Origin of the sequence: Thermaurantimonas aggregans (genome assembly GCF_003851885.1) — a bacterium.
In the GTDB taxonomy this organism is placed as follows: Bacteria; Bacteroidota; Bacteroidia; order Flavobacteriales; family Schleiferiaceae; genus Thermaurantimonas; species Thermaurantimonas aggregans.
The window spans coordinates 1-43596 of the sequence record NZ_BHZE01000024.1; the positions used below are offsets into that span (position 1 = coordinate 1).

Sequence of the window (43596 nt, forward strand, 5' to 3'; positions counted from 1 at the left end):
TTTATCAAATCGAAATCACTACACCCAAGACGAAAGAAACCATTAGCAAAGTAATCCTTTTAACAGAGGAGCAAAAAAAAGTAGCTTCAATCTTCAATTTTGGGTGTTAAAATGCGGAAGTCAGGAGATACGATGCTGATGGCGAGCAAGTTTAATTTGTTTTTCATGGCGCCCTAAAAGTTTGTAAAAAATGTAATTGTATTTTCTTAGTGTTAAGGCCTCTGCATCAGGAGCGCATTACAAAGTCTAATCAATCTCTCACATACTTTTTTGCAGCTTGGACTACGTAGTAGGTATCTGCATCATATACAAAAGCGATGATTTCGCAATTTTCAGCCACCCATTCGGCAGGAAGGGTTAAAGTATATTCGTATGATTCCTCTTTGTTTAGGGCTATTCCTCCCGTCATTACTTGAGTGCCAAAAGTGCCGTTAAAGGATGTGCGTAAAACATTATTGTGTGTATAATTCTCAATGCGTTGACTGCCGTTTTTCTGAGGTGAAATAATACCGCTCTCTGTTAGATATACCGAAAGTTTGAAATTTCCGGGAACATTTCTCAGGCCTTTAAGGTCAGTTTTTACGGTAAGCGAGCGCGAAGAGGAGTTGAAGGTTTTTGTGATTCGAATATCGAGATCCGGATCTTTGGCTGCTTCTTCGGCTACATGAGTGTTCCAAGAGGTGTGATTTTTTAAATGGGTAAGAGAGGTAGAATATTCTTTGCGATTGACCATTCCATTTGGAACGGCAGCGCCATTGAAAAAAGCAAAGAGTTCGTTGCCTACCTGTGATCGAAAATCATATGGATAATCCGTCGAAACATTAGCGAAGCTGCCAGCGTGAATAGCTACCAAAGCTAATTGGGCGCCATATTGATCTTTTAGTACGCGAGCCACTGCATGTGCATCCGGGCAATTTTGGCATTGATGACCAGTGAATTCCTCCAGCAATACTACACGTTTTATTTCTTGATTGCCTGGTTGCCCACTCAAGCCATCTTTTATGGGATCAGAGATGTAATCACAACCTACCCCAAGTGCAAACAGGCTGAGCAGCAGTCCTAATTTTTTGAGCATTAAAATTAATTTAGTGCGTAAAGATAAGATTTTGTGCCCATTGGAATTAAAAAAGCAGTTTAAATGCTTTGTCGAATTCAATCGACTTAAGGTGTAAGACAAAAACTCCTCTACGAGCTATTATACGCTTTTCTGTAGAAGAAGGTGCTACATAAAGCTTATCAACAACCTGCCCTTGGAGGCTGTACAATGTGGCTGTGAGAGGGTGCGAGGAAGGATTAGTAACAATAAAAAACTCAGAAAACTTTGCTACTGTCGGAGTAGTACAAAGACTTTCGGCAAGATTCACTATTGGTATGTGTTCCAGAACAAAGCGCTGTGTGTGAACGCCCTGAGAGACAGGCATGCATTGCTTAGTATTTTTTGTAAGAGTAAAACTTTTATTTTCCAGTAAATCAAAAAGTTGTAACGGTTCCTCGGCTGAAGTTTCAAAACAGTAAACACCTTCTTGATGAATATGCAAAGTCAAAGGCACATTCAATATTGCATTATGTGTGCGGTAGATGCTATACAAAGTATCGGTACCTACGGAGATCGAAGGATTGGGCGAGCGATTGGAGAATTTCAACGCATCCCACTGACCATCGAAGTAGGGGGTAGCCTCAGGTCGATTACCTATAATAACGAAATCAGATAACTGAGGCATGGATTGATGGCTCACGCGCAGGTAGAATTCAATAAGGGTGGATTGAGGCTTAAAAAAGTGTTTTGCCGTAGTTTTTTCTATTCGAGAAGTATCAAAGCTCAAATGGGTAGCAGAACCACTGGCATTTCGCACCCAAAATGCCTGATGGGGAGCGATGTATCGCAGCGAGTCAGGGCCATTGTTGTAACTCAGCCATTGGCCGGTTAGGTCGTTGAAGTGATATATGGCCGTCGCATTGCCTGGCACCGGTTGTTGGTACCAATCATACCAAGCCGGATAGGGATTAGCTATGAGATTCCAACCATCACTGACCTGATTGATGTTTTGATTCAGCGGGCTGGACGTATAATCTATGGGAATTTGTAAGCTATAAAGTGAATCTGCCTCATATTCAATTAAAAGTGTATCAGGCAAAGCCATATGAAAAGTGCCTAGTGAGTTGCTTCCAAAGAAGGCGAGTATGCCCGTGCCCTGAGAAGGAATATGATTTAAACTATTAAAACCTTGATATTGACCAATAGATGCGTTCCAATGAAGCAGTGAACCTCCCGGAAAATTCAAATTTACAAGGGTATTTTGCTGAGGAACAAGTTTTTGTAAAGAAACACCTGGCGGAAGGCCCATATACACCCAGCGTCCTGAGTAGGGGCCGGCCTTTGCTTGAATATATAGCTGACGAATGAATTTGGTATTTGATAACTTTGAGTAGCTGATACCAGCTAAATTCTGGGCACTTGCCTTCAGGGTAATGTATCCTTTTCCACCAACAGCTTGCGCTTGCAATGTAGCTGGATCAGCTATTGCGATGTGATTGCTGTCAGCTCTGTCGATTGCCCAAACTTTAGCGTTAGAATCAATGAATAGTGTGTTAATGGAAGCGGGTAAGAAAACTAATGCATTGCTATCGGGCAGATTGTTTGATGTCCAGTTTTGCGAGTTAAACCATAGGGTATTTTGGGTGGCTTTAAAAACTTTTGGCTCTTCGACTCCACTGATTACAAGGGAAAATTTTTGAAGCCCCTGGCTTAATGTTCCTTTATGGGTGATTTGTAAAAGGAAGTTACCTTGTTGGTTCAAAGGTAATTCAATCATTTCCACATTGTCCACTACATTATCGCCTGTAGTAGCTGGCAAATGCGGTTGATTAGGATCACCTTTGTATGGGTGGAATACATTAGACTGGTCTTCGGAATAGAGGCGTATATCCAGGTCGTTTACAAGCCTTGAGGTACGGTTATTAAGTACTTGAGCGTTAATGGGTAAAGCTGAAATATGAGGGTCAGTCCAGGCAATCGTAATGCGAATAGAGTCGTTTAGCTTGCTTTTTATCGGGACTAATATTCGCTGACCTTGATACAACGTGTATTCGCGTATGTAGTAACCACCGTTGCACAGCAAACTATCGTCGCGGATGATTTCGGCAGCTTTGTAAGCATTGAGCACTCCGAATCCCGTTTTGTAATTAGGCGCCTGTCCGAAACGGTCTGCTGAATGAACGATGAGGGCACGGAGTGTTGATGATAATGGATTTCGACCGTAAACCCGATTGAAGTAAGTTTTAAGAAGTAAGGCGGTACCGGATGCAACGGCTGTGGCAGCAGATGTGCGAGAAATGGTCGTATAAGAATTGTCGGCAGACGAAGAGGGCGTATAAAGGGCATCAGACGGGGCAACTACTTCGGGTTTGATACGTCCGTCGTCAGTAGGGCCAAAGGCCGAATTTGAATCGAGTATGATGTCTTGAGGGGTTTGATAACCGCTGGTATTTTTAGATACTGCACCTACGGTTAAAACGTTTTTGGCGACAGCCTCAGGGCCAAGACAGTCAAAGCCCAAAAGACCACCGTCAGGCTGAGGATGGATGGTGGGATGATTGGTTATGTCAACCCACTGCTGAGCTTGATTGTCATAATAATATTGAGTATCGCCAGGTGAAGGGCCATTACCGCGCTCATTGCCAGCGGCAAATACAGCCAGGTGATAGGGGTTTTGCCAAAGTACGGAGTCAAGTGCTCTGCTTCGCTGGTGATCGTAGTAGCCAAACCGCCAGTCTTCTATCAGGCTAATGCTGTCAGACCCATACCAATACCATGCCCCTGATAGGTAATTCCAACCTGGTTTGGTGGCATATGAATGATTGCTAATTTCTACCCCGTTTTGAGCGCATGTGTAGAGATCGGGAATGTTTATAGGTGAAAATTGATTCCATTTGTACACATGTAAGATAACTGCTGGAGCATAACCAATAGCTCCGGATTGCACACCTGCAGAGCCAATCAAGCCCGCAATTCCAGTAGCATGACTCGCAATGGTGGTGCTTTGAAGGTTATTAAAGTGTATGACTCGACCTACTAATTCCTGATGTGTTTCTCTCACGCGGCCATCGTCGAAAATGGCAATGGTATCGCCAGCACCGTCCAGATTCAGTCCAAGAGAACCGCCAGGCAAAAGGTGATGAAGCCCTATGCTCTGTATACCTTCTAAGTCGGGACTTGGAAGGTGGAGTGATAGTAAAATGACTGTGGCGAAGGGGTGTAGGGCACTACCTAAGATCGCTGCCCACCTCGCCCGACTCCATGACATAGTCTGTCAGATATTCGTACCTCTGCGAAAGTACACCTGACTCACGGGTGATGGTAGCACGGTCTATCACGGGCGAGAAGTCTTTCATAAGTTCAGGGAAAATCTTGTTGATTAACTCCTCTCCAAAACCTTCGCTTGCATCGCGTGGCAGCTCACAAGGTAGGTTATCCACAGCCATAACGGTGATCGAATCTGGAGTATAAAGCGGAACTTCGCTTTTGCTGTTCGGATCGTAAGCGTAGAGGGGATTTTCGATGGTGGAGGGTCGAATAGTGCACGCAATGGGACCCCCTACGTCGCAACTAATATCGGCAACTACCTTCAGTTGACAGAAGGGGTCGAGGAGCATATCGTTTGTAAGAATGTGAGGAGCTCGATTGTCCCAAAAATGGGCGGTGATATACATATCAGCTACTCGTACAAAGTGGATGAAATCGCTCTCGTAGCCAATGGGATTTTCGTAGATTTCTTTTTTATTGGCCACTTTTCCGTCTTTTCTCTTGTAATACTGAGTGGGTTTCAATACGGCATAAACCGGCTGAGTGTGTTCTCGGAAGACGAATTCATAAGGCGATACTTCAGCGATTTCAGCAGCTTTGAGTATTTCATGTACACCTTCTCCTACACGGCCATGACCGGTGACGATGATTTTAAAATCTTCGGGTAGGGATATTTTGGTGAGCTCGTCGAGCATTTCGGTCATGTCGAAGCACTTGTGGGCTGGTTTTAAATGGTAACGACCTGTGGTAAAACCATAAGCAAGTAGCCCATTATAAGCTCCTACAATGCCGGCATATTTGCCAAAACCAATGAGACGACGCCCTCTGTCATCGACCATGGTTTCGTAGTCGATCAGCCGGATGCGCTTTTCCAGAATACTGCGGAGCATCTGGCGGTTGTGGGGTTGTTTTTTAATGGTATGGCTGAAGAAGATATAGGTTTTGTCGGGTAGAAGCATTTCTATGGGTACCTCTTTTACTCCGAAAATGACATCGCACATGCTGAGGTCGTCTACTACCGGAATGCCTCGCTCTCGGTATTCATCATCAGAAAATGCCCGATGTGGACTCGACTGTACGTAGAATTCGACTTTGAATTTGTCCATCAGTAGGCGTACCTGACCAGGTGTAAGGGGTACGCGCTTGTCAACGGGTATTTTTCCTTCTCTGATGATTCCGAATTTCGTCATGTTAAATGCCTTTTTTTACAAAAGTAACTGGTAGCTTTTCATTAAAGTGTGCTTCAAGTGGCATCCTAAGTCGAAACGACTTGCAATTTTTTGTTAAGTGGGCAATAGATTTAATTAACGGAGACAAACTTCTAGCAGCTATTTAGGACTTCACACACCAAATTGGGTATTAAGACCGATAAGCTCAAGAAATTCACGTTTTACGTTTTCTTGTTGGAATCGGCCGCCATACTCGGCAGTGACAGTAGAGGACTCTATGTCGCGTATGCCTCGGGAGTTGACACATAAATGTTTTGCGTCGATTACACAGGCTACGTCTTCGGTGCCGAGAGCTTTTTGCATGGCGTGCACGATTTGTTTTGTCATGCGCTCTTGAACCTGTGGACGACGGGCAAAGTAGTCGACTATTCGGTTCATCTTGCTAAGGCCAATGACTCGACCTGCACTGATGTAGGCAATATGAGCCCGACCAACTATTGGCAGAAAGTGATGCTCACAGGTGCTGTAAACGACAATATTTTTTTCTACGAGCATTTCTCCGTATTTGTACTTGTTTTCGAAGGTGCTCATGGAGGGCATGTTGGCTGGATCAAGGCCGCTGAAGAGTTCATTGACCATCATTTCAGCTACGCGCTTTGGGGTGCCTCTGAGGCTATCGTCGGTGAGGTCAAGGCCAAGCGTCTCCATGATAGCTCGAAAGTGATGCTGTATGCGTTGAATTTTTTCTTCGCTGGAGATGTCAAAAGCGTCGGGGCGCAGGGGATTTTCGGGATTATTGCTGGAATGAGTGTCGCCGTAGTAATCGTCAGTGTTGTCTTTCAGTGGGGTAAGCTCCATTTTATGATTTTCAAAAAAGTACGCAAAGGTATGCGGAATGTTTGTAAAGCATATTTTAATAGAGGCGGAATAGAAGCAGTAATGTCTGTCGACACATGATTTGTGTAGTTTTGATGGTGCTAATTGATGTTTTGCGATAAAAAGGCTATTAACATTTTGCCTTGATGGGTCTAGGGCGTGCAATCTGCAGCTAAATGCAGCGCAAATCTGTGTGTGAGAAAGATTTTTGTTTTAGATAAAGTTTCCCGCGGAACCTGCAGACGGGCGGAGAAGAGGTTTTATTTTTTTGTTGAATTTAAGTTTTTAAGCGGCCTGAGGCCGCTGCTGCGTGAGGGATAGAAGCGGATATGAGCCGCAGTGGGTGGGCAGCAGCACAATGGGAGCGGATGGCTGGCCCGAAGGGCAGACAACGCACCCATGTCGTGCTGCGCCCACGCGCAAGGCGAATATGAGCGGATAGCCCGACCCGAGCAGCTGCCCGAGAGGGCAAGCTGCGAGGGGCACGCCCAGATGAAAAAATTAAAGAAAAGGGATTAGTTACACAACGCCCACGCCGTAGTAGGTGAAGCCCATGGCACGCAGCTCACGACGGTCGTAAATGTTGCGCCCGTCGAAAATAACGGGTTCTTTGAGAAGTTTTTTAATGACCTTGAAGCTGGGTGCGCGAAAGACTGTCCACTCTGTAACTAGGATGAGTGCGTCGGCATCGGCCAGGGCGTCGTATTCGTCTTTTGCGTATTCGATGGTGTCGCCAAGGTAGTGTTTTTTGGCTTCGTTCATTGCCACAGGGTCATAAGCGATTACTTGAGCGCCTTGTTTCAGAAGCTTATCGATGATGACCAGTGAGGGTGCCTCGCGCATGTCGTCGGTATTGGGCTTGAACGAGAGGCCCCAAATAGCGAAGCGACGGCCTTTGATGTCGCCTTTGAAGTGGCGCATGATTTTTTCGAACATGCGCTCTTTTTGGATTTCATTTACCTCTTCTACGGCTTCTAGTATGCGAAGTTCGTAGCCGAGTTCTTTGCCGGTTTTGATGAGTGCTTTTACGTCTTTTGGGAAGCATGAGCCACCATAGCCGATACCGCTGTAGAGGAATTTAGAGCCTATTCTTGGGTCAGAACCAATGCCTTTGCGCACCATGTTGACGTCAGCCCCGGCCAGTTCGCAGAGGTTGGCAATGTCGTTCATAAAGCTAATGCGTGTGGCCAGCATAGCGTTAGCGGCATATTTGGTCATCTCGGCTGATGGGATGTCCATGAAGATGACGGGATGGCCGTTGAGGGTGAAGGGTTTGTAAAGGCGTGCGAGCATTTCCTGGGCGCGGTCGCTTTCGGTGCCCACTACAATTCGATCGGGGCGCATAAAGTCGTCGATGGCAGCTCCTTCTTTGAGAAATTCGGGGTTAGAAGCTACGTCGAAGGGGATATCAACTCCACGGGCGGCAAGGGCGTCAGCTACGGTCTTTTTTACTTTTTTAGCCGTGCCAACGGGTACGGTACTTTTGGTGACGACTACAAGGTAGTTTTTCATAGTACGGCCAATTTCGTCGGCTACGGCGAGTACGTATTTCAGGTCAGCGCTGCCGTCTTCGCCCGGAGGTGTGCCTACGGCTATAAAGACGACTTCTGCTCCGTCGATTGATTCGGCTAAGTTCGTAGTGAACATGAGGCGCTCACGGCGATAGTTTCGAATGACCATTTCTTCGAGGCCTGGCTCATAGATGGGCATGATGCCTTTTTTGAGGCCTTCTATTTTTTCTTTATTAACGTCTACACAGGTTACTTCCATACCTACCTCGGCCAGACAGGTGCCAGTGACCAGGCCTACATAGCCTGTACCTACTACGGAAATTTTCATGGGTTGTATTGTTTTAAAAAGTTGAATATGTGCGTGATGATGTGGTCTTGCTGCTCGGTTGTGAGCTCTGTATGCATAGGCAACGAAATGACTGATTTACACAGTCGTTCGGCTACCGGAAAGTCTCCATCTTTGTATCGATCGCTGCGATAAGCTTTCTGCTGGTGCAGCGGCACCGGATAATAAATCATGGCAGGAATCTGATGCTCAGCTAGATATTTTTTGAGTGCGTCTCGATCGACTTTGGGGTGTAAGGTGAGGGTGTATTGATGAAACACATGGGTGGAATTAGCCACTCGGAAAGGTGTTTTTATCAATGGATGGTCGGCAAACGCTCTGTCGTAATAGGCAGCGGCCTTTTGGCGTGCGCGTGTATAGTCGTCAAGACGCCTAAGCTTCACATCGAGTATGGCAGCTTGAATGGTGTCCAGGCGGCTGTTTACGCCGATGATATCGTGGTAGTACTGCACGCTTTGACCGTGATTTGCGATCATGCGCAGTTTTTCTGCCAAGGCATCATCGTTGGTAAACATGGCTCCACCATCGCCATAGCAGCCGAGATTTTTTGATGGGAAAAAGGAAGTACATCCGATATGTCCGATAGTGCCGGCTTTCATTACACGCCCGTCGCTGAAGGTATAATCTGCATTGATGGCCTGGGCGGTGTCCTCGATTACAGACAGATTGTGCCGGCGTGCTATGTCCATGATGCGCTCCATATCGGCGCATTGGCCAAATAGATGCACTGGTACTATGGCCTTGGTGCGCGGGGTGATAGCTTTTTCGATTTTCTCAGGGTCGATCAGAAATGAATCTTCCTCCACATCTACCAATATAGGCGTGAGCTTCAGCAATGCAATCACTTCAGCAGTCGCCACATATGTAAATGTAGCTGTGATAACTTCATCTCCTGGTTGCAGGTCGAGTGCCATCATGGCGAGCTGGAGTGCGTCTGTGCCGTTAGCACACGGTATTACGTGTTTTACATTCAGGTGTTTTTGAAGATTTTCTTTAAATCGCTTGACAGCCGGCCCGTTAATGAAGGCTGTACTTTCGATTACTTCTTGAATGGCTGTGTCTATTTCTTCTTTTATGTGCTGGTATTGGGTGGCCAGGTCCACCATTCGTATTTCTTTCATTCAGCTCCTATCACTTGATCTAAAGGCGACAAATGTAAGGGGTGTAGTTAGTTGCATTCCTGATAAAGTTCAATATATTTGCTTTTGATTCTTTGAAAAGTGCGGATTTTTTGATGAAAAATCGATTTTTTTTCTTTTTGTTCTCCGGATTTTTTTTGTTTGAACAGTCTTACAGTCAGTTTCGGGTCAAGGATGACACTCTCGGAGGCTTTTTTATACCGATCAATTTTTCAGCATCAGTTCCTTCGCAGCAGCTGGCCGAACGATTTGGTCACAGCTACCGCACTGGTACAGGTTGTTTTTACCGCACTTTTTCAGGATGGACGTTTGGTGTAGAGGCCGATTTTTGGTTTGGCGATCGGGTGCTTACGCGCGACCAGATTCTCAAATCTGTTTCAAATGAACAGGGTCTGGTATTAGATCACATGGGTCTTGACGCCAATTTAATGACCTTTCAGCGCGGGTGGATTGCCTCTTTCTATACAGGTAATCTTATCCGCGTGCTCAATCATAATCCCAACTCAGGAATACTCATCACAGCAGGGGGTGGATTTTTACAGCACCGTATCCGGTTGGAGAGTGGGCATCAGCAGTCGATTATTTACCAGATTGAAAACGAATACCAACGCGGTTACGATCGCCTCAATGTAGGCTGGCAGGGACGAGTGTTCATAGGATATTTACATGCCGGTAATTATCAGACCTATAATTTCATCGTAGGTATTGAACACCTCTACGGCCGCACTTCGAGTGTACGAGGCTTCGACTATGCCACAGGTTTGCCCGACGAAGGAGTGATGACCAATGGCCTCACATCGCTGAAGGTCAGTTGGTTTTTCAGTATGTACAGGGAACGAGTGACAAAAGAAAAAAAGTATTTCTATTATTAGGCATCTCCTTCTCACTACACTACTATCAATTTTTATTATTTGGGCGTGCCCCAGGCTAAGCGCAGATTGCGCTGTCGCCTGGGTCGGCGTGCTACGGGGTACGCTTCGCTTCCGTGCTTTGGCAGCTCTGCGAGCTTGCCTTCGCACCGCGCTTACGCGCGCCCTTCGCATGCCTCACGCAAAAGCAATTCAAAGGCGTAAGATCATAAACTTAACTCCTACTTTTACTATTTGCAGAACTCAACTCATGAAATTCTTTCGATTCAAATCATCATTTACAGTAAGCTCCTATACTCTCGCATGACTTACGAAGTGAAAATGCGCATCGACAAATTTCTTTGGTGTGTACGGTTGTTTAAAACGCGATCACTGGCTACAGAGGCCTGTAATGCCGGCAAAATCACAATTGACGGACAGGCAGTAAAACCCTCGCGAGAGGTGAAGCCTGGCATAACCTTCACCTATCGTAATGCAGGAATCAACTACGTGTATGAAGTGAAAGACTTGCCCAAGTCGCGTGTAGGTGCCCCCTTAGTTAAAAATTATCTCGAAAATAAAACCCCACAAGAAGAACTTGAAAAACTCGAAATGATCCGTTTGGCCAAGGCATTTGCCCGGCCAAAAGGCATGGGCCGCCCTACAAAAAAAGAACGTCGCGACATCGAATCATTTCTCGACGAAGACTGAACGCATCGTCTCTTCGGCTAATTGTACCACTGTATCCACCCAAAGCTCATTTACATTCAAACAAGGAATTCTTGTAAAGTGCTCTCCGCCATTTGATTCAAAGATTTCTTTGCCTTCGTCGTCGAGTTCTTCGATGGTTTCAAGGCAATCGGCCACGAAGGCAGGGCTTACCACAACGAGTTTTTTCACCCCCTCTTTTGGCAGATTTTTTAATCGCTCAGCTGTGTAAGGTTGTAGCCATTTGTCAGAACCAAGCCTTGATTGAAATGAAAAGCTGTATTTATCCTTAGGAATATTGAGCAATTCAGCCACGCGGTCGGTTGTCACTTTTACCTGATGACGGTAGCAAAACTGATGCGCTGGTGAAGGTACTTCGCAACAGTTGTCTACCTTCATACAGTGGCAGCCGGTGATGTCCGATTTCAGAATGTGGCGCACAGGCACACCATGATAGGTAAATAAGATGTGGTCGTAGGGCTCTGAAAGAAATGGCCGAATGGACTCGGCGAGAGCTCTTAAATACGACGGATGGTTGTAAAAAGGCGGAACTGTAAGTAGCTGAAAGGAATATTTACCGGCATTAAAGGCTGCTTTCACGTGCTCTACTGCGGTTTCATAGCTGCTCATGGCGTAGTGTGGGTAAAGAGGCACCATTATTACAGCATCGAGATCTGGATGCTCTTTAGCGATCTGCTCAAGAACTGCAGAAGGTGTCGGATTGGCATACCGCATACAGTAGTAGGCCGGTATACCTGATTTTGCAGCTACGAGTTTGGTAAGATTTTCAGTGATGGCAATAAGAGGTGCCCCCTCTTTTGTCCAGATTCTACGGTATTTTGCTGCGCTTTTCGGGGCGCGAAAGGGAGAGATAATTCCTTTGACCAGCAATGTTCTCCAGAATTTTGGAATGTCAATCACCCGCTCATCCATCAGAAATTCATTGAGATACACTCGAACATCACGTGTTTCGGGGGAATCGGGAGAGCCAAGGTTTACGAGTATTAAAGCCGTTTTCAATTGTTGTGATCGTTTCAGATTGAGATTTATACGAATTTCACCAGAAAATAGTTTTTCTTCCCTTTTTGAATCACCATATAGCGGCCGTTGAGGATTTGAGAGGATGTTATCGGCTGATTTTCACTCCATTTTTCTTTATTGATGTGTACAGCTCCTTGTTGCAGCATACGACGGGCTTCACCTCTTGAGGGAAATGCGCCTGAAACGTCGGCTAAAAAGACAGCCGCCTCACTTGGCGTGTCGAGCGTTGATTTGCTGAGCTCAGCCATGGGTACTCCCTCAAATACTTGCAAGAAGGTGCGCTCGTCGAGCGAGGCGAGATCTTCGGTCGATGATTTACCAAAGAGTATTTCTGAGGCTTTGAGAGCAGTCTGGTATTCTTTTTCTCCATGCACCATAGTGGTTACGGATTTGCCCAGAGCTTTTTGTAGAGTGCGCGTATGGGGCGCTGCTCTGTGTTGCTCAATGAGCGCTTCAGTTTCTTCTTTCGTAAAAGTGGTAAATATCTTAATGTATTTCTCAGCGTCTTCGTCAGATACATTAAGCCAGAATTGATAAAAGGCATAAGGCGAAGTTTTATGAGGGTCGAGCCACACACTGCCACTTTCGGTTTTTCCGAATTTAGTGCCGTCGGCTTTGGTAATCAGTGGAACGGTGAGTGCATACGCTGTGCCACCTTCCATCCTTCGGATCAGTTCCGTACCTGTCACAATGTTGCCCCATTGATCGGAGCCGCCGAGCTGTATGGTCACATTGTTGTGTTTCCAGAGATGATAAAAGTCGTACCCTTGGATCAGTTGATATGAAAATTCGGTAAACGACAAACCACTGCCTTCTTCTAGCCTTTTTTTTACGGAGTCTTTGGCCATCATGTAATTGACCGTGATGTGCTTACCTACATCGCGAATGAAGTCGAGGAAGCTAAATTGTGACATCCAGTCATAGTTGTTTACTAATTCAGCTTTATTGCTGATAGAATCGGAAAAGTCAAGGAACTGAGACAATTGCTTCTTGATACATTCTACATTGTGAGCTAAGGTTTCTTTATCGAGTAGATTTCTCTCAGCCGATTTAAAGCTTGGGTCGCCTATCATTCCTGTAGCTCCACCTACCAGGGCGTAGGGTTTGTGACCTGCTCTTTGAAAGTGAAGCAAGGTCATCACACCTACCAAATGACCAATGTGTAATGAGTCTGCTGTGGGATCAAAACCAAGATATGCCGAGCACATGCCGGTTTTTACGTGGTTCTCTAGTCCTGGCGTCATATCGTGCAACATGCCGCGCCAGGTTAGCTCATGTAGTATGTCAATCATCGTAACTTTTTAAAGTTTTTAGGTCGACAAAGTTAGGCGCAGGAAATTCAAAAAGTTTGCTAAGATAGATTGCTATTAATTATGATATATTGATTATCAGGCAAATAAAAAAGTAAGTGCTTTGATTTGATGCATATTTTTCGGATGGATGAGCATTCTGTAGGATAATAAACATTTTTCGATTTATACTTTGAAAAACAGCTGTTTAAAAAAGTTATAAGCGAATTTGGTATTTTTTTAAAAATAAAAAATTTTTATACTATCATATTTGTCCCTGCTTTTAGAATAAAGGTAAAGCCGCTACCCTATGAGTATTAACAATAGAGAATTAATCACGCTACTCCGCATTGTATTGTTTATTTTGGTGCTTTTAATTCCTTTAGATTTTGCTCTGTCGCTCATTCCGGGTAAGGTTGGTAATTACTTTGAAGATCACATTATGGCCATAGTTTCCGGAATTTTAATTTTCATTATTTTCTTACTGAGAATCAAGTATTTCTATTTCGAGGCTGAGTATGAAATCATTCATTTGCGACAGAGGCCATTGATGTTTGACTACATGACGCTACTGAATTCGTATGGATATAGCAGATATGAGTTTCCCAAAAAGCTTTTGAAAGACGTTTATGTAGAAAACTTTCTTTGGTTTAAAACGCTTGTATTCGTTGTAGAAACTTCGACCGGTAAGCTCAGGGAGCGCACCATTGATGTTACATATCTCTCAAATCGAAAGCTCGACGAGGTGCTGCGCACCATGAGATCGATTGTTGAGCAAAATAAGTTGAAATAATTCTTCTATTTTTGCGTGTGTTAACGCATTAGAATCATGTATATAGGTTTTAAGCATCTTCATTCTTTTTTGCCTTACATCTTTTTTATACTTGGATTATACCTTGTCGTTGTATCGCTGATTCGTTGGAAATCGAGAAACTCCTACAACAAAACCGACGGATTGCTAAGAACTATTGTGCTCTCATTAGCGCATATACAGCTGCTTGTTGGACTTGTTTTATATTTCATTTCGCCCATTACACAAAGCGCATTTGCTGACTTTGGCGCGGCCATGAAGGATTCCACACTTCGCTTATATGCTGTGGAGCACATTTCAATTAATATTCTTGCGATTGTACTCATGACGATAGGTAGCTCAAAAGCCAAAAAAGAAATCATCGAATTCAAAAAGCACAAGTTGGTTTTCATCTATTTTGGAATGGGTATTGTCTTGATTTTAAGCCGTATACCCTGGCATGTGTGGCCTAACCTATGATTGAACAAAAAATACGACCAGGGCTAAGTCGAGAAAAGGCCATCTTAGTAGGTGTAAGTGTAGCTGGTCAGTCAGACGAAAAGACAAAAGAGTACTTAGAAGAGCTTCGTTTTTTAGCAGATACTGCTGGAGCCGCTGTAGTGGATGTTTTAACTCAAAAACTACCGCATCCTAATCCAGCTACATACATAGGTACGGGTAAACTCGAAGAATTGGCTGAAAAAGTAAAAGCTCACGAGTGTAACCTTGTAATTTTCGATGACGAACTGAGTGCCACGCAAATTCGGAACTTAGAGAGGGCCTTAAATGTAAAAATTCTCGACCGCACGAGTTTAATTCTAGACATTTTTGCCACTCGTGCGCGTACAGCACATGCCCGTACACAAGTAGAACTAGCGCAGTACGAGTATCTTCTGCCACGCCTTACACGTATGTGGACGCACTTGGAACGCCAAAAAGGAGGTATTGGTCTGAGGGGTCCTGGTGAAACACAGATTGAAACCGACCGAAGAATCATCCAGCAAAAAATTGCTCTGCTCAAGGAAAAGCTCCAAAAGATCGATCGCCAAATGGCAACCCAGCGAAAACATCGAGTAGAAATGGTGCGCGTGGCACTGGTCGGTTACACTAATGTAGGCAAATCAACCCTTATGAATTTGCTGGCCAAAGCCAACGTTTTCGCTGAGAACAAACTATTTGCTACTTTAGATACAACTGTCCGCAAGGTTGTACTACAAGACGTAAGTTTCTTGCTGAGCGACACCGTTGGATTTATCCGCAAATTGCCGACTCAGCTGGTTGAATCCTTTAAATCGACCCTCGATGAAGTGCGCGAGTCTGACATCTTGCTGCATGTAGTAGATATTTCGCATCCGGCATTCGAAGACCACATCATCACGGTAAACAACACAATTAAGGAAATCCTTGGCGGTGAGGAGAAAAAAGTAATCATGGTCTTCAACAAAATAGACCTGTACAAGCCCTCAGAACGCGATCCATACGACCTTACTCCGCTCAGGCCCGATCAATTCACCATAGACGAGTGGCAACAAACTTGGATGGCAAAAACACATGGCGACTGTGTCTTCATCTCCGCTCAAAACAAACTTAATATTGATGCCCTTCGAGAACTTTTGTATCGGGAGGTGCGTAAAATCAGAGATGAACGCTATCCGTATTCGCATTTGAATTTGTCTGAAAATTTTTCTGAAGAATGAAGTACGTCACATTAGGTCGTTCAGGTCTCAAAGTTTCTGAGCTTTGCTTTGGCGCAATGGGTTTAGGCCAAGACTGGAACTGGGGTGCTGACCGACAAACATCTTTTGAGCTGCTTGAAACTTTCGCAAACGCTGGCGGCAATTTTATCGATACAGCCAATCTCTACACCGATGGTACCAGCGAGAAACTCATTGGTGAATTTATACAATCGCATCGCGATTCTTTTGTCATTGCCACAAAATATACTTTGGCCGATACCAGACCGGGCATTAAAGCCGTGCTCGATGGGCAAAAGGGCAATGTAAACGGCACAGGAAATAACCGCAAGAATCTGTTAAGGAGCCTTACTGAAAGCTTCAAAAGGCTTAAAACGGATTACATCGATATTCTGTACTTACACATTTGGGATCACCTTACGCCTATCGATGAAGTAATGCGGGCTTTTGACGATGTAGTTTCTCGAGGTTTGGTACATTACATAGCCATAAGTGATACGCCGGCTTGGGTGGTAAGCCGCGCTCAAACCATTGCAGAGCTGAGGGGTTGGGCACAGTTTGTAGCACTGCAAGTCGAATACAGCCTGCAACAGCGCACACCCGAGCGCGAGTTAATTCCAATGGCGCAAGAGCTCGGTCTGACCGTTACTGCCTGGGCACCCTTAGCCGGTGGAGCGCTGACGGGCAAGTATTTAAAGGGTGAAAAGGGGAGGTTGCCTGAAAACAGCAAGCGACTCAGTGCTCAGGCCGAAGCCATCACTCGTGAGGTAATCGGCATCGCCGATCGCTACAAGGTGCCACCTGGTGTAGTCGCACTGCGCTGGACAATGCAACAACCATTTAAATCTATCCCAATTGTGGGGGCTACAAAGGTTTCTCAGCTGAAGGAAAATTTAATGGCACTTGACTTTAAACTCGAGCCGGAAGACTTTCAACACTTAAATGTTGTATCAGCCATTGATCTGGGTTTCCCGGGAGCATTTTATCGCGAGGAAGGCGTCCGTCAATCAGTATATGGAGGATATTTTGACAAAATCGACCATCCCAATTTACCAAAATAGAGCTAGAATACTACCTCACTTCGTCGTAGTAAATGTCGAGGGCTTTTTCATAGTCTTGCAGCATTACGTAAATATCTATATTAAAGCCACTTACTCCAGGGCCTAACAACGTGCTTACATGTTGGTCTTTGATATAGGTTTTAATGCCGGCACTTTCCAGCTTTGAACAGATCACCAGGGCTTCGGAATGTGAGCCGACACTGGCTAAATGTATCCATTGATTTTCAATGTCTTTTACTTCCATCGCAAGGTTTCGACGATGTGACGTATTTCCTGCCCTAAAAAGTGTGTAACCGGACCAGTGCTATCTATATTCGGCTGAGAGTGCACATAAGCTGTGCCTCGTAAAAAATGCTTAGTACTGTCGGTAACAAAAAATTGATAGTTTGTAGCTGTATTTCCATAAATCTCGTACAAAATCCCAAAAACGCGCCTTGTCGTATCAACATAAATCGTTTCAGCAATTCCGTCTGCCTTTACTCCGTGTTTAAAGGCAAATTCCTTCGCATCTCGCAGAAGTGTATCGAGATTTGACTTTACAGGTTTGTACGTGAGCTGAATAACCCCGTGAATGCTCTTGAATTCGATATCCTCCCAGCAGGGTTGACTTTGTTTAGCCGTAATGGTGGCCGATTGATTGTATTCAAAGGTGTACGGGCACGGCTGATTGTTGTATTCTTGGTAAATCGTATCTGGTAGAGAAATTCTGAAGTATCCCGTCGGTTTAGGCGTATAAGCTTCATTACACCCAAATAAAATCAAAATAATACCATAAAACTTAAGTGATTTTTTCATTCTGCGTGTTTTGTGACCTTCACCCTTCGAATACGCCTTTTTTCAAAACTTTCCACTTTAAAAGTAAACGGCGGAAATTCAATTTCTTGATTAATGGAAGGGGTGTTTCCGACAATTTCAAGTATTAATCCACCCAGTGTCTCTGCATCGCCTTTTACATCGTCAAACATTTCGTCGTCCACATTCATGATTTTACAGAATTCACCGATTCCAGTTTTTCCTTCGAAAATGTAATTATTTTCATCGATTTGAGTATAAACAGGCGATTCCATGTCGAATTCGTCATTGATTTCGCCCACCACTTCCTCAATTACATCTTCTAAAGTTACCAAGCCAGAGGTACCTCCATATTCGTCGATCACAATAGCTATGTGGATTTTCTTTTGTCGAAATTCCTGAAGTAGATCATCGATCTTTTTCGATTCTGGCACAAAGTACGCAGGTCGTATTTTCGACTTCCAGTCGAAATCCACTTTGTCGATGTGCATCAAAATATCTTTGATATAGAGGATACCCGTGATGTGGTCGAGGTCAATTTCGTACACTGGCAGGCGAGAGTAGCCGGTGTTGCGTATTTCTTTGAGTACATCGGCAAATGAAGAAGTACATGAAACTCCGCAAATGTCCATACGCGGGGTCATCACCTGCTTTACGGTAATGGTACCAAATCGCACAATTTCTTGATAAAGTGAGGTTTCTGACGAATCGTCATCAGCTGTAGTGATTTCAAGAGCCTGTGAAAGATCATCTACAGATATTTTTTCCGTGTATTTGCGCTTGAAATAGTTATCGAAAAAATCTGAAATTTTCAACAAAATATAAATTATTGGTTTGAAGACAAGTGTGAAAAATTGGATAGGTCCAATGAGATTTCGGCTGAGCTGAATTTTGAACTTTGTAGCTAAAATTTTTGGGACGATTTCCCCAAAAATCAGAATCACTGACGTGATAGCAAACAACTCAAAGAGCAATTTGACATTTTCATTGCCCTGAAAATCAAACAATTGATCTGATAAGTAGGTGCTGAGAATTACAATGCTAACGTTTACGAGATTATTACCAATTAAGATAGTTGCGAGAGTTTTCTTCTTATCGTCATAAATTTTGTAGAGCTTATTAGCAAGAGTCTTGTTGTAGACTTTTAAACTCTCTAAATCACTGATTTTCAAAGAAAAAATAGCAACCTCTGCCGATGAAAACAAAGCCGAAATTGCAAGCAGTAGCCACAATATGATTAGAGGAATCAACAGAGCAGGGGTGATTCCTTTGAAAAGTACAATTGCCTGAAGGTACGGGTCCGGATCTGCGTCCAAACGGTTTGAATTTTGGTTAGAATAAAGCCGAATACTTGACCGCCTTTAAAAAGGCAAATCATCGTTTTCCGGCTCTGAGGCAAAAGTAGTACTATCGTGTTTAATTTCTGTTACCTCTGGCGCCTCTTGCTGAATTGATGGGGCAGTAGGTGATGATTGAGCCGTACCTGATCTCGACGAGCCGAGCATTACCATGCTCAATCCCTCGATCTCAGTTGAGTATCTTTTTTGTCCATTCTCTTCCCAAGAGCGGGTTTTGAGTTTGCCTTCTATATAGACTTTATCGCCTTTCTTTAGGTATTTGTGAGCTGTGTCAGCGAGATTTCTCCAAAGGTTTACGGTGTGCCATTCGGTATTTTCAACTTTTTGTCCGTCTTTCATATAGCTTTCTGTGGTTGCAATGCGTAGTTTGGCTACAGTGGCGTTATTCTCGAGCGTTTTATACTCAGGGTCAGCCCCCAAGTTGCCGATGATCATCACTTTGTTAAGAGAACCTGACATATTTCTAAAAAATTTTTGTTACTTCTGCGAATATAGTTAAAACTTTTTTATTCGGATATTTTTGAAAAAAATTTTTGAAACGGAACGGGAAATCCCAAATCGTTGAGTTGATCTCTGTGCACAAATATGAGGGTATCTGGATTCTGTATCAAAGGTAATTTTTTTAAGGTAAAAATTCGAATATACAAGACTTGATGAGACAATATGTGTTTGATATTGAATAGATTGAGATTATTTAGGTGTGTGTTTTCAAAATCCAAAGCGACTTTTTCGTCAAACGTGTCGATCAGTAGCGGCAGCTGATACAGATTTTTCCAGATGTCGCGAGTTCCTCTTTTCTGAACGGCTATTTTTCCATTATTGTCATAAAAGCCGTACAGCATGTATCGGTTTGTTTTTTTAGGTGCCGATTTTCTTACGGGCAAAACATTCCACTTTTGACCGGTGAATGCAAAACACTTTGACATAAGTGGGCATTCTGCACATTTTGGGTTTGAAGGTTTGCAGATAAGCGAGCCCAAATCCATTAACCCTTGATTAAAATGCGATGGGTTTTCACAGATTTTAACGAGTTGATCCGCAAGACTATAAAAGTGCGCTATACTTTTCGAATCGTTTACAGGGACATCAATTCCGAAAAATCTCGATAGAACTCTTTGTACATTCCCATCGACCAAAGGGGTGCGCTTTCCGAAGGCTATGGAAGCAATGGCGCCGGCCGTATATGGGCCTATGCCGGGCAGTTTCATTAATTCTTCTACGGTGTTTGGAAATTGACCCCCTCTGTTGGCTATGATTTTAGCCGTTTTATGCAGGTTGAGTGCACGTGAGTAGTAGCCAAGCCCCTGCCACATGCGCAGAATTTCATCTTCGGGTGCTGAAGCAAGCAATTGAACCTCAGGATATTTTTCAACAAACCGGGCATAGTACCTCATGCCTTGTTCGATGCGCGTCTGCTGAAAGATGATTTCAGCCAACCAAACGTGATATGGACTAGGGTCTTTGCGCCAGGGCAAGGGTCTGTAGTGCTTTTTATACCAATTTTCAACCTGATATACAAAGAAGCGATAGGTTTCGAACAAAGGGGTCATTTTATTGTAATGCGGTGAATTAAAATAAATTAATCATTTTTTAAATCATAGACTGCCATATATTTGCAGCCCTTTAATCAAAAAACGCAACCAAATTAAAATCAACGCAATATGACAAAAGCAGACCTTGTTAACAAAATTTCTGAGAAAACAGGAATGGAGAAAAATGATGTGCAAGCTGTGATTGAGCTTTTTATGAAAGAGATAAAAGAGGCTATGGAGCAAGGCAATGAAGTTTTCCTTCGCGGCTTTGGTAGCTTCATCATCAAGAGAAGAGCCCAAAAGACTGGCAGAAATATTTCTCAAAACACCACCATTACCATTCCTGCACACAATATTCCGGCTTTTAAGCCTGCCAAAGTATTTGTAGAAGCTATCAAGGAAAAAGTACCCGCTAAGTAATAAAGCTGTACTGTGGCTAAAAAGAATCTGCTTATTTCCTTTACGGTAGTTTTACTGGCATCGGCTCTTCTTTACTTGGCACCAAGATATCCGGCGACGGAGAAAACATCTTCTGATAATCAAAATCAGGCTTCTACAAAAACAGATTCGCTTGATGCGATAGTCGATCAAGCCCTCGTAAATCTTCAAAAAGGGGAGGGCAGTCCGATGGAAAGCATCATGGCCATCAGAAGAGTGCTGGAAACTGACCCCAACCATCTGAAAGCCAATTTTACCCTCGGAGCGCTTTCGTTTAGCACTGGGCAGTACGATCGCGCTGTAGAACGAATGAACAAAGTGCTCGAAATAGCGCCTGATACCGAAGAAGCCTATAAAATACTTGCCGATGCCCTACATAAGTCAGGAAAAAGCGATTCGGCCGAGACAGTGATAAAAACATACTTAGCTAAATTCCCTGAAGGACAATTTGTCCAAGATTTCAAAAATTTTTAAAAACCTTTAAAAACATTACTATGCCCTGCGGAAAAAAGAGAAAAAGACACAAAATGGCGACTCACAAGCGCAAGAAAAGACTCAGAAAGAATCGCCACAAGAAGAAGAAGTAATACAGAGCTAATCAACAAGCTAACACTGAGAAATGCCTGAATTCGTTCAGGCATCTTCTGTTTCTATCGAATGCATTACAGCATTGGGAGAAAAATCAATTAATCTCAAATCATTATTAAAGTGAGTACTGATCTATATATACACTCCCGTGCCGATGGAAGCCTGTCTATAGCTCTGATGCGTGACGGAAAACTCATAGAGCTTCACAACGAAAAGGACGATACAGAGTTTAACGTAGGTGACATATATCTGGGCAAGGTAATGAGGCTAGTGCCCGGCCTGAATGCAGCCTTTGTAGAGGTAGGATACGAAAAGGACGCCTTCTTGCACTATCACGACCTTGGACCACAGTTTCAGTCACTTAATAAATTTTTAAAGAGAACTCTTACCGGACGCCAACTATGGAACCTGGCAGACTTCGAACGGGAAGAAGACATAAACAAAGACGGGAATATAGAAGACGTTCTGAAGCCAGGGCAACTTGTGCTCGTTCAGATTGCTAAAGAACCGATCTCGACCAAAGGCCCTAGACTTAGCTCTGAGTTATCGATTGCTGGCCGCTTTTTGGTGCTAGTGCCGTTTACAGATAAAGTATCTGTTTCACAGAAAATTAAAGATAAAGCCGAAAAGCAACGTCTTGTGGAGGAGGCTTCGGCAATACGCCCTCCGGGCTTTGGCATCATTGTTCGCACCGTAGCTGAAGGTAAAACCAAAGAAGAACTGAAGGCTGACCTCGACAACTTGATACGTCGATGGAGGCAGATGCACAAAAGAATCCCAAGCGTAAAACCGCCGGGTAGAGTGCTCAGGGAGCTTAACATTGTATCTTCGGTGCTTCGCGATGTGCTCAACGACTCTTTTGAAAACATCATTGTAGATGACGAAAACTTCTACAATGAAATCATCAATTACCTTCAAGATATTGAGCCTGAAAAAAAAGAGCTTATAAAGCTCTACAAGGGCAAAATTCCAATGTTCGATCACTTCGGTATCGAACGGCAGATAAAGACTTCTTTTGGGCGATCAGTACCAGCTGGAAAAGGGGCTTACTTAATTATTGAGCACACAGAGGCCATGCACGTGATCGATGTCAATAGCGGCAATCGCACCAACAATGAAGAAGACCAAGAAGCCAATGCTCTTGCAGTCAATATGGTGGCTGCTGAAGAAGTAGCCCGTCAGCTACGCTTACGCGATATGGGCGGAATTATTGTAGTCGATTTTATCGACATGCACCGCAGCGAAAACAAAAAAGCCTTGTATGAAAAGCTGAAAGAAGAAATGGCTAAGGACAGGGCAAAACACAAGATCCTGCCACCAAGCAAATTCGGACTCATCGAAATTACTCGCCAACGCGTGCGCCCAGAACTAAATATCAATACTAAAGAAGAAAATCCAGAAGCCTCTCCCGAAATTGAAGCCCCAATCGCGATAATTGACAAAATTGAGAAAAATCTAGAAGGTCTTGTTTCTACCAAAAACTTCAAGAAAGTAGAACTGCATGTTCACCCTTTTGTAGCAGCTTACATCAATCAAGGTTTTTGGCCTTGGCAGAAATTGTCATACAAGTGGAAAAAGAGCAATAAACTCAAGTCATTCACAGTGTTGCCTCGCGATAGTTTTAAATTTTTGGAATTTCACTTCTATGACGAAAATGGCACATTGATCGAATAAAGTAAAAAGCCGGCTAAATATTTAGCCGGCTTTTTTAGTTTCGTAAAAAAAGATCAACTGAATGGATACAGAAGAGCTAAAAAAAATAAAAAAAAGCATAAATGCTTACTGCAGTTATCGAGAGCGTAGTTTGAATGAGGTTAAAAATTACATTAAAAAATTTCGCCTTGAACCTATTGATGAGGATAAAATAATCTGCGAATTGATTGAAAACGACATAGTAAATGACTATCGATATGCACAGATGTTTGTAAGCGGAAAATTTCGCATCAATGGATGGGGAAGAGAAAAAATCGCGTACAATCTTCAGCAGCAAGGAATACCTCAACATATCATCGAAATAGCTCTACAAGCGATAGACGAAGAAGACTATGAAAATGTAGCCCTAAAGCTCCTGAAGAAAAAACAAAAAGAATCAAAAAAAACTTCTTCTCCTTTCGAAATCAGGAAGAAAATGTTTGCCTTTTTAAAATCCAGAGGCTTTGAATCTGAATTGATCAATGACTTATTAAACACACACTTTCGATTATTTGATATGTAGGGTATTTTCAAAGTGATTGAGTGTTCTCTTCACCTTTTACAGCAAAGTCAATATTTCTCTTAAGTCCCTGAAATTTTGTGCGCTTTACAGCCGATTTAGAAAACAACTGGTCAAACAGCTCTTTTTCCATTTGCTCTATCACTTCATCTTTTGTCTGCTTTATAGCGCTTGATGGGTGGAATCGAGGTTCGCTGTGGGGCGTGGCGAAACGGTTCCATGGGCAGACATCCTGACATATGTCGCACCCAAAGATCCAGCCGTTCATTTTGTCTTGATATTCCTGCGGGAGCTCCTTTCTGTATTCGATGGTAAGGTAGGAAATGCAGCGGTTGCTATCGATTATGTAAGGTTTTACGATGGCCTGAGTCGGACATGCATCAATACAGCGCGTGCAAGTACCGCAGTGGTCAGTTACTGGGTCATCAGCTTCGAGCGCAACATCGAGCAGAAGTGTGGCTAAAAAATAGAATGATCCCAATCCTTTGGTGAGCATGAGTGAGTGCTTACCTACCCAGCCGATGCCTGCTCTGCTTGCCCATGCCCTTTCAAGAACAGGGGCTGAGTCAACAAAAGTCTTAAAACCAATACTTCCAAATTTTTCTTGAACCTCTGCCATCAGCTGATGTAGCTTATCTTTTAATACCCGATGATAGTCTTCGCCGTAAGCGTATTTTGAAATTTTGTATTTCTCCAAAGAAAGATTTTGGCTTGGGAAGTAGTTGTGCGAAAGCACGGCTATGGTTTTACACCCATCAAGCAATTTTCTTGGATCTAAACGTTTATCGAAGTGATTTTCCATCCAGAGCATTTCACCATGATAGCCTGCTTTAAGCCAGCGTTCTAGTCGAGGAGCTTCTTCAGTTAAAAACTCAGCTTTTGAAAAACGTACGTCGTTGAATCCGAGTTCAACTGCTCTTTTCTTCAAATAATTTTTGATATCTGAATTATAATACACTGAAGTACAATATTAGAAAGATTTAAAAATTAAAAATAAAGTTTAAAAAGCAATCAAAAAAATACCGAAATATGGGTATTTACGTATTTGATTCAAAAAACTTCTTTTGATGTGTAGAAATAGTTGAATGTTCATGGATTTCTCTCTGTTGCGAAGGTTTTCTCTAAGTACAGTATTTGGTTTCTGCTACTTACTGCTTTCATGCAATTCAGCCAACAGCAAGCAGACGAAGGCAGATAAAGATATTGAAAAATTAGAGGATTCAATTGCATACTCTATAAATCAGAACAACAAATTAAAAACTTATAAAATAGAAGGAAATCGAATAATCGTCCTAGATCCACAGGATAAAATTCATATACATAATCAAAAAAACTAAAAATTAGGTTGTGGTTTGTTGACGTGTCAGGCTTACACATCTGACACAACGGCCCCGAAACGTGATGTGGAGGGGCTTTTTTTTCGAAGTTTAATAGCTCATTGATAATTACTACGATGCAGAAATAACTACTTTTGCATCGCTGAGCAAGTTGCCTTTCCGACATCAAAGTTTTTTCAGATCACAGTTTTTGGGGTTTAAACAGCAGGGGTTGGCGGGTGATTTGCCCGAATATAACCCTAACTTATTATTGCATACATGAACACATTTGAATCATTAGGCCTTAACAGCGCCCTGCTCAGGGCTATTATTGAAATTGGCTACAAAGAGCCCACCCCGGTACAAGCTGAGGCAATACCGCTTTTAATCCAAGAAAATATCGATGTAATCTCGCTGGCACAGACTGGCACCGGCAAGACAGCTGCTTTTGGCCTACCCATGCTCGAGAAGATAACACCGACTGCCAATGGGCGACCACAGGCACTTGTACTTTCGCCTACTCGGGAGCTCTGCATTCAAATTGCAGGTGAATTAGAAAAATTTTCAAAATATCTCAAAGTAGAAATTGTTCCTGTTTACGGTGGGGCAAGTATAAACACCCAAATTCGACGGCTCAAACAAGGCGTTGATATTATCGTAGCTACTCCCGGTAGGCTTATGGACTTGATGGAGAGAGATGTAGTATCGCTCGATGAGATTAAAATCGTAGTACTCGACGAGGCTGATGAAATGCTATCAATGGGTTTTAAAGAAGACATAGATGCTATTTTAAGCCAAACCCCATCGAACAGACTTACATGGCTTTTCTCAGCTACGATGCCCGAAGAAATACGTCGAATTACGAAGACGTACATGAAGAATCCACGTCAGATCTCTGTGGCAGGTGGTGGCCAGGTAAATGAAAACATCGAACACATTTATCACCTCATTGATGGTCGAGATCGTATAAAAGTTCTTACACGTGTACTGGACTACTATCCTGATATTTATGCCATAGTCTTTTGTCAGACAAAAATTGAAACTCAACAAGTGGCTGACCGATTGATTGACCACGGATATCCAGCTGGTTCGCTACACGGCGATATGAGCCAGGCACAGCGCGAGCAGACGATGAATGCCTTTCGCAAACGTGCTATCACAATACTAGTAGCAACCGATGTGGCAGCTCGCGGTATAGATGTAGAAGATGTAACACATGTGATACACTACCATTTGCCCGACGATTTGGAGTCTTTTACCCACCGAAGTGGTCGTACAGCACGTGCAGGAAAAAAAGGCACATCAATAGCTTTGGTTAGCAAAAACGAATTGCATCGACTTCGCACGCTCGAAAAAATCATAAAGCGCAAAATTCAGTATGCCAAGGTACCCTCGGGTATGGAAGTATGTACCCATCAGATGCAATACTTAATCAATCGCATCACTTCAGAAGAGGTGAATCCATTGGCAGTGGAAGAATTTAGACCTATGTTAGATGAACTGCTCGAAAAATATCATCCTCGAGATTTGGTAGAGCGCATCTTCAGTATGGAGTTTAACCGACTGCTAGAAATGTATCGCAATGCGCCTGATCTGAATGTAAACCCCGAAAAAAATGGAAAAGCCTATGACGATACTGTACCAAGCACCGGAGGCCTGCGCAGATGGTATATCAACGTTGGGATAAAAGATGGAATGTATTGGCAAGATGTAAAAGATTTTCTCAAGGAAAAAGGCAATCTCGGTCGGAACGATGTAACCGGAGTTGAAACACTGTCTTCTTTTTCCACATTTAAATGTACAGAGGAAGTAGCCCGTAGAATTCAAAAGGGTCTTCAAGGATTTACCCTTCAAGGGCGTAAAATCTTTATAAAAGAAGACACAAAAAAAGATTTCTCACCCCGTAAACCGGAAAGAGACAGTAGAGATAAGCGAAGAAGCCAAATGCTATAAAGTTCGAAATTCTCTGTATTTGTAAAAAATAACTTCAGATTAAAAAATAGACACCCTCGAATCTTTGGCCTGCCCTTATCTTGCGGCCAATTCATAGCAACGAATTGGCCGCTTTGAAGACAAATATCTACAATTACATTCAAAACAAAGTGCAGCAGGGCACCAAAATGATCGCTGCACTGATTGATCCAGACAAAAACGATGAAAGGTCGCTTTCGAGGATTTTGCCTTATTGTGAAGAAGCCAAGATTGACTTTTTATTTATAGGTGGCTCACTGTTGGTGCGCGATAGATTAGAATTCACCCTTGACTTTATCAAAAATCACTCAAACCTTCCTTGCATACTCTTTCCTGGAAGCGTCATGCAGATTTCATCTAAGGCTGATGCTATTCTCTTTCTTTCGCTTATTTCAGGTCGTAATCCTGAATTGCTTATAGGCAATCACGTAATAGCTGCACCATACATTTATGAAGCCGGTTTGGAGACGATATCTACAGGTTACATGCTCATACACTGTGGCAACTACACCACAGCACACTATATGTCGGGCTGTATGCCCATCCCATCCAACAAGTACGAAATAGCCGCAATGACTGCCTTGGCGGGTCAAATGCTGGGTATGAAGTTAATTTACATGGATGGGGGCTCAGGAGCTGCACATCCCATTGAGCCAGGGATGATCGCAACTGTGCGAAAGATTATACAAATTCCGATTGTAGTAGGGGGTGGCATCAGAACCGAAACGCAAGCCAAACAGGCTTTTGAGGCTGGAGCTGATGTGATTGTTGTAGGAAACGCTTTGGAATCTTCTCCGGAATTATTAATCGACCTGGGAAAATTAAAAAGAAGCTACTCCTCTAATCCTGTTAATTGAAGTAACTTCTCAAGAAGAATTACTGATAATTAAAATCCTATTTTATAACCCAGGCTTAAACCAAAGTTTTGAAATCTTCCAAACATCAGTTGACCATTCAAAAAGAGACTGTTCCAAGACAAAATTGCTCCTACACCTGCGTTTACAAATGAATGCGTAGCACGAAAATCAACCGGATCCTTTACATTAAACTGAACTCCTTGTATAACAGTACTTGGAACTCCGATATAGTCCGAAAATGTGTAATTAAACGTTCCGCGAAGCGCAGCATCAGAGGTCGAATTGATAATATTTACCGATAAATAGGGCTTTATTATTCCGAAACTCTTTGCTACCGTAACATCCAAAGCCATTGACCGCGAATCAATCTCAAAGCGGTTTGGATTTGCATCTTCAACAAAATTTTCGCCAATAAAATTCATTTGATTGTAATTGACTCCGATCAAAAGATCTACCGGCAGATTAAACCATCCGAGTGGATTATGCATAACTGATATGCCGAATGATCCGAATCGGATATCTTCACCTATTACAGTGGGGATGTAACGTAGACCTATTCCAGTATGTATAGGGAACCAGCCTCCCACTTGTATGCTTGCAGTTGGAATAATTGGGGTTTGAAAATCAAATCCATCGGCCACATCTATTTCAGCGCGTACATGGTGTCCTTTGATAGGGTCAAAAATTCTGTTACCATTGTTGTCTGTAACATAAAAAAACAATTCATTATCACTATCTCTACCCACGATGGTCGGCAATATGTTATTTGTCGGGTTGCTCAGTTCAAAATTGGTAGTGCGATTTATCCCAAAAAAGTCAAAATCTTTCATGGAAGCCGGTAAAAAGGATGCACCAGCTGTAATGTTTACAGAAAAGTTGTAAGATTTAGTCGATTCATAAGGCAACTGCCATAATAGGGGATTCACATTTGCAGAACCTTCAAATGCTGGAGACAAATATGCCTCCAGATAGGCGTTCATATTTTGTCTGAATTCATTTGCTATTCGTTCGTTATTAAATTGGGCGGATATCTTTTGAAAAGCATGTAACATAAATACTACCATCAAAAATGTGAGCGTTTTTTTCATTTTTTTCTGTTTTAAATCCAAAAGAAAATTTTGACACAAAGAAAAATTTAAAACTTTTATTGAATCAAAAAATCTGAAAATTTTTGTCCAATGGACAACATGTTTTAAATTAATTAGAACTAGATAATGATTACAGGCAGACAGCAAGCCGATTTGAAAATAAGGAAATAGCGTCAAGTAAGAAAGGAGAGCATCGAATTATGTATTTTATTCCGTTGAACACATTTACTTCTCAAGAGCAATAAATCCTAAACCACTTGTTAATGACAGTTGATTTTTCCAAAAAAGTTTTTTATCAGCAAAAGTGGTAACTACTTTTGCGCCCAAAATTTTTAACCCCATATACCTATTCATTCCATGTCAGCCGTAATAGGAAAGATTTCACAGGTAATCGGTCCGGTAGTGGACGTTACTTTCGATACCACTAATAATGAACTTCCGGGTATTTATGAAGCGCTTGAAATAGTGCGCGACAATGGCCAAAAGCTCATTCTCGAAACCCAACAGCACATCGGAGAAGATACAGTACGCGCCATTGCAATGGACTCAACCGATGGTTTGCAAAGAGGTCAGGAAGTTCGGGCTACAGGTACCAACATTTCAATGCCTACCGGCGAGGCTATTCACGGGCGCCTCTTTAATGTAGTAGGTGAAGCTATCGACGGGATCAAAGATATAACTGAGGGCAAGCGCAGACCAATTCACGCTGCTCCTCCCAAATTTGAAGATTTGTCTACAACCTCTGAAGTGCTCTACACCGGTATCAAAGTTATTGACCTGATTGAGCCTTATGCCAAAGGTGGTAAGATTGGTCTTTTCGGTGGTGCCGGCGTGGGTAAGACGGTGTTGATCCAAGAGCTTATCAACAACATTGCTAAAGGTTATGGTGGTCTCTCCGTATTTGCCGGAGTAGGTGAGCGCACCCGCGAAGGAAATGACCTGCTGCGCGAGATGATCGAATCTGGCATCATTAAATACGGCGATCACTTCATGGAGTCGCTTGAAAAAGGCGGATGGGACCTGAGCAAAATCGATTTTGAACAACTCAAAGAATCAAAAGCTACCTTCGTATTCGGTCAGATGAACGAGCCTCCGGGAGCACGTGCCCGTGTGGCTCTGTCGGGTCTTACCATTGCTGAGTACTTCCGCGATGGCGATGGCGAAGGTCAGGGACGTGACATTCTCTTCTTTATCGACAATATTTTCCGCTTTACGCAAGCTGGATCTGAGGTATCGGCGCTACTGGGTCGTATGCCTTCAGCGGTAGGTTATCAGCCTACCCTGGCTACCGAGATGGGTGCTATGCAAGAGCGCATTACCTCAACTAAGCGCGGGTCCATCACTTCTGTACAAGCGGTGTATGTGCCTGCCGACGACCTTACTGACCCGGCACCAGCGACTACCTTTGCACACCTCGATGCCACTACCGTATTGAGCCGTAAGATTGCAGAGCTCGGAATTTATCCAGCGGTTGATCCGCTTGATTCTACCTCCAGAATCCTGAATCCGGCCATTGTAGGGGAAGAGCACTATCGCTGCGCACAGCGCGTGAAGCAGATTCTACAGCGCTACAAGGAACTTCAGGACATTATTGCCATTCTCGGTATGGACGAGCTCTCTGAAGAAGACAAGCTTGTGGTAAGCCGCGCTCGTCGTGTGCAGAGATTCTTGTCACAGCCCTTCCACGTGGCTGAGCAATTTACTGGTATCCCAGGTGTGTTTGTAAGCATCGAAGACACCATCAAGGGATTTAACATGATTCTGGACGGCCACATGGATAAGTATCCTGAAGCTGCTTTCAATCTGAAGGGTACTATCGAAGACGTAATCGAAGCCGGTGAAAAGATGCTGGCTGAGGCACGATAATTCAATTTAGACAAAATGACCGTAGAAATCGTTTCACCCGAAGGCAAAATTTTTACAGGTACTGCTAAATCGATTCAGCTGCCTGGAACCAATGGCCTTTTTCAGGTGTTAGACAACCACGCACCCCTTATCTCTACCCTTACCGGTGGCAAGCTGAAGCTCGACATCACCGATAAGTCGGCTGAAGGTATCGAGCGCTTTGAAAAACTGAGCAATGGTCAATACATATTCCCGATCAAAGGAGGTGTGGTGGAAGTGCTTTCAAATAAAGTAATCGTTTTGGTCGATTAAACTGCCTTTTCAATTCTGAAAGTATATTAGACCCCGTCATGAGACGGGGTTTTCTATTCTAAAACAAACCCAAGCATTTTCTTCTAAAACGATTCATTGAAATGGATTTCCTCCCAACGCACATCGGCCAGTATGCTGAAGAGCATACGCGATACGAAGGCGATGTACTCGCAGCCCTAGAAAAGGAAACTTATCTGAAAGTGCTAATGCCAAGGATGTGCAGCGGACATCTGCAAGGACAAATCCTGCGGATGTTTACCGCAATGATTCGGCCTACCAGAGTACTGGAGATTGGCACGTATACCGGATACTCCGCCATAGCTATGGCGCAGGCGATGCCCGAAGGTGGACTGCTGCACACCATCGACATCAATCAAGAACTAAAACCCCTTGTTCAAACGTTTATTAAACAAGCTGGATTAGAATCCAGAATCTATCTTCACTTCGGCAACGCTATGCAAATTGTCCCCTCTCTTCATGAACAATGGGATTTGGTCTTTATCGATGCTGATAAAGAGAATTATTTGAATTACTATCAAATGGTGTTGCCCAAAGTGAAGATGGGTGGTTTCATCATTGCTGACAATGTGTTGTGGAGTGGTAAAGTGTGTGATCCCGAGATCAACGATCCAGAAACACAGGCACTTAAAGAATTCAATCACTATGTTCATAAAGATATAAGGGTTGAAAACGTACTGCTGCCCGTGCGCGACGGATTAATGATTCTTCGAAAAGTTTCGAATTAAAAAACTACTGCAAATGCAGCTTCAGGCACCCTCCTATCTGATGGAACTCATCGGCCAAGGCGAAGGCCTACAGCTCGATTTCAAATTTGCCATTAACGACAGCCGAAAAATTGCCATCAGTTTATCAGCCTTTGCCAATACTAAAGGAGGGCGCCTGCTCATCGGCGTAAAAGACAACGGCCGAATAGCCGGCGTGCGCAGCGATGAAGAATTTTACATGATTGAGGCTGCTAATGAAATGTATCTTAACAGACCCTTGCCCCTCACTGTAATTGAGCACGAACAAGAGGGACGCATAGTGCTTGAAGTAATCGTGCCCGAAGACCAAAAGAAAGGCATTAAAGCCATCGATGCACACAACAAAGGTTGGGCCTACATTCGCCATTTTGACCAAAACATTCTCGCCTCACCTGTACACCTTGAGTATTGGCGCTATGCCGCTGATACAGAGCCTAAAAAGCGATTAAATCAACAGCAGATCATCCAATCGCTGCGAATCATTAGCAGTTTCGAAGAGGGTATTTCGCTCGAAAACTTTCAGCGAAGGTCAAACATCCAACGAAAGCAAGCCACAGAGCTGCTTGCTCGATTTCTCTATTGGAATCTGATCAAGACGCACATTGTCAATGGCAGAATCTTGTTCATCGGCACAGAATGCGATTAGCCTCTATGCCCTTTCTGGGATGGCTACTGATCACAGAGCATTTGAAGTGTTTAAAAAACATTTCTCACATCCCTACACATACATCCCTTGGGTAGAGCCTGAGCGCACGGAGTCATTAAGTGACTATACCCAAAGGATGATATCGCCACATTTGAAAGACTCGGGTGCGGTACGCGTAGCCATCGGGCTCTCATTTGGTGGAGTTGTAGCCTTACATGGTCTCGACCAAGGGTTTTTTACCCATGTTATATTGGTCTCTTCAGTTAAAGGCCGCGACGAATTTTCGCCCTTTTTTCGATTTTTAAGAATTGTTCCCATTTATCGAATGCTGCCTGATAGTTGGCTTAAGTCAATCTTAGTGGGCAGCGGATTGATTCCTGCTGGCTTAAGGCACGAGCATCAACTAATGTTTCGGCAGATGTTTGACCAGTTTTCACCCTCTTACTTCAAGTGGTGTGTCGATCGGCTCATACATATCCCTAAATCCAAACAGCAAAAAAATGTATATCATATTCATGGCACGCACGACGAAGTATTTGCCTATCGATATATTTGCAGTGCTGAGGCAGTGCCGGGCGGCTCACATCTGATGATCGTTACCAGAGCCAAGGAAATCAGCCGAATGGTCGAGCAAATACTGCAACAAATTAAGCAAACGAATACCATCCAAGTTTGAATCCAGAAAAATTACTCAACGAGCTGAACGAGGTACAACGCCAGGCTGTGGTACATACCGAGGGGCCTCTAATGATTATAGCTGGTGCAGGCTCAGGTAAGACGCGTGTTCTTACCTACCGCATAGCCTGGCTGATGCTTCATAATATCGACCCCTTCAATATTCTCGCGCTTACATTTACCAACAAAGCGGCTCGCGAAATGAAAGAGCGCATCGCTCAAGTGGTGGGCGCTTCTGAAGCAAAAAACCTTTGGATGGGCACCTTCCATTCCATCTTCGCTCGACTGCTGCGCGTTGATGGACACTTGCTGGGCTATCCCTCCAATTTTACCATTTACGATACCGACGACTCCGAAAAACTCATTGCTCAGATCGTAAAAGAGCGAAACCTCGACAAAGACATTTACAAGCCCAAAAAAATTCTCAATCGAATATCTAATCTAAAAAACAACCTGATCATCCCCCAATACTACGACCGCTTCCCGGAGCTGTTCGAATACGATGAAGCTGCTAAGATTCCAGAATTTAAAAACGTTTATTCTGCCTATGTAGAGCGCTGCTTTAAGGCCGGCGCTATGGATTTCGACGATATTCTGCTTAAAACCAACGAATTACTCGGAACCTTCCCCGAAATCTTGGCCAAATACCAAGACCGTTTTCGCTACATTCTGGTCGATGAGTATCAAGACACCAATCACAGTCAATACATCATCGTAAAGGCACTGGCCAATAAATTTGAAAACATCTGTGTAGTAGGCGACGATGCGCAGTCGATCTATGCCTTCAGAGGGGCAAACATTCGAAATATTTTAAGCTTTCAAAAAGATTACCCCGACTGCAAAATATTCAAACTCGAGCAAAACTACCGCTCAACCCAGAACATCGTAAAAGCTGCAAACTCCCTGATTGCCAAAAATCGCGATCAACTCAAAAAGGAAGTTTGGACAGCCAACGAACCTGGCGAAAAAATCACGATCTACAAGGCGCTGGACGAGGCTGAAGAAGCGCAATACATCGCAGAGCGCATTATGGAGTGGCATCTATCGCGGCAGATGGACTTCAGCAATTTTGCCATCCTCTATCGTACCAATGCGCAGAGCCGCGCCCTCGAAGAAGTGCTGCGCCGAAAAAACATCCCCTATCGCATCTTTGGAGGTACGAGCTTCTACCAGCGCAAAGAGGTAAAAGACATGCTTGCCTACTTGCGTTTGGCCGTGAATCCTAATGACGAAGAGGCCCTTCGGCGGGTCATCAACTACCCAGCCCGCGGAATCGGCCAGACTACCCTCGATAAACTGACCATTTTAGCCGATAGATACAATACTACCTTGTGGTCTATTTGCGAAAACGCCTTACTCTACTCCCGCGACCTTGGCTCGGCAATAGCCCAAAAAGTAAGTGATTTTGCCACCATGATCAAAGGCTTTGGGGTAATGGCCAAAAAAGAAAGCGCCTGGGATGTAGCGGAACATATTTTTAAAACCTCCGGCCTACTCCGCGCCTTAAAAGAGGATAGCACTGAAGAAGGCATCTCAAGGCTTGGCAACGTACAAGAGTTGCTCAACAGCATTAAAGCCTTTAACGACAAACAACTTGAGCTCGAAGCCGATAACGACATTTCGCTCGACTATTTCCTGCAGGAAATCGCCCTGCTGACCTCAGCCGATCAAGACGACAAAACCGATCCAAACCGAGTGTCGCTTATGACCCTTCACTTGGCCAAAGGTTTGGAATTTCCCGTTGTCTTTATTCCGGGAATGGAAGAAGAACTCTTTCCTTCAGCTATGATGATGAACAGCAGAGCCGATCTCGAAGAGGAGCGTCGCTTGTTTTACGTCGGAATCACTCGAGCCAAAAAAAAGTTGTACCTCACCTTCACGCACATGCGCACGCGCTATGGTCGCACAGCAGATTGCGAGCCAAGCCGCTTCCTCGAAGAGATTGACGATGAATACACCGAGTTGATCGTTCCTGGCATTCGAACTACTGGACCCACCTTCCTCGGTGGGGTTCCCAATTTAGATGGTCTGGGTATTTCAAGGCCATATAAAAGCAATTTTATTTCATCAAAACAAACGTTGCCCCCGAATTTTCCGCCTGGCATTAGGCCTCTCCAGCCATCAGAAACTCCTGCTCAAAAATTAAATAGTCCGTCAGAGCCCCCACCTCAAGGTGAATTTACTACAGATGCCCACCCGGGGGATCGCGTCTATCACCAAAAATTTGGCTATGGAAAAGTGCTCTCTGTCGAAGGCACTGGCGTCAATAAAAAAGCTTCTGTAGCCTTCGATCAAGTTGGTGAAAAGAAACTTCTGCTCCAATACGCCAAACTCATTAAAGTAACTTCTTGATTCTATAAAAAATGTCAAACGAACAACACCACCTCACCTATAACACATCGCTCGAGCCTCTCATCATACCAGAATACGGACGCATCGTGCACAAGATGATTCAATACACCATCAACCTGCCCACCAAAGAAGAACGCAACCGAGCCGCTCGAGCTATCATTGAAGTAATTGGCAACCTCAACCCGCAGCTGCGCGATCATCAAGACTTCCGCCACAAGCTCTGGGATCACCTCTTTCTGATGAGCGATTTCAAGCTCGATGTCGATAGTCCTTACCCCATTCCTACACGTGAACAGCTCTCCGAACCACCCCGCAGGCTTAGCTACCCTCAGAAGTCAGCGCATTACCGATACTACGGCACCATCATCCGCCAGATGATCAAAAAAGCCATCGAAATGCCTGAAGGCGAAGAAAAGTACAACTACATTCGCCTCATTGCCAATCAGATGAAAAAAACCTATCTGCAGTGGAACAAAGAAACCGTAGAAGACGAAGTCATACTCAACGACATCCGCGAGCTCTCCAATGGCGCACTAAACCTTAGCGAACTCACCCTCACCTCAAGTCAGGCCCTGCGCAAAATGACCAGCCAAACCAACCAACACGCCAAAAAGAAAAACGGCTTCAAAAAGAACCAGAAAAACTACGGCAAACACAAAAAAAATTTTAAAAAATAACATCGCCCTTACATGAGTCAGTTTAAAATCTACGGCGGAAAAAAACTACAAGGAACCATTGAACCTCAAGGTGCGAAAAACGAAGCCTTACAAGTGCTCTGCGCTGTACTGCTCACATCAGAGCCGGTCACTATTCACAATCTGCCCGACATCGTAGATGTAAACCGACTTATCGACCTACTCGCCAGCCTTGGCGTCAAGGTTACCCGGCACTCACCTCATTCCTACACTTTTCAGGCTGACGCTGTCGATATAGACTACCTTTATAGCGACGACTTCCGCCGAAAAGGTGCAGCCCTCCGCGGCTCCGTCATGATCGTAGGCCCCCTGCTTACCCGTTTTGGCAAGGGCTACATCCCTAAGCCCGGTGGCGACAAGATTGGCCGCCGTCGTCTCGATACCCACTTTGATGGCTTCCTCAAGCTCGGCGCCACCCTCCGTGGCAATCCGGGTGAAAATTTCTACGGCGTAGAGTCTAATGGCCGTCTGCGCGGCACCTACATGCTCCTCGACGAAGCTTCCGTCACCGGCACGGCCAACATCATCATGGCTGCTGTTTTGGCCGAAGGTACCACCACCATCTACCATGCAGCCTGTGAACCTTACATACAGCAGCTCTGCCGCATGCTCAATTCTATGGGCGCCCGCATCGAAGGCATAGGCTCCAATCTGCTTACCATTCATGGTGTAGAGGCCCTTCAAGGCACCACACACACCTGCTTGCCCGATATGATCGAGGTGGGCTCTTTCATCGGTCTGGCCGCCATCACCGGCTCTGAAATCACCATTGCCAATGCCGGTGTAGAGCACCTGGGCCAGATACCCACCGTCTTCCGGCGCCTGGGCATTCAGCTCCAAATAAATGGTGACGACATCCACGTACCTGCCCACGAGCAGTACGAGATCGACACTTTTATGGACGGCTCTATCATGACCATTTCCGATGCGCCTTGGCCTGGCTTCACACCCGACTTGCTCTCTATTGTACTCGTCACTGCCACCCAAGCCCGCGGCAGCGTACTCATCCACCAGAAGATGTTCGAATCGCGCCTCTTCTTCGTCGATAAACTTATCGATATGGGCGCCCAGATCATTCTGTGCGATCCCCATCGCGCCACCGTCATCGGCCTCGATCGCCGTCAACCCCTGCGCCCTGCCACCATGAGCTCTCCCGACATTCGCGCTGGTGTTTCACTCCTCATCGCAGCCCTCAGCGCCGACGGAGTCTCCACCATTCACAACATCGAACAGATAGACCGCGGCTACCAAAACATCGAACACCGCCTCCGCCAGCTCGGCGCCGAAATCGAGCGCATCGGTTAAAAAAACCGTTACCGCCCACATTCTTAATCTTTCCAAAGTATTTTTTGGTATTTGGGCGTGCCCCTCGCCGACTGCCCTATAGGGCAGCTGCTCGGGTCGGGCTAGTGGCTCTTATTCGCCTTGCAGCTGTGGGCGGCACATCGCGCTGCGTTGTCTGCCCTTCGGGTCAGCCAGCCTCGCGCTGTGTGCCGCAAAACCTCACCTGCTGCGGCTCATATCCGCCACTATCCCTCACGCGTTGCGCGGCAAGGCCGCGCTGAGCTTTAAACTTTATCTAAAACGAAAACCTTTTTCCGCACCTTTTTGCGTGGGTTGTGGGCAAATCTCCCTCTCTTTAAATCTACCAGATTTAGAGGGGGGATCAGGGGGGGGTGAATAAAAAATTCTATCGAAATCGAGCCATACCTACCCTCTTTTCAGTACATTTATTCAAAAGCTTCTCAAATGGATTCTCGATTCAAAATCTACTCGGCTTCAGCCGGTTCAGGAAAGACCTTCAACCTCGCCCTTGAATATCTAACCCTCTGCCTAAAAGGCCACGAGTACACTTTCCGCGAAATTCTCGCCATCACCTTTACCAACAAGGCCGCCGACGAAATGAAGTCGAGAATCCTCAATTACCTCTACAAGCTCTCAATCAATGACTCGTCAAACTCTTTCCTGGCATTTCGCGACGCTCTTGTAAAAAATACACAACTTTCACCCGATCAACTCTCAGAAAAAGCCAGGAAAACCCTCTTCGCTATACTCCACGATTTCTCCGCCTTCTACGTAATCACCATTGATTCCTTTTTTGTCCAAGTTTTTCGATCCTTTTCAGCGGATTTACTCATATCATCTTCCAGAAAGCCAAGTATTGACCAAGAGCTGCTCGAAGACCTTGCCCTCGACGATGTATTGAGTGCTCTGGGTATCAACACAGACTTTACCAACTTTTTCCAGGATTACTTGAGAAAACAGTTTTCCGATCCTGAAGAAAACGATATAAATCCACTTTATACATTAAGAAATCTGATACAAAAAGTTTCCAAAGATGCCTCTTATCAATTACTACTTGCGCTCAAAGACATTTCTTACGAAGATTTTAAGACAAAAATTGAGCAACTTAGGACTAAAAAAACTGAAATATTACTTTCTGTTTCAGAAATAAATCAACAAATCAAGAACATATTTCAAACCAGTGGAATACAACAAGAATACTGCTCCAGAGGCACACTTTACAAGCTCTATTTTGAAAAGTTATCTTCACAACCTTTAGATATTAATAAATGCATTCAAGATATTGAAAGAATAATTGAAAGAGAATGGCGTGAGCACTTTAAAAAAGATGCACAAAAATTTTTATTTTCTATTGATAAAATACAGGAAGATGTCATCAACTCAACTAAACAGATTCTCAACAACCTGTTTAAAATTCAATTCATCGACAATATTTTAAGTCTCTCATCCCTTCTTGTCATTCTTCGAGATGCTGAAAATTCACTAAATAAACTCAGTGACGAAGAGAATCTCATCCTCTTGAGCGATATATCCCGTATAATAAACGAACATATACGTCAGGAATCCGGAGACTTCATTTACGAAAAAATAGGAAATCGATTCAAACATATTTTCATCGATGAATTTCAGGATACATCAAAACGTCAATGGCAAAATATGTATCCATTGATTGTTAATGCTCTTTCAATCGATGGTTCGGTAAAATTAATTGGCGATCCCAAACAGAGCATTTACCGATTCCGCAATGCCGATAGCAAACAAATGCTTCAGCTTATTAATAACCAATATTTAGAAAAATATCCAATCACACCACAAAAAATTTCGTTAAACAAAAACTTCAGAAGTGCGAAAAATATTGTAGAATTCAATAACAAAATATTTACCTTCATCCGCGAAAATTACAGGAATTATAACACAATTCACCAATCCTTAGCAGATGTAGTTCAGCAAGCAAGCATTCAAAATGAAGGGTATGTTGAAATTAAAAAATTTGACCAAGATCAATACAATGAAAATACACTAGAATACGTAGCAAGTATTATTCAAAACAAGGTTCAACAGGGTTATCAGTTACGCGATATCGCCATCCTTGTAAGAAATAAACAAAATGGCAGATTGCTTGCTAATAGTCTGATTAATTATCACCTTAACAACGGCGAGCGCATAGAGGTCACTTCTTCTGAATCTTTCCTGCTAAAAGGGAACCCAAAGCTCAATATACTGATTAATACACTTCGCGTAATAGACAACACCGATAATAAAACCGCATCCATTGAGTTACTTTATGATCTCATGAAATCGGGCATTTTATCATCGATCGATTCTGAACATTCTTTACTCTTTGATTTTGCTAATTTCGATACTCATATTTTCAAATTTTTTAAACAAAAGAAATTGTTTCCTCAATTAAGTGAAAATCCCGTTTTTGAAGACATTTATCATCTAAGAAAAATTAGTATTGATGAGTTAATAAATCTTCTCATAAAGTCTTACAATTTCGGTCAAGAATCTGACGCCTTTATTGCTGCTTTTGTTGACCTTGTTTATGATTATTGTAATAATACAAACAAAGTAGATATTACAAGTTTTTTACACTATTGGGATAATGTATTAAATGAAGAATTTAGTATTAATACCTCATCCACAATAAATGCTGTACAAATTATGACCATTCACAAAGCCAAGGGCTTGGAATGGCCGGTAGTGATACTTCCTTTTTTTGATTTTAAGATGTTTAAAACAGAGCAGGAAATTATTGAACTCGAAGAAGATGAATATTTTTTAAAAAGTGCACTTGTAAAAGTACGAAAAAGCGATAAATGGCCAAAACCATATGAAATTCTAAGAAATGAATTTATCGAACATCAACTGGCCGACAATCTAAACCTGATGTACGTCGCCATGACTCGTGCCAAAGAAGAAATGTTTATCAGCATACATAAAACGCCTTCAAATGATGAAATTTCAAACCTTTTGCACAGTGCAGTTTCATATGTTTATGGATGCTCTGAAATAGAAGAAATCTTTGTTTTAGGTGATGTCGATGTAAATATCAATCAGCCTGAAGCACAATCAATTTCAGAACCTACATATATCGATACATCCGATTGGAGAAAAGTTTTAAAAATTGCTCCTGTATATAGTTCATCTATTAACCAAAAGGTCGCTGAAGGCAGCAAGATGCATGCATTACTATCTACTTGTTATTCCGTAAAAGATTTTGAACAAAAATTAGAAACCTTAGATCAAAATGATAGTACTTACCATGCTTTTAAAAATTTAACAGAAACCATTCAAAATTCCGAAGAATTAAGAAGATTTTATTCTGCTGACCGAATTTTGAATGAGAGAAAAATACTCGTAAAAGGCCAATATTTTGTACCCGATTCAATGGCCATTAATGGAAATAAAATCAGCATTTTAGAATACAAAACTGGTGTAAAAAAATCAGAACACTTTCACCAGCTGAAAACCTACATGCGCTTAGCCGCCGATGCAGGCTATTTGATCGACAGCGGATACCTTATTTATGTAAACCACGAAAGTGTCGAATTTGAAAAAGTTCTTCCCGATTAGCCTTGTTAGCATTAGACTCCTTCTATCATTAAAATATTTTTTCACACGGCATACCCCCAATCTGTTGGATATTTGGCCACAAAAGCTCTACTTGCATGACAAATGCACAACCAGATGTTAGCGTCGTAGTGCCTCTATACAACGAAGAGGAATCTCTTCGCGAACTCTTTGAATGGATCAAGCGCGTGTGCGATGAACACAAGCTATCGTTTGAAGTCATAATGGTCGATGATGGAAGCACCGATGGCTCATGGCGGGTAATTGAAGAACTTGCTTCTCAGCATCCCGAAGTACGCGGCATATCCTTTCGTCGCAATCAAGGCAAATCAGCCGGTCTGAACGCGGGCTTCAGAGCCGCTAAAGGCCGAGTAGTCATCACCATGGACGCCGATCTGCAGGACAGCCCCGACGAAATTCCTGCCCTCTATCAAATGATTTCTGGCGAAGGCTACGACCTCGTATCCGGCTGGAAGAAGAAGCGCTACGACCCACTCAGCAAGACCATTCCTACCAAACTCTTCAACTGGGCTACTCGCCGAATGTCGGGCATTCACCTCAATGACTTCAATTGCGGCCTTAAGGCCTATAAGCTCGAGGTAGTGAAGCACATCGAAGTGTACGGCGAGCTGCATCGCTACATTCCTGTGCTGGCCAAGAGTGCAGGCTTCTCGCGCATCGGCGAAAAGGTCGTGGTACACCGTCCTCGCAAGTACGGGCACACCAAGTTTGGCTGGGAGCGGTTCGTTAACGGCTTTCTCGACCTCGTTACCCTCGCCTTTGTAAGCCGATTCAGCAAGCGCCCCATGCACTTTTTTGGACTGCTAGGTACCCTCATGTTTGTCTTCGGATTTTCTGCCGCAGCATACATCGGCATCTCAAAACTCATTGCCCTCAAAAAGGGCATCCCAGCCATCCTCGTCGCCGACAATCCCTGGTTTTACATCTCCCTCACTTCCATGATTCTCGGCACCCAGCTCTTCCTCGCCGGATTTTTGGCCGAACTCATCATCCGAAACAATCCCCGCAAATTCGACCCTGCCATCGTCGAACGCACAGCCAATCTAAACCGCGCTGACCTCTATGAGTCAAGGTAATCCCCTCTATTTCAGCCTCATTACCCCCACCTTTGGCCGGCCTGATGAGGTGGTCGAATTTTTAGAGAGCCTGCTCGCGCAGCAATATCCCCATTTCGAAGTCATCGTGAGCGACGGCACACCCGGCGACACACTCCGGCCCCTCCTCCGTCGATTCGAAAACAACCCCACTTATCCCCTTACCATCCTCTTCACCGAATACATCGGCGTCAGTCCCGCCCGCAATGCAGCCGCAGCCGTAGCTAAAGGCGATTACCTCATCTTTCTCGACTCCGACTGCATCATCCCACCCGACTACCTCACCAAAGTAGCCGACTACCTCGTAAAAAATCCCGACATCGCCCTCTTTGGCGGGCCTGACCTTGCAGCATCCGGCTTTACACCCCTGCAGAAAGCCATCAACTTTTCCATGACCTCCTTCCTCACCACCGGCGGCATCCGCGGAGGCAAGCGCACCATTGGCACCTACCTTCCCCGCGGCTTCAATATGGGCGTAAAACGCTCCGTATTCCAAGCCGTCAAGGGCTATTCCGACTTCGTCTGTGCCGAAGACATTGAGCTCAGCATCCGAATCCTCAAGGCCGGCTACCGCTCCGCCTATATCCCTGAGGCCGGGGTATATCACAAGCGTCGCACTACGCTCAAAAAATTCTTCCGCCAGGTCTATCGCTTTGGAGCAGCACGTCTCCTGCTCAACGAGCGCCACCCCGGCAATCTCAAGCTTACCCATCTCTTTCCCCTTCTTTTCAGCCTCGGGCTTATACTCGCCCTTCTGCTTTTGCCCCTTACCGAATGGCCCTTTGTGCTCTACGCCATCTACTTTAGCCTAATCATGATCTTTTCAACCCTCACCAACGAAAGCTCCAAAATAGGCCTGCTCACCGTAGTTACTACCCTCGTGATGATGGCCGGCTATGGCTACGGCATGGCCCGCAATGGCTGGGAGATGTACATCAAAGGGAATAAAAAAGGCATCAAACTGTAAGCCGTAACCCACCGTTCAATACCCTAGTATTGGTTGTTTCTTTTATTGGGTCTTGGTTTTCTTTTTTTGGGCGTGCCCCAGGCGAAGGAGCCGACGGGTGCTTTCGCCTACGGGTATTCCCAGGCAAAGGGCAAACTATCTCCTTCGCCTGGGTCGGGCTATCCGCTCATATTCGCCTTGCGCGTGGGCGCATCACAGCCTGGGTGCGTTGTCTGCCCTTCGGTCCAGCCATCCGCTCCCAGTGTGCTGCAGCCCACCCGCTGCGGCTCATATCCGCTTCTATCCCTCACGCGAGAAGAAGCTGTCCTAAAAGAGGGCAGCTTTTTTTTATCAGTTTTTAAATGGTATTTAATGTTACAAAAAATGAATTAGACTTAAAGCAGGTTTTTGGTAGTGATATTTCAAAAAATTGATTTTTGA

Annotated in this window: 38 protein-coding genes; 23 read left to right on the forward strand and 15 right to left on the reverse strand. The window is 44.0% G+C overall.

Going from position 1 to position 43596, the window contains the following annotated elements; translation table 11 throughout:
* Positions 1–250: 250 nt before the first annotated feature.
* The 6 genes from EIP89_RS09855 to EIP89_RS09880 all read right to left on the reverse strand — a co-directional run bounded on the left by EIP89_RS09855 (position 251) and on the right by EIP89_RS09880 (position 9326).
* Entirely contained in the window at positions 251–1075 is an 825-nt protein-coding gene (locus EIP89_RS09855) for an Omp28 family outer membrane lipoprotein (RefSeq protein ID WP_124398515.1), read from the reverse strand.
* A 46-nt stretch (positions 1076–1121) separates the two neighbouring features.
* Positions 1122–4304 carry a S8 family serine peptidase gene (locus tag EIP89_RS09860; protein WP_124398516.1) on the reverse strand — a complete coding sequence of 1061 codons (3183 nt, stop codon included), beginning with the start codon at positions 4302–4304 and terminating at the stop codon, positions 1122–1124.
* Positions 4264–5493 (reverse strand): NAD(P)-dependent oxidoreductase, encoded by a 1230-nt coding sequence (locus EIP89_RS09865; RefSeq protein ID WP_124398517.1) that lies wholly within the window; start codon positions 5491–5493, stop codon positions 4264–4266. The genes EIP89_RS09860 and EIP89_RS09865 overlap by 41 nt, the downstream gene beginning before the upstream one ends.
* A 150-nt stretch (positions 5494–5643) precedes the next feature.
* On the reverse strand, positions 5644–6330 hold the full coding sequence (folE, locus tag EIP89_RS09870; protein WP_124398518.1) for a GTP cyclohydrolase I FolE: 687 nt from the start codon (positions 6328–6330) through the stop codon (positions 5644–5646).
* 537 nt (positions 6331–6867) lie between these two features.
* The gene (locus EIP89_RS09875) at positions 6868–8187 is read right to left on the reverse strand and encodes a UDP-glucose dehydrogenase family protein (RefSeq protein ID WP_124398519.1); all 1320 of its coding nucleotides are present in this window, start codon (positions 8185–8187) and stop codon (positions 6868–6870) included.
* Positions 8184–9326, reverse strand: coding sequence for a DegT/DnrJ/EryC1/StrS family aminotransferase (locus EIP89_RS09880; RefSeq protein WP_218019361.1), 1143 nt, complete (start codon positions 9324–9326; stop codon positions 8184–8186). Before EIP89_RS09880 ends, EIP89_RS09875 begins: the two co-directional genes overlap by 4 nt.
* A 113-nt stretch (positions 9327–9439) precedes the next feature.
* Here EIP89_RS09880 and EIP89_RS09885 point away from each other — a divergent pair, with 113 nt between their 5' ends.
* Positions 9440–10216 carry a hypothetical protein gene (locus EIP89_RS09885; protein ID WP_124398520.1) on the forward strand — a complete coding sequence of 259 codons (777 nt, stop codon included), beginning with the start codon at positions 9440–9442 and terminating at the stop codon, positions 10214–10216.
* 300 nt (positions 10217–10516) lie between these two features.
* Complete coding sequence (locus EIP89_RS09890; protein ID WP_307718671.1) at positions 10517–10903, forward strand: RNA-binding S4 domain-containing protein; 387 nt, start codon at positions 10517–10519, stop codon at positions 10901–10903.
* On the opposite strand, the gene hemH is transcribed toward EIP89_RS09890, so the two are convergent.
* A complete protein-coding gene (gene hemH / locus EIP89_RS09895) occupies positions 10883–11920 on the reverse strand; it encodes a ferrochelatase (protein WP_124398521.1) in 1038 nt (345 codons plus the stop codon). The two genes, EIP89_RS09890 and hemH, sit on opposite strands and share 21 nt — an antisense overlap.
* A gap of 26 nt (positions 11921–11946) precedes the next feature.
* A complete protein-coding gene (gene tyrS / locus EIP89_RS09900) occupies positions 11947–13233 on the reverse strand; it encodes a tyrosine--tRNA ligase (RefSeq protein WP_124398522.1) in 1287 nt (428 codons plus the stop codon).
* A 307-nt stretch (positions 13234–13540) separates the two neighbouring features.
* Here tyrS and EIP89_RS09905 point away from each other — a divergent pair, with 307 nt between their 5' ends.
* The 4 genes from EIP89_RS09905 to EIP89_RS09920 are packed head-to-tail and all read left to right on the forward strand — an operon-like array spanning position 13541 to position 16775.
* The gene (locus EIP89_RS09905) at positions 13541–14023 is read left to right on the forward strand and encodes a hypothetical protein (RefSeq protein WP_124398523.1); all 483 of its coding nucleotides are present in this window, start codon (positions 13541–13543) and stop codon (positions 14021–14023) included.
* Positions 14024–14059: 36 nt separating this feature from the next.
* Positions 14060–14500, forward strand: a complete 441-nt coding sequence (locus EIP89_RS09910; RefSeq protein ID WP_124398524.1) for a hypothetical protein — start codon at positions 14060–14062, stop codon at positions 14498–14500.
* The gene (gene hflX, locus EIP89_RS09915) at positions 14497–15717 is read left to right on the forward strand and encodes a GTPase HflX (protein WP_124398525.1); all 1221 of its coding nucleotides are present in this window, start codon (positions 14497–14499) and stop codon (positions 15715–15717) included. The genes EIP89_RS09910 and hflX overlap by 4 nt, the downstream gene beginning before the upstream one ends.
* Positions 15714–16775, forward strand: a complete 1062-nt coding sequence (locus EIP89_RS09920; RefSeq protein WP_124398526.1) for an aldo/keto reductase — start codon at positions 15714–15716, stop codon at positions 16773–16775. Before hflX ends, EIP89_RS09920 begins: the two co-directional genes overlap by 4 nt.
* A 10-nt stretch (positions 16776–16785) precedes the next feature.
* Here the strand turns inward: EIP89_RS09920 and EIP89_RS09925 are convergent, their stop codons facing one another.
* The 5 genes from EIP89_RS09925 to mutY are packed head-to-tail and all read right to left on the reverse strand — an operon-like array spanning position 16786 to position 20475.
* Entirely contained in the window at positions 16786–17019 is a 234-nt protein-coding gene (locus tag EIP89_RS09925; protein ID WP_124398527.1) for a putative signal transducing protein, read from the reverse strand.
* Positions 17010–17570 (reverse strand): gliding motility lipoprotein GldD, encoded by a 561-nt coding sequence (gene gldD / locus EIP89_RS09930; RefSeq protein WP_124398528.1) that lies wholly within the window; start codon positions 17568–17570, stop codon positions 17010–17012. The genes EIP89_RS09925 and gldD overlap by 10 nt, the downstream gene beginning before the upstream one ends.
* Positions 17567–18883 (reverse strand): gliding motility-associated protein GldE, encoded by a 1317-nt coding sequence (gldE, locus tag EIP89_RS09935; protein ID WP_160160582.1) that lies wholly within the window; start codon positions 18881–18883, stop codon positions 17567–17569. Before gldE ends, gldD begins: the two co-directional genes overlap by 4 nt.
* Before the next feature lie 45 nt (positions 18884–18928).
* A complete protein-coding gene (locus EIP89_RS09940; RefSeq protein WP_124398530.1) occupies positions 18929–19384 on the reverse strand; it encodes a single-stranded DNA-binding protein in 456 nt (151 codons plus the stop codon).
* 47 nt (positions 19385–19431) lie between these two features.
* On the reverse strand, positions 19432–20475 hold the full coding sequence (gene mutY, locus EIP89_RS09945; RefSeq protein WP_124398531.1) for an A/G-specific adenine glycosylase: 1044 nt from the start codon (positions 20473–20475) through the stop codon (positions 19432–19434).
* Positions 20476–20586: 111 nt separating this feature from the next.
* Between mutY and EIP89_RS09950 the strand changes: the two genes are divergently transcribed.
* From EIP89_RS09950 to EIP89_RS09965, 4 genes are all read left to right on the forward strand, one after another.
* Positions 20587–20877 carry an HU family DNA-binding protein gene (locus EIP89_RS09950; protein ID WP_124398532.1) on the forward strand — a complete coding sequence of 97 codons (291 nt, stop codon included), beginning with the start codon at positions 20587–20589 and terminating at the stop codon, positions 20875–20877.
* 12 nt (positions 20878–20889) lie between these two features.
* Positions 20890–21369 carry a tetratricopeptide repeat protein gene (locus EIP89_RS09955; RefSeq protein WP_124398533.1) on the forward strand — a complete coding sequence of 160 codons (480 nt, stop codon included), beginning with the start codon at positions 20890–20892 and terminating at the stop codon, positions 21367–21369.
* A 234-nt stretch (positions 21370–21603) separates the two neighbouring features.
* Positions 21604–23157, forward strand: coding sequence for an Rne/Rng family ribonuclease (locus tag EIP89_RS09960; RefSeq protein ID WP_124398534.1), 1554 nt, complete (start codon positions 21604–21606; stop codon positions 23155–23157).
* A gap of 61 nt (positions 23158–23218) precedes the next feature.
* Positions 23219–23698, forward strand: a complete 480-nt coding sequence (locus EIP89_RS09965) for a regulatory protein RecX (RefSeq protein ID WP_124398535.1) — start codon at positions 23219–23221, stop codon at positions 23696–23698.
* Between the two features lie 7 nt (positions 23699–23705).
* On the opposite strand, the gene queG is transcribed toward EIP89_RS09965, so the two are convergent.
* Positions 23706–24623, reverse strand: a complete 918-nt coding sequence (gene queG, locus EIP89_RS09970; protein ID WP_245966139.1) for a tRNA epoxyqueuosine(34) reductase QueG — start codon at positions 24621–24623, stop codon at positions 23706–23708.
* A 667-nt stretch (positions 24624–25290) separates the two neighbouring features.
* On the opposite strand from queG, the gene EIP89_RS09975 reads away from it, so the two are divergent.
* Both EIP89_RS09975 and EIP89_RS09980 read left to right on the forward strand, forming a co-directional pair.
* A complete protein-coding gene (locus EIP89_RS09975) occupies positions 25291–26964 on the forward strand; it encodes a DEAD/DEAH box helicase (protein ID WP_124398537.1) in 1674 nt (557 codons plus the stop codon).
* A 113-nt stretch (positions 26965–27077) separates the two neighbouring features.
* Positions 27078–27839 carry a phosphoglycerol geranylgeranyltransferase gene (locus EIP89_RS09980; protein ID WP_245966140.1) on the forward strand — a complete coding sequence of 254 codons (762 nt, stop codon included), beginning with the start codon at positions 27078–27080 and terminating at the stop codon, positions 27837–27839.
* Positions 27840–27868: 29 nt separating this feature from the next.
* On the opposite strand, the gene EIP89_RS09985 is transcribed toward EIP89_RS09980, so the two are convergent.
* Complete coding sequence (locus EIP89_RS09985) at positions 27869–28927, reverse strand: DUF6588 family protein (protein WP_124398538.1); 1059 nt, start codon at positions 28925–28927, stop codon at positions 27869–27871.
* Positions 28928–29284: 357 nt separating this feature from the next.
* Here EIP89_RS09985 and atpD point away from each other — a divergent pair, with 357 nt between their 5' ends.
* From atpD to EIP89_RS10040, 11 genes are all read left to right on the forward strand, one after another.
* A complete protein-coding gene (gene atpD / locus EIP89_RS09990) occupies positions 29285–30793 on the forward strand; it encodes a F0F1 ATP synthase subunit beta (RefSeq protein ID WP_124398539.1) in 1509 nt (502 codons plus the stop codon).
* Between the two features lie 15 nt (positions 30794–30808).
* Positions 30809–31084 carry a F0F1 ATP synthase subunit delta/epsilon gene (locus EIP89_RS09995; RefSeq protein ID WP_124398540.1) on the forward strand — a complete coding sequence of 92 codons (276 nt, stop codon included), beginning with the start codon at positions 30809–30811 and terminating at the stop codon, positions 31082–31084.
* A 101-nt stretch (positions 31085–31185) separates the two neighbouring features.
* Positions 31186–31830 (forward strand): O-methyltransferase, encoded by a 645-nt coding sequence (locus EIP89_RS10000; protein WP_124398541.1) that lies wholly within the window; start codon positions 31186–31188, stop codon positions 31828–31830.
* A 13-nt stretch (positions 31831–31843) separates the two neighbouring features.
* The gene (locus tag EIP89_RS10005; protein ID WP_124398542.1) at positions 31844–32494 is read left to right on the forward strand and encodes an AlbA family DNA-binding domain-containing protein; all 651 of its coding nucleotides are present in this window, start codon (positions 31844–31846) and stop codon (positions 32492–32494) included.
* Positions 32457–33170: an alpha/beta hydrolase gene (locus EIP89_RS10010; protein WP_124398543.1), complete on the forward strand. Its 714-nt coding sequence runs from the start codon at positions 32457–32459 to the stop codon at positions 33168–33170. The genes EIP89_RS10005 and EIP89_RS10010 overlap by 38 nt, the downstream gene beginning before the upstream one ends.
* Positions 33167–35521 (forward strand): ATP-dependent helicase, encoded by a 2355-nt coding sequence (locus tag EIP89_RS10015; RefSeq protein ID WP_245966141.1) that lies wholly within the window; start codon positions 33167–33169, stop codon positions 35519–35521. Before EIP89_RS10010 ends, EIP89_RS10015 begins: the two co-directional genes overlap by 4 nt.
* An 11-nt stretch (positions 35522–35532) precedes the next feature.
* Entirely contained in the window at positions 35533–36198 is a 666-nt protein-coding gene (locus tag EIP89_RS10020; RefSeq protein WP_124398544.1) for a DUF4290 domain-containing protein, read from the forward strand.
* A gap of 12 nt (positions 36199–36210) precedes the next feature.
* Complete coding sequence (gene murA / locus EIP89_RS10025) at positions 36211–37521, forward strand: UDP-N-acetylglucosamine 1-carboxyvinyltransferase (RefSeq protein ID WP_124398545.1); 1311 nt, start codon at positions 36211–36213, stop codon at positions 37519–37521.
* Between the two features lie 444 nt (positions 37522–37965).
* Positions 37966–41097: a UvrD-helicase domain-containing protein gene (locus tag EIP89_RS10030; protein ID WP_124398546.1), complete on the forward strand. Its 3132-nt coding sequence runs from the start codon at positions 37966–37968 to the stop codon at positions 41095–41097.
* 95 nt (positions 41098–41192) lie between these two features.
* Positions 41193–42191: a glycosyltransferase family 2 protein gene (locus EIP89_RS10035; RefSeq protein WP_124398547.1), complete on the forward strand. Its 999-nt coding sequence runs from the start codon at positions 41193–41195 to the stop codon at positions 42189–42191.
* On the forward strand, positions 42178–43176 hold the full coding sequence (locus tag EIP89_RS10040) for a glycosyltransferase (protein ID WP_124398548.1): 999 nt from the start codon (positions 42178–42180) through the stop codon (positions 43174–43176). The genes EIP89_RS10035 and EIP89_RS10040 overlap by 14 nt, the downstream gene beginning before the upstream one ends.
* Positions 43177–43596: the final 420 nt, after the last annotated feature.

Excerpts from the sequence above, each read along its gene's own strand:
- atpD (WP_124398539.1), top strand. The coding sequence starts at position 29,285 with ATGTCAGCCGTAATAGGAAAGATTTCACAGGTAATCGGTCCGGTAGTG.
- EIP89_RS09910 (WP_124398524.1), top strand. The coding sequence starts at position 14,060 with ATGTATATAGGTTTTAAGCATCTTCATTCTTTTTTGCCTTACATCTTT.
- EIP89_RS09885 (WP_124398520.1), top strand. The coding sequence starts at position 9,440 with ATGAAAAATCGATTTTTTTTCTTTTTGTTCTCCGGATTTTTTTTGTTT.
- EIP89_RS09860 (WP_124398516.1), bottom strand. The coding sequence starts at position 4,304 with ATGTCATGGAGTCGGGCGAGGTGGGCAGCGATCTTAGGTAGTGCCCTA.
- EIP89_RS09905 (WP_124398523.1), top strand. The coding sequence starts at position 13,541 with ATGAGTATTAACAATAGAGAATTAATCACGCTACTCCGCATTGTATTG.
- EIP89_RS10040 (WP_124398548.1), top strand. The coding sequence starts at position 42,178 with ATGAGTCAAGGTAATCCCCTCTATTTCAGCCTCATTACCCCCACCTTT.
- EIP89_RS09940 (WP_124398530.1), bottom strand. The coding sequence starts at position 19,384 with ATGTCAGGTTCTCTTAACAAAGTGATGATCATCGGCAACTTGGGGGCT.
- EIP89_RS09920 (WP_124398526.1), top strand. The coding sequence starts at position 15,714 with ATGAAGTACGTCACATTAGGTCGTTCAGGTCTCAAAGTTTCTGAGCTT.
- EIP89_RS10035 (WP_124398547.1), top strand. The coding sequence starts at position 41,193 with ATGACAAATGCACAACCAGATGTTAGCGTCGTAGTGCCTCTATACAAC.
- EIP89_RS09875 (WP_124398519.1), bottom strand. The coding sequence starts at position 8,187 with ATGAAAATTTCCGTAGTAGGTACAGGCTATGTAGGCCTGGTCACTGGC.
- EIP89_RS09995 (WP_124398540.1), top strand. The coding sequence starts at position 30,809 with ATGACCGTAGAAATCGTTTCACCCGAAGGCAAAATTTTTACAGGTACT.
- EIP89_RS09855 (WP_124398515.1), bottom strand. The coding sequence starts at position 1,075 with ATGCTCAAAAAATTAGGACTGCTGCTCAGCCTGTTTGCACTTGGGGTA.
- EIP89_RS09865 (WP_124398517.1), bottom strand. The coding sequence starts at position 5,493 with ATGACGAAATTCGGAATCATCAGAGAAGGAAAAATACCCGTTGACAAG.
- EIP89_RS09880 (WP_218019361.1), bottom strand. The coding sequence starts at position 9,326 with ATGAAAGAAATACGAATGGTGGACCTGGCCACCCAATACCAGCACATA.
- EIP89_RS09985 (WP_124398538.1), bottom strand. The coding sequence starts at position 28,927 with ATGAAAAAAACGCTCACATTTTTGATGGTAGTATTTATGTTACATGCT.
- EIP89_RS09950 (WP_124398532.1), top strand. The coding sequence starts at position 20,587 with ATGACAAAAGCAGACCTTGTTAACAAAATTTCTGAGAAAACAGGAATG.
- EIP89_RS10010 (WP_124398543.1), top strand. The coding sequence starts at position 32,457 with ATGGCAGAATCTTGTTCATCGGCACAGAATGCGATTAGCCTCTATGCC.
- murA (WP_124398545.1), top strand. The coding sequence starts at position 36,211 with ATGAGTCAGTTTAAAATCTACGGCGGAAAAAAACTACAAGGAACCATT.
- tyrS (WP_124398522.1), bottom strand. The coding sequence starts at position 13,233 with ATGATTGACATACTACATGAGCTAACCTGGCGCGGCATGTTGCACGAT.
- gldD (WP_124398528.1), bottom strand. The coding sequence starts at position 17,570 with ATGAAAAAATCACTTAAGTTTTATGGTATTATTTTGATTTTATTTGGG.
- EIP89_RS09925 (WP_124398527.1), bottom strand. The coding sequence starts at position 17,019 with ATGGAAGTAAAAGACATTGAAAATCAATGGATACATTTAGCCAGTGTC.
- EIP89_RS10000 (WP_124398541.1), top strand. The coding sequence starts at position 31,186 with ATGGATTTCCTCCCAACGCACATCGGCCAGTATGCTGAAGAGCATACG.
- folE (WP_124398518.1), bottom strand. The coding sequence starts at position 6,330 with ATGGAGCTTACCCCACTGAAAGACAACACTGACGATTACTACGGCGAC.
- EIP89_RS09965 (WP_124398535.1), top strand. The coding sequence starts at position 23,219 with ATGGATACAGAAGAGCTAAAAAAAATAAAAAAAAGCATAAATGCTTAC.
- EIP89_RS10030 (WP_124398546.1), top strand. The coding sequence starts at position 37,966 with ATGGATTCTCGATTCAAAATCTACTCGGCTTCAGCCGGTTCAGGAAAG.
- hflX (WP_124398525.1), top strand. The coding sequence starts at position 14,497 with ATGATTGAACAAAAAATACGACCAGGGCTAAGTCGAGAAAAGGCCATC.
- EIP89_RS10020 (WP_124398544.1), top strand. The coding sequence starts at position 35,533 with ATGTCAAACGAACAACACCACCTCACCTATAACACATCGCTCGAGCCT.
- EIP89_RS09975 (WP_124398537.1), top strand. The coding sequence starts at position 25,291 with ATGAACACATTTGAATCATTAGGCCTTAACAGCGCCCTGCTCAGGGCT.
- EIP89_RS10005 (WP_124398542.1), top strand. The coding sequence starts at position 31,844 with ATGCAGCTTCAGGCACCCTCCTATCTGATGGAACTCATCGGCCAAGGC.
- mutY (WP_124398531.1), bottom strand. The coding sequence starts at position 20,475 with ATGACCCCTTTGTTCGAAACCTATCGCTTCTTTGTATATCAGGTTGAA.
- EIP89_RS09890 (WP_307718671.1), top strand. The coding sequence starts at position 10,517 with ATGACTTACGAAGTGAAAATGCGCATCGACAAATTTCTTTGGTGTGTA.